General features: G+C 67.3%; 49 protein-coding genes (2 of these 49 running past the window's edge). 32 read left to right on the forward strand and 17 right to left on the reverse strand.

Annotated elements, in window-relative coordinates:
* The 4 genes in view from arsH to ASD72_RS08055 are tightly spaced (at most 21 nt apart) and all read right to left on the reverse strand, a layout consistent with a single transcriptional unit that may run on beyond the window.
* Positions 1–227: the start of an arsenical resistance protein ArsH gene (gene arsH / locus ASD72_RS08040; RefSeq protein ID WP_056879402.1), read on the reverse strand. Its footprint begins 472 nt before the window's first position; the window shows 227 of its 699 coding nt (coding positions 1–227); the start codon lies at positions 225–227; the stop codon falls past the left edge of the window.
* Entirely contained in the window at positions 220–867 is a 648-nt protein-coding gene (locus tag ASD72_RS08045) for an MIP/aquaporin family protein (protein ID WP_056879403.1), read from the reverse strand. Before ASD72_RS08045 ends, arsH begins: the two co-directional genes overlap by 8 nt.
* Positions 864–1,367 carry an arsenate reductase ArsC gene (locus ASD72_RS08050; protein WP_056879404.1) on the reverse strand — a complete coding sequence of 168 codons (504 nt, stop codon included), beginning with the start codon at positions 1,365–1,367 and terminating at the stop codon, positions 864–866. The genes ASD72_RS08045 and ASD72_RS08050 overlap by 4 nt, the downstream gene beginning before the upstream one ends.
* Before the next feature lie 21 nt (positions 1,368–1,388).
* A complete protein-coding gene (locus tag ASD72_RS08055) occupies positions 1,389–1,709 on the reverse strand; it encodes a metalloregulator ArsR/SmtB family transcription factor (RefSeq protein WP_056879405.1) in 321 nt (106 codons plus the stop codon).
* A gap of 129 nt (positions 1,710–1,838) precedes the next feature.
* Between ASD72_RS08055 and ASD72_RS08060 the strand changes: the two genes are divergently transcribed.
* The 9 genes from ASD72_RS08060 (at position 1,839) to ASD72_RS08105 (ending at position 21,614) form a co-directional block, all read left to right on the forward strand.
* Positions 1,839–2,447: a tyrosine-type recombinase/integrase gene (locus ASD72_RS08060; RefSeq protein ID WP_056879406.1), complete on the forward strand. Its 609-nt coding sequence runs from the start codon at positions 1,839–1,841 to the stop codon at positions 2,445–2,447.
* Between the two features lie 160 nt (positions 2,448–2,607).
* Positions 2,608–3,315, forward strand: coding sequence for a response regulator transcription factor (locus tag ASD72_RS08065; protein ID WP_056879407.1), 708 nt, complete (start codon positions 2,608–2,610; stop codon positions 3,313–3,315).
* A gap of 245 nt (positions 3,316–3,560) precedes the next feature.
* Positions 3,561–13,094 carry an SdrD B-like domain-containing protein gene (locus ASD72_RS08070; protein WP_056879408.1) on the forward strand — a complete coding sequence of 3,178 codons (9,534 nt, stop codon included), beginning with the start codon at positions 3,561–3,563 and terminating at the stop codon, positions 13,092–13,094.
* Between the two features lie 3,518 nt (positions 13,095–16,612).
* Positions 16,613–17,632 (forward strand): OmpA family protein, encoded by a 1,020-nt coding sequence (locus tag ASD72_RS08080; RefSeq protein WP_056879410.1) that lies wholly within the window; start codon positions 16,613–16,615, stop codon positions 17,630–17,632.
* An 86-nt stretch (positions 17,633–17,718) separates the two neighbouring features.
* Complete coding sequence (locus ASD72_RS08085; protein ID WP_056879411.1) at positions 17,719–19,116, forward strand: ATP-binding protein; 1,398 nt, start codon at positions 17,719–17,721, stop codon at positions 19,114–19,116.
* A 495-nt stretch (positions 19,117–19,611) separates the two neighbouring features.
* The gene (gene rocF / locus ASD72_RS08090; protein WP_056879412.1) at positions 19,612–20,535 is read left to right on the forward strand and encodes an arginase; all 924 of its coding nucleotides are present in this window, start codon (positions 19,612–19,614) and stop codon (positions 20,533–20,535) included.
* A gap of 144 nt (positions 20,536–20,679) precedes the next feature.
* A complete protein-coding gene (locus ASD72_RS08095; RefSeq protein WP_056879413.1) occupies positions 20,680–20,832 on the forward strand; it encodes an entericidin A/B family lipoprotein in 153 nt (50 codons plus the stop codon).
* Between the two features lie 199 nt (positions 20,833–21,031).
* Entirely contained in the window at positions 21,032–21,166 is a 135-nt protein-coding gene (locus ASD72_RS08100; protein WP_056879414.1) for an entericidin A/B family lipoprotein, read from the forward strand.
* A 226-nt stretch (positions 21,167–21,392) separates the two neighbouring features.
* Positions 21,393–21,614: a CsbD family protein gene (locus ASD72_RS08105; protein ID WP_056879415.1), complete on the forward strand. Its 222-nt coding sequence runs from the start codon at positions 21,393–21,395 to the stop codon at positions 21,612–21,614.
* Positions 21,615–21,676: 62 nt separating this feature from the next.
* Here ASD72_RS08105 and ASD72_RS08110 read toward each other — a convergent pair whose 3' ends face one another.
* Positions 21,677–22,483 (reverse strand): hypothetical protein, encoded by an 807-nt coding sequence (locus ASD72_RS08110; protein WP_056879416.1) that lies wholly within the window; start codon positions 22,481–22,483, stop codon positions 21,677–21,679.
* A 193-nt stretch (positions 22,484–22,676) separates the two neighbouring features.
* Here ASD72_RS08110 and ASD72_RS08115 point away from each other — a divergent pair, with 193 nt between their 5' ends.
* The 5 genes from ASD72_RS08115 (at position 22,677) to ASD72_RS08135 (ending at position 27,584) form a co-directional block, all read left to right on the forward strand.
* Positions 22,677–23,972: a tryptophan--tRNA ligase gene (locus ASD72_RS08115; protein WP_056879417.1), complete on the forward strand. Its 1,296-nt coding sequence runs from the start codon at positions 22,677–22,679 to the stop codon at positions 23,970–23,972.
* Positions 23,973–23,975: 3 nt separating this feature from the next.
* On the forward strand, positions 23,976–24,275 hold the full coding sequence (locus ASD72_RS08120) for a hypothetical protein (protein WP_056879418.1): 300 nt from the start codon (positions 23,976–23,978) through the stop codon (positions 24,273–24,275).
* 94 nt (positions 24,276–24,369) lie between these two features.
* The gene (locus ASD72_RS08125; RefSeq protein ID WP_056879419.1) at positions 24,370–25,299 is read left to right on the forward strand and encodes an MBL fold metallo-hydrolase; all 930 of its coding nucleotides are present in this window, start codon (positions 24,370–24,372) and stop codon (positions 25,297–25,299) included.
* A gap of 131 nt (positions 25,300–25,430) precedes the next feature.
* Positions 25,431–27,074 carry a M28 family metallopeptidase gene (locus ASD72_RS08130; RefSeq protein ID WP_056879420.1) on the forward strand — a complete coding sequence of 548 codons (1,644 nt, stop codon included), beginning with the start codon at positions 25,431–25,433 and terminating at the stop codon, positions 27,072–27,074.
* A gap of 75 nt (positions 27,075–27,149) precedes the next feature.
* Positions 27,150–27,584, forward strand: a complete 435-nt coding sequence (locus ASD72_RS08135) for a BLUF domain-containing protein (protein WP_056879421.1) — start codon at positions 27,150–27,152, stop codon at positions 27,582–27,584.
* A gap of 4 nt (positions 27,585–27,588) precedes the next feature.
* Here ASD72_RS08135 and ASD72_RS08140 read toward each other — a convergent pair whose 3' ends face one another.
* The 8 genes from ASD72_RS08140 to ASD72_RS08175 all read right to left on the reverse strand — a co-directional run bounded on the left by ASD72_RS08140 (position 27,589) and on the right by ASD72_RS08175 (position 36,478).
* Positions 27,589–27,975 (reverse strand): VOC family protein, encoded by a 387-nt coding sequence (locus ASD72_RS08140; RefSeq protein WP_056879422.1) that lies wholly within the window; start codon positions 27,973–27,975, stop codon positions 27,589–27,591.
* A gap of 5 nt (positions 27,976–27,980) precedes the next feature.
* Complete coding sequence (locus ASD72_RS08145; RefSeq protein ID WP_155944541.1) at positions 27,981–28,424, reverse strand: hypothetical protein; 444 nt, start codon at positions 28,422–28,424, stop codon at positions 27,981–27,983.
* Positions 28,425–28,708: 284 nt separating this feature from the next.
* A complete protein-coding gene (locus ASD72_RS08150; RefSeq protein ID WP_056879827.1) occupies positions 28,709–29,050 on the reverse strand; it encodes a VOC family protein in 342 nt (113 codons plus the stop codon).
* A 20-nt stretch (positions 29,051–29,070) separates the two neighbouring features.
* A complete protein-coding gene (locus tag ASD72_RS08155; RefSeq protein ID WP_056879424.1) occupies positions 29,071–30,456 on the reverse strand; it encodes a dihydrolipoamide acetyltransferase family protein in 1,386 nt (461 codons plus the stop codon).
* Complete coding sequence (locus tag ASD72_RS08160) at positions 30,453–30,821, reverse strand: SH3 domain-containing protein (protein WP_056879425.1); 369 nt, start codon at positions 30,819–30,821, stop codon at positions 30,453–30,455. The genes ASD72_RS08155 and ASD72_RS08160 overlap by 4 nt, the downstream gene beginning before the upstream one ends.
* The gene (locus ASD72_RS08165; RefSeq protein ID WP_056879828.1) at positions 30,821–31,864 is read right to left on the reverse strand and encodes an alpha-ketoacid dehydrogenase subunit beta; all 1,044 of its coding nucleotides are present in this window, start codon (positions 31,862–31,864) and stop codon (positions 30,821–30,823) included. Before ASD72_RS08165 ends, ASD72_RS08160 begins: the two co-directional genes overlap by 1 nt.
* A gap of 8 nt (positions 31,865–31,872) precedes the next feature.
* Positions 31,873–32,958 (reverse strand): pyruvate dehydrogenase (acetyl-transferring) E1 component subunit alpha, encoded by a 1,086-nt coding sequence (gene pdhA, locus ASD72_RS08170; RefSeq protein ID WP_056879426.1) that lies wholly within the window; start codon positions 32,956–32,958, stop codon positions 31,873–31,875.
* A 274-nt stretch (positions 32,959–33,232) separates the two neighbouring features.
* Positions 33,233–36,478 (reverse strand): lamin tail domain-containing protein, encoded by a 3,246-nt coding sequence (locus ASD72_RS08175; RefSeq protein WP_056879427.1) that lies wholly within the window; start codon positions 36,476–36,478, stop codon positions 33,233–33,235.
* 210 nt (positions 36,479–36,688) lie between these two features.
* On the opposite strand from ASD72_RS08175, the gene ASD72_RS08180 reads away from it, so the two are divergent.
* Positions 36,689–37,549, forward strand: coding sequence for a tryptophan 2,3-dioxygenase family protein (locus ASD72_RS08180; protein ID WP_056879428.1), 861 nt, complete (start codon positions 36,689–36,691; stop codon positions 37,547–37,549).
* A gap of 195 nt (positions 37,550–37,744) precedes the next feature.
* Positions 37,745–39,277, forward strand: coding sequence for an oligopeptide:H+ symporter (locus ASD72_RS08185; RefSeq protein WP_056879429.1), 1,533 nt, complete (start codon positions 37,745–37,747; stop codon positions 39,275–39,277).
* A gap of 123 nt (positions 39,278–39,400) precedes the next feature.
* Here ASD72_RS08185 and ASD72_RS08190 read toward each other — a convergent pair whose 3' ends face one another.
* Positions 39,401–39,874, reverse strand: a complete 474-nt coding sequence (locus tag ASD72_RS08190; protein WP_056879430.1) for a MarR family transcriptional regulator — start codon at positions 39,872–39,874, stop codon at positions 39,401–39,403.
* Positions 39,875–39,950: 76 nt separating this feature from the next.
* Between ASD72_RS08190 and hppD the strand changes: the two genes are divergently transcribed.
* The 3 genes from hppD to hmgA are packed head-to-tail and all read left to right on the forward strand — an operon-like array spanning position 39,951 to position 42,817.
* Positions 39,951–41,048, forward strand: coding sequence for a 4-hydroxyphenylpyruvate dioxygenase (gene hppD / locus ASD72_RS08195; RefSeq protein ID WP_056879431.1), 1,098 nt, complete (start codon positions 39,951–39,953; stop codon positions 41,046–41,048).
* A 58-nt stretch (positions 41,049–41,106) separates the two neighbouring features.
* Positions 41,107–41,526, forward strand: a complete 420-nt coding sequence (locus ASD72_RS08200; RefSeq protein ID WP_056879432.1) for a DUF559 domain-containing protein — start codon at positions 41,107–41,109, stop codon at positions 41,524–41,526.
* Positions 41,516–42,817, forward strand: a complete 1,302-nt coding sequence (gene hmgA, locus ASD72_RS08205) for a homogentisate 1,2-dioxygenase (RefSeq protein WP_056879433.1) — start codon at positions 41,516–41,518, stop codon at positions 42,815–42,817. The genes ASD72_RS08200 and hmgA overlap by 11 nt, the downstream gene beginning before the upstream one ends.
* A 5-nt stretch (positions 42,818–42,822) precedes the next feature.
* On the opposite strand, the gene ASD72_RS08210 is transcribed toward hmgA, so the two are convergent.
* A complete protein-coding gene (locus tag ASD72_RS08210) occupies positions 42,823–43,356 on the reverse strand; it encodes a hypothetical protein (protein ID WP_056879434.1) in 534 nt (177 codons plus the stop codon).
* 124 nt (positions 43,357–43,480) lie between these two features.
* On the opposite strand from ASD72_RS08210, the gene ASD72_RS08215 reads away from it, so the two are divergent.
* From ASD72_RS08215 to ASD72_RS08255, 9 genes are all read left to right on the forward strand, one after another.
* Positions 43,481–44,104, forward strand: a complete 624-nt coding sequence (locus tag ASD72_RS08215; RefSeq protein WP_235577971.1) for a lectin — start codon at positions 43,481–43,483, stop codon at positions 44,102–44,104.
* 51 nt (positions 44,105–44,155) lie between these two features.
* Positions 44,156–45,106: a calcium/sodium antiporter gene (locus ASD72_RS08220; RefSeq protein WP_056879435.1), complete on the forward strand. Its 951-nt coding sequence runs from the start codon at positions 44,156–44,158 to the stop codon at positions 45,104–45,106.
* 87 nt (positions 45,107–45,193) lie between these two features.
* Positions 45,194–48,025 carry a monovalent cation/H+ antiporter subunit A gene (locus ASD72_RS08225; protein ID WP_056879436.1) on the forward strand — a complete coding sequence of 944 codons (2,832 nt, stop codon included), beginning with the start codon at positions 45,194–45,196 and terminating at the stop codon, positions 48,023–48,025.
* A gap of 16 nt (positions 48,026–48,041) precedes the next feature.
* On the forward strand, positions 48,042–48,464 hold the full coding sequence (locus ASD72_RS08230; RefSeq protein ID WP_056879437.1) for a Na+/H+ antiporter subunit C: 423 nt from the start codon (positions 48,042–48,044) through the stop codon (positions 48,462–48,464).
* Positions 48,461–50,026 (forward strand): monovalent cation/H+ antiporter subunit D, encoded by a 1,566-nt coding sequence (locus ASD72_RS08235; RefSeq protein WP_056879438.1) that lies wholly within the window; start codon positions 48,461–48,463, stop codon positions 50,024–50,026. The genes ASD72_RS08230 and ASD72_RS08235 overlap by 4 nt, the downstream gene beginning before the upstream one ends.
* A gap of 2 nt (positions 50,027–50,028) precedes the next feature.
* Complete coding sequence (locus tag ASD72_RS08240) at positions 50,029–50,529, forward strand: Na+/H+ antiporter subunit E (RefSeq protein WP_056879439.1); 501 nt, start codon at positions 50,029–50,031, stop codon at positions 50,527–50,529.
* Entirely contained in the window at positions 50,526–50,810 is a 285-nt protein-coding gene (locus ASD72_RS08245; RefSeq protein WP_056879440.1) for a K+/H+ antiporter subunit F, read from the forward strand. The genes ASD72_RS08240 and ASD72_RS08245 overlap by 4 nt, the downstream gene beginning before the upstream one ends.
* Positions 50,807–51,178 carry a Na+/H+ antiporter subunit G gene (locus tag ASD72_RS08250; RefSeq protein WP_056879441.1) on the forward strand — a complete coding sequence of 124 codons (372 nt, stop codon included), beginning with the start codon at positions 50,807–50,809 and terminating at the stop codon, positions 51,176–51,178. Before ASD72_RS08245 ends, ASD72_RS08250 begins: the two co-directional genes overlap by 4 nt.
* Positions 51,171–52,052, forward strand: a complete 882-nt coding sequence (locus ASD72_RS08255; protein ID WP_235577972.1) for an NAD-dependent epimerase/dehydratase family protein — start codon at positions 51,171–51,173, stop codon at positions 52,050–52,052. The genes ASD72_RS08250 and ASD72_RS08255 overlap by 8 nt, the downstream gene beginning before the upstream one ends.
* Positions 52,053–52,056: 4 nt before the next feature.
* Here ASD72_RS08255 and ASD72_RS08260 read toward each other — a convergent pair whose 3' ends face one another.
* Positions 52,057–52,536, reverse strand: coding sequence for an Mpo1-like protein (locus ASD72_RS08260; protein ID WP_056879443.1), 480 nt, complete (start codon positions 52,534–52,536; stop codon positions 52,057–52,059).
* Positions 52,537–52,813: 277 nt separating this feature from the next.
* Positions 52,814–53,740, reverse strand: a complete 927-nt coding sequence (locus tag ASD72_RS08265) for a phosphoribosylaminoimidazolesuccinocarboxamide synthase (RefSeq protein WP_056879444.1) — start codon at positions 53,738–53,740, stop codon at positions 52,814–52,816.
* A 198-nt stretch (positions 53,741–53,938) separates the two neighbouring features.
* On the opposite strand from ASD72_RS08265, the gene ASD72_RS08270 reads away from it, so the two are divergent.
* The 4 genes from ASD72_RS08270 to trpE all read left to right on the forward strand — a co-directional run.
* Positions 53,939–54,268, forward strand: a complete 330-nt coding sequence (locus ASD72_RS08270; RefSeq protein ID WP_056879445.1) for a DnaJ domain-containing protein — start codon at positions 53,939–53,941, stop codon at positions 54,266–54,268.
* An 8-nt stretch (positions 54,269–54,276) separates the two neighbouring features.
* Positions 54,277–54,954 carry a ribulose-phosphate 3-epimerase gene (rpe, locus tag ASD72_RS08275; protein ID WP_056879446.1) on the forward strand — a complete coding sequence of 226 codons (678 nt, stop codon included), beginning with the start codon at positions 54,277–54,279 and terminating at the stop codon, positions 54,952–54,954.
* A gap of 282 nt (positions 54,955–55,236) precedes the next feature.
* Positions 55,237–56,163 carry a lipid kinase YegS gene (gene yegS / locus ASD72_RS08280; protein ID WP_056879447.1) on the forward strand — a complete coding sequence of 309 codons (927 nt, stop codon included), beginning with the start codon at positions 55,237–55,239 and terminating at the stop codon, positions 56,161–56,163.
* A gap of 157 nt (positions 56,164–56,320) precedes the next feature.
* On the forward strand, positions 56,321–57,302 hold the 5' portion of the coding sequence (gene trpE, locus ASD72_RS08285; protein WP_056879448.1) for an anthranilate synthase component I. It continues 506 nt past the right edge of the window; only the first 982 of its 1,488 coding nucleotides appear in the window; its start codon is at positions 56,321–56,323; its stop codon lies off the right edge, out of view.

A 57,302-nucleotide genomic window follows, 5' to 3' on the forward strand; every position in this document is an offset into this window, starting at 1 on the left:
AGAGGAAGGCCTGTCGGATCGAAAAGCCGGGTCTCGGCCCCCATCGCCTGAAGTAGTCGGGCCGCCTCCAGCGCGAGCAGCTTGCTGTATGACCTCTTCCTCAGCGATCCGTAAAGCAGAAGTATCCGCGGGGCATGCGTAGCGAGTGCGGCCGGGGATAGGCGGTCAGCCTCCGGCACATGGAACAGCTCGGCCGAGACGTTGGGCAGATCGCTAGGATTAGACATGAGGCTTTCCAAGTAGCTTGTGGATCATTACGCCCAGGGCTGCACCAATGGCCTGCGCCACAACGAAGGCAGGCACGTCACCAGGCGAAATGCCGGCGAAGCTGTCACTGAACATGCGGCCGAAGGCTGCTGCAGGATTTGCGAACGAGGTCGACGAAGTGAACCAATAGGCCGCACCGATGTATGCGGCCACCATCGCGGCCAGTCGGGGTGCTGGTGCACGGAGCACCACCAGCAGCAAGCCCGCTGTTGCAACGATCTCGCCCAGCCATTGGCCCGCGCCGGTCCGCGCCTTCGTGGAGAACTCCAGAATCGGAAGATCGAACATGGCGTTCGCCAACAAAGCACCGCATACCGCACCCGCGAGTTGGACTACGATGTATGGCAGCAACAGATTCCGGGGCAGTTCGCCACGCGCAGCCATGACGGCGCTGACCGCCGGGTTCATGTGCGCACCACTGATCGAACCGAACACCTCAATGAGGACGTAGAGACCGCCGACCGTTGCCAGCGTGTTGGCCAGCAAGGCAACGGCATCGTTTCCGTCCGCGAGGCGCTCGGCCATGATCCCAGAGCCCACCACCGTCACCAGCAGCAGGCCCGAGGCCAAGAACTCGGCGAAGAGGCGCTGGCGGATCATTCAGCGCCGACGCGCCCGATCTCGCCCAGCTTTGCTTGTGCAGCCAAGCGGTCGAGGCTTTGCAGCGGAAGTGATAGCAGCAGCTCGATACGACGGCGCAATGTGGCGAATGCCGCGGTATAAGCTCGACGACGATCTTCTTCATTGCCTGTGGCGGCTACCGGATCGGGCACACCCCAGTGCGCGAGTGCAGGATGACCCAGCCATACGGGGCAGGCCTCTCCAGCCGCGTTGTCGCAAACGGTGATGACGATATCCATCTCGGGTGCGCCTTCCCCGGCGAACTCATCCCAGTTCTTGCTGCGCACTTGGCTGGCGTCATAGCCGATGGCCTCGGCCAGCTCCCGCGCCATCGGCTGAACTTGACCGCTGGGATGACTGCCGGCGCTATAGGCCTTGAACCGGCCGTGGCCCAGCACGTTCAGGATTGCCTCGGCCATGATGCTGCGCGCAGAGTTGCCGGTGCACAGAAACAGTACGTTGTAGGTCTTCTCGGTCATGTCGTATCTCTGGAATGCGGATCAACGGAGCTTCTTCTTGACTGCCGGCATGCAGGACTTCCCGCCGCAGCAGTTCTCCGTTAGGAAGCCAATCAGACCGTTCATACGGTCGTAGTCGGCACGTATCCGGATGACACGTCCTTCCCGCTCGTCAGTAACAAGCCCTGCGGCGCGCAACTGGTTCAGATGTGCCGTAAGCGTGGCAGGCGGCAAATCGAGCTGATCGCGTAGCTCGCCAACGGCCATACCGCCTGGGCCGGCTTGTACAAGTGCGCGATAGGCGGCAAGCCGGTGGCCGTGCGCGAGCGCACGAAGCGCTTGAACGGTCTGGGGCGTATCCATACTTCTATATTTCCGGAATATTAGAAGTATTGCAACCCATCATTGCAGCGAGATGTCAGCTTTGGGTCGTAAGCTGACTACTCTTGCCGGCCCCACACCGACACTGGAGCCTCCTAACAGGAGACTCCCATGCCCTCTCGACGCACGCCGTGGAACAAGGGGAAGCTGGTCGGCCAGAAGACGCCGCTCCGGCTTTGCGACATTTGGTCCATTCGGGTCCGGCTACAGCTTGGCAAGAACGCCCGAGATCTAGCTCTGTTCAATTTGGCCATTGATTCAAAGCTCCGAGGCTGTGACCTCGTCAGCTTGCGACTGCGCGATGTATCCCATGGCTCGGCGATTGCGAAGCGGGCAATCGTGCTGCAGCGGAAAACTGATCGACCGGTGCAGTTTGAGCTAACGGACTTGACCCGAACTTCGGTTGCCGAGTGGGCTCGTCAGGCTCAGATTGTGCCGGGAGCCTACTTGTTTCCAGGTCGAGCCAAGTACGTCGGACATCTATCGACCAGACAGTACGCTCGCATCGTCTCATCATGGGTCACTGCCATTGGTCTCGATCGACACAGCTACGGCACGCACAGCATGCGCAGGACGAAGGCGTCTCTGATATACCGGCGCACGAAAAATCTGCGAGCCGTCCAGATCCTTCTGGGCCATACCAAGCTCGAGAGCACGGTACGGTACCTGGGGATCGAGGTTGAGGATGCTCTGGAGATGGCCGAGCAAACGGAGGCCTAGCCAGCAAACGAGCCCCAAGCGGCCTTCGGGCTCGGACCCCAAGGCCGCTTCCGACCCGGAGCGGACGTGGTGGGTCTGCCATGGGCCGGGAAACCGCGGTGGACGCACACGAGTAACGAAATATACGTTACGCTACGTTAGAGCCGCCGACTCCCCCTTCATGAGCCAACCCGATTCGCTGTCTCCCCGCATCGCCGTTGTCGAAGATGAGGACGAACTGCGGACCCTGATCGTCGGGGAACTGAGTGAGCGGGGCTACGACGCCGTGGGCCTGGCGAGTGCGGAAGCCCTGTACCGCCACATGAGTGTCCAAGCGCTCGATATCGTTGTCCTGGACATCGGCCTTCCCGGAGAAAGCGGGCTGGAGGCGGCGTCGCACCTGCGGCAGCTCGATTCAGTAGGCATCATCCTGCTGACCGGCCGCGGCGGCAGGAAACTCATGGCGAAGAGCCTTGAGATGGGCGCCGATCTTTTCCTCACCAAGCCCATCGACTACGACGTGCTGGCGGTGGCGGTCGCCAATCTCTATCGGCGGCTGGCGCCTTCGATGAACGATGCGCCGCTGGATGAGCACGTCGCGGAGGGTTGGTCGTTGTCCGACGCCGGCTGGACGTTGCATGGACCCGATGCCATGACGCTGGCGCTTAGCGAGGCGGAACGCACGATCCTCGCACGGCTCCTTGAGCAACCTGGCGTACCCGTGTCGAGAGCCGACCTGATCCAGATGCTGACCGATCAACCCTGGGATTTCGATCCCCATCGGCTGGACGTTCTGGTCCATCGCCTCCGCGGCAAGGTCAACAGCAGCTTCTCGCGGCCGCTGCCGCTGCGCGCCGTGCGTGGCGTCGGCTACGTATTCGCACCCTGACGCCTCCCTTCCGTGAGGAACGGTGAGATTCGGTGAGCCGCCGTCATTGATGCCCGTCCCAACGCAATAGAGACTTCGCGCACTTCCGATACCGGCATCGGTACCGGAGCCGCACCGCACGAGCGGTGATGTCTTCTCGCCATCCCGAGGGTCGCCCCCCCGCCACGGTTTCCGCCGCGGCGCGGGCGACGCCGTCCTGATGGCTTGCCGGATTCGATCCGGCCAGGCGGAACAGGGGAAAGTCAGTGAACGAGCAGGATGAGCCGACGTTGATCGGCGGATGCGAGCGCGCGCGCGCGGGTTCGGCAGGGGGGGCGCTGCGGAACCGCAACCGGACGTGGCGCTGGATGACCCTGGCGACATGGCTGCTGGCACCTGCGGCACTGGCGGCCGATCTGCAGATCACGGACCTGTCCGACACGGGCTACGATCCGACACCCGCCGGTGGCGAGGTGGTCTACAACGTCACGGTCGAGAACGGCGCCGCCGATACGGTACCCAGCGCCGTGGTCATCTTCGACCTGCCCGCGGGTACCGTGGCCGGCACGCTGCCGGCATTCTGCAGCGCCGATGCCGGCGTGCCTGCACGCGTGGTGTGCGCCGTGGGCGAACTGGTGGGTACGCAGACCGCGCAGGGCGTGCCGGTCAGCTTCCAACTGGGCGTCGATACGGGCGGCCAGGCGCCGGGCACGGTGACGATCCGGGGCGCCATCGGATTCGGTTCCGCGGTACCGCCGGCCGGCACGCCGATCACGGCGCTCACGCCGGGCGATGCGTTCTTCGCCAGCGACACCAACACCGCCAACAACCAGCGCAACGAAGCCACCACCCTGACGACCGCCGGCGACCTGCGCCTGATCAAGAGCGCCACCCCGGATCCCGTGGTGGGCGGTAGCGAAGTCACCTACACGCTGACCGTCTTCAACGACGGCCCCAGTGCATCCACCAACTTCCGCGTGGTGGACACGCTGCCGGCGGCGACGACGTACGTGGCCAGCAGCTTCAATGGCTCCGGCTGGACCTTCAACAGCGGCACCATGACCGCGACCCACGCCGGCACGCTGGCCGTGGGCTCGAGCAGCAGCTTCACCTTCCGGGCGCGCGTGAACGCCGGCAGCGGCAACATCATCAACGCGGCGACCGTGGACGCCATTGGCACCCCGGATGCGGACCCGAGCAACAACGATGCCGTCGTCACCACCAGCATCACGCCGGGCGCCGACATGGCACTGAGCAAGTCCGCAGCACCCGCGCCCGCGATCGCGGGCCAGTCCGTCACCTTCACCCTGACCGCGCGCAACCTCGGCCCGAGCGTGGCGCAGAACGTCAGTCTCACCGACGCGCTGCCGGCAGGCTTCGTGATCACCGGCGGCACCCAGCCGGGTAGCTGGAACTGCAGCAACGACGACGCCAACGGCACGCGGACGTGCACGCGTGCGGCGGACATGCCGGTCGGCGCGGTGGAAACACTGACCATCGTCGCCACCGTGCCCTCCACGGGCGCCAACAGTAGCGGCGATGTCACCAACACGGCGACGATCACCTCCAGCACGCCGGATCCGAACGGTCCCGTCCTGGGCGTGAACAACAACAATGGCAGCGTCACCTTCACCGTGCTGGCCGATGGTGCCGACCTGTCGATGACCAAGAGCAAATCGCCGGCGCTGGTCGCGGTATGGGATGGCATCAGCCCCGACACCGACAGCCGCATGACCTCGCTGATCCGCGTGCGCAACCTGGGGCCGCGCGCCGCCAGCGGACAGGTGCAGGTGGTCGACGAACTCGCGGCGGGCGAAGAGTTCGTGTCCGCGTCGGGTCCGTGGACCTGCGCGGTCGACAATCCGTACGCCGTGCCGCCCGCGCGGCAGCGCGTGACCTGCGACCTGAATGCCGGTTCGCTTCCGCTGGCGGTGAACAGCAACTCGCCGCAGCTGCAGATCATCAGCCGTGCGCGTGCCGCGGGCGCGCTGACCAATACCGCGTGCACCGGCGGCACCAACGGTTCGCTCGAACCGCTGACGGCCGGCGGCATCGACCAGGATCCTGAAACCGGCAACGACTGCAGCGGCGCCGGCACACGCACCACCGACGAACGCGCCGACCTGCGCATCGCCAAGCAGACCAATGGCCCGGGCGATGCGGACAACGTGCTGACCGCCGCGCAGGACACGGTGACCTATACGCTCACCGTCACCAACGACGGCCCGGACAGCACCACCGGCATCGTGGTGAACGATGCGATCCCGGGTTTCGTCGCCGGCCGCACCACCGTCAGCGCGAATGCGCCTGTGGGCTGGACCTGCACCACCGGGGGGTCGGTCGTGTGCCGTTCCGGCACCACGGCCCTGGCCAATGGCGCCAGCGCCGTCATCGTGCTGACGGTGCAGCGCGCGCTGTTCGACAGTGCCGGGCTGGGTGCGGGCACCTGTGGAGGCGTGCCCACGACCAATGCGTTCTGCAATACCGCCGGGGTCGGCATCGATGCCGCCGTGGCGGGGTCGGTCGGCGAGATCGATGCGACCAACAACAACGCGTCGGACTGGCTGCAGATCGATCGCGTCGCCAACGTGCAGACCACGGCGAAGAGCATCACATCGGGCGCGACCGGCCAGGCCGGCGTCAACACGACCTACGTGATGTCGTTCCGCAACCAGGGGCCGTCGACGGTGCCGGGCGTGGTGTTCCGCGACGTGTTCACGCTGCCCGCCGACGATGCCGGCTTCGTACTGATGTCGGCCACGCGCACCGGGGGTGGCACCGCCGCCTGCACGGCCACGCCCGGTCCCGGCATCGCCACGGCGCCTGCCGCAGGTGGCGTGTCGTATGCCAATCCGGCGGCGGGCACCGCACAGGTCACGCTGACCTGCGTGCCGCTGTCCTTGGCCAATGGCCAGACCGAAAGCCTGACCGTGGTGATCCGTCCGAACGTCAACGTCGGCAACACCGGACGCGTGTTCACCAACGTGGCGGACTTCTTCTTCGACCGCAACAACGACGGCACGCCCGACCCGGCGAGCGGTTCGGATGCCAACGGCAGCTTCGATTTCAATACCGACGCCAGCGCCGGCGACGACCAGCGCAGCGCCAGCCTGCCGTTCAACAGCGGCAGCGTGGACCTGATCACCAACAAGGTGGATACCGGCTTCATCGGCGGCGTGGATCCGTTGGGCTACGACGCCCTGACACCGGCCAACAACGCCATCACGTACCGCGTGACCGTGCGCAACAACGGACCGTCGGTGGCGACGAACGTACGCATCAGCGATACGCTGACGCCGCTCGCCGGCCGTACCGTGCGTTTCCTGGGCGTGTCCTCGTCCACGACGGGACCATTCGTCGATACTGACTGCAGCGTGACCGCGGGCAGCAACCCCACGGTGGGCGCGCCGCTGGTGCTGGATTGCGTGATGCCCGGCATCGGCTTTCCCACCAACCTGCCGGGTGTGGTGGCGTCCGGCCAGACCAGCACGCTGTACCTGCGCTACGCCTACGAGACGCCGCCCGGCGCCTCCGGCGATACGCTGCAGAACTCGGCCACGGCCAGCTCGGCGGAGACTGACACCAACCTCGCTAACAACACCGCGGACCAGGACACGACGATCCGTTCGCGCGCCGACCTGGCCGTCACCAAGACCATGGTCGCGCTGGCACCGGATCCCGATCCCGCCGTGGCGCTGCCGCCGAGCATCGCTTCAGTGTCGCTGCGACAGCCGTTCTACTACGTGATCGGCGGCGTCAACAACGGTCCGGGCGCGAGTCTCTCGCGTGATCGCACCGGTACCAGTCCGCTCAATGGCACCGGCACGGTGGTGACCGACACGCTGCCGGCGAACCTCATCGTCACCGGCCCGATCACCTGGCAGAAAGACGGCCCCGATCCGGGTGGCGACGAGCAACCCGTGGGGACGGGCACCTGCAGCCAGGCGGGCAACACCGTCACTTGCACCCTGGGCGACATGACCGTGACCGGTCGCGTGCGCATCATCGTGCCCGCGCGCTGGGATGCGTATCCCCCCGGCGGTACCAGCAACAACACCGCGACCATCGCGACCGAGCAGGTTGATCCGGTCCCGGGCAACAACACGACCACTGTGCCGCTGGGCGTCACTCGCTCCAGCCTGGCGGGCGTGGCGTTCGAAGATCGTGACCGCGCCGGCGCCAACGGCGGCAGCCATCAGGGCGCCGCCACCGAGCCGGTCATCGCGGGCGTGACCATTACCCTGACCGGCGTCGATGCGTACGGTAACGCCGTCAATCGCAACGAGGTCACGGCGGCCGACGGCAGTTATAGCTTCACCGATCTGTCGCCGGCCGATGCCGCCGGCTACACGCTGACGCAGACGCAGCCTGCCGGTTTCGTCAACAGCCCCGTGGCCCTGCCCACCAGCGGGGGTGCGGAACCTTCGCTGGGCGGCACCTACAGCGCCGGTTCGCCCAACTCGGTCATCGCCGCCATCCCGGTCGGCGCCGACCAGGCCGGCGTGCGTTACGACTTCCCCGAGGTGCGCCGGCCGGCACTGTCGGGCTTCGTCTACATCGACGGCAACTTCAACGATGTCCGCGACGGGGGCGATGCGCCCATCAGCGGTGCCGCGGTCGAGTTGCTGGACGCCGGCAGTGGTGCCGTCGTCGCAACGACCACGACCGACGGCAGCGGTGCCTACAGCTTCGGCAACCTGGATCCGCTGATCGTCTACACGCTGCGCGAAGTGCTGCCGACCGGCAGCTACCAGAATCGTCCGACGGCGGTGAATCCCGGCCAGGTCGGCGGCGCGCCGTGCGCCACGGGCTGTACGCCGGGCACCGGTGTGGCGGGTGATGCCGCCACCACCGACCGCATCAGCGGCATCGACCTGGGAGCGGGTGCCGACGGCACCGTGTTCAACTTCGGCGAAGACGCCGTGGCCGGCATCAGCGGCAGCGTCTACGTCGACCGCAACGGCAACGGCGACTTCGATGCGGGCGATGCCGGCACGACGAACTCGCGACCGAACGGCGGCCTGCAGGGCGTCACCATCACGCTGACCGGCGCGGGCGCCGACGGCATCTTCGGCAACGGCGACGATCCTGCGCCGGTAGTGCTGCAGACCGACGCCACCGGTGCGTATCAATTCACCGGCCTGGTGGTCGGCCAGAACTACCGCGTCACCGAGACCCAGCCCGCGGGCTACGGCAACGGCACCGAGCACCCCACCAACGTCATCGATGTCACCGGGTTGCCCTCCGCTGGCGTTTCCGGCCGCGACTTCGGCGAGACGCTGGGCTCACTGGCGGGCGCGGTGTTCGAGGACTTCTCGACCACACCGGCCAACAACAACAACGGCAGCTTCGATGGTGGCGAGAATCCGATCGCCAACGCCACGGTCACGCTGACCGGCACCGACGTACTCGGCAATCCGGTCAACGTCACCGTGCAAACCGATGCGACTGGCGCGTACGTGTTCCGCGACCTGCTGCCGCCGCAGGCCGGCACCACCTACACCATCACCGAGACGCAGCCGACCGGCTACATCGACGGCCGGCATACGCCGGGCAATGCCGCGACGCCGGGCAATGCGACCACGTCGAACGTCATCGACGGCATCGCCATCAGCGATGGCCAGGCGGCCATCGGGTACCTGTTCGGCGAACTCGCCAACGCCATCATCAGCGGCACGGTCTACCTGGACCGCGACGATGACGGCGGCCAGGATGCGGGCGAGCCCGGCCTTCCGGACGTGACCGTGGTGATCGAGGGTGCGGGCCCGGATGGGTTGTTCGGCACGCCGGACGACCTGCCGCCGGTCACGCTGACAACCGACGCGAGCGGCGGCTACAGCTATGGCGGTGCGATCACCGGCCAGAACTACCGCATCGTCGAGACGCAGCCGACCGGCCTGGCGAACGGCCAGGAAAACCCGACCAACACCATCACCGTCACCAACCTGCCGGCGAGCGGTTCCAGCGGCAACGACTTCGGCGAACGCGCCGCATCGCTGTCGGGCAACGTGTGGCTGGATGCGAACAACAACGGCGTGCGCGATGCGGGCGAGAACGGCATCGCCGGCGTCAGCGTCTCGCTGCCCGCGGGCACCGTGGATGCGCTGGGCAATGCGGTCGTCGCGGTCGTGACCGACGCCAACGGCAACTACCGCTTCGATGACCTGCTGGCCGGCACCTACACCGTCAGCGAACAGGCCGCGCAGCCGGTGGTCGGCGGCGTGACCACGACCAACGGCACCACCGTGGCCGGCACCATCGGCGGCAGTGCCAGCGGCACCGCCACGCCGGTGGCGACCGTGCCCAGTGCGGTGACCGGCATCGTGCTGCCCGCAGGTGGCGCGTCGATCAGCAACAACTTCGGCGAAACGCTCGGCGTGGCGTTGTCGGGTCGCGTCTTCTTCGATGCGAACAACGATGGCCTGCAGTCGGGTGCGGCCGAGACCGGCATCGATGGCGTGACCATCACGCTGACCGGCACCGACGACACCGGTGCGAGCGTCTCGCTCACCACCACCACCGATGCCAACGGCGACTATGCGTTCGAAGGCCTGCGTCCGGGCACCTACACGGTGACCGAACCGACGCAGCCGACCGGTACCAGCAACGGCCAGACCGTCGTCGGCACCATCGGTGGTACGCCGTCGGGCACCGCCACGCCGATCACCACCGTGCCCAGCGCGATCAGCGCGATCAACCTGACCACGCCGGGCGCGAGTTCGATCGGCAACAACTTCGGCGAGATCCCGCTGAACAGTTCGATCGGCGGCCGCGTGTGGCGCGACGGCGACAATGATGGCGTCGTCGATCCGTCGGAAGAGGGCATCGGCAATGTCGTCGTGCGCCTGACCGGCACCGACCTGGCCGGCAACACGATCACGCGCGAAGTGACCACGCAACCGGACGGCAGCTATGCCTTCACCGAGCTGCCGCCCGGCACGTACACCATCACCGAGCCCGAGCAGCCTGCCGGCACGTTGAACGGCATCACCAACGCCGGTACCGGTGGCGGCACTGCGACGCCGCCGACCTCCACCCCGTCCGTCATCAGCGGCATCACCCTGGGCGTGGGCGAGGACGTCACCGGCAACGACTTCGGCGAAGTGCCGGCCGGCGCGATCAGCGGCCGCGTCTACAACGACGGCAACAACAATGGCGCCATCGACACGGGCGAGGGCGGCTACGCGAACGTGCAGGTGGTGCTCACCGGCACCGACGACCTCGGCCAGGCGGTCAACGTCACCGTCACCACCGACGCCGATGGCCGTTACCGCTTCGACGACCTGCGCCCGGGCACGTACACCGTAACCGAACCGACGCAGCCGCCGGAAACGCTCAACGGCATCACCAGCACCGGCACCATCGACGGCACGGCCGTCGGCACCGCCACGCCGGTGACGACCACGCCGTCGGCGATCAGCGGCATCGTGCTGCCGCCGGGTGGAGAGTCGATCGACAACAACTTCGGCGAGATCGGCGATTCCCCCGACCTGGTGGTCAGCAAGACCGCCACGCCGGCGATCTTCACCGTCAACAACACCGCCACCTACACGCTGCGCGTGCGCAACATCGGGCAGCAGCCCAGCGCGGGCGAGTACGTGGTGGAAGACCGCCTGCCGGCCGGCCTGACGCTGGCGGCGACGCCGGTGGGCGCGGGCTGGACCTGCACGGGCGCGCTCGGCGACGACCGCTTCCGCTGTGCGAGCAGCACGGTGATCGGCGCTGGCGTAACCTCGGCCGACACCATCGTGGCGTCGGTGCGCGTCGCGGCGACGGCCGCCACCGGTTCGCCGGTGAACAACGCGGTGATCGTCGAGGGCGGTGGCGAGAACGAGTTCCGCACGCCGACGCCGGACGAACGCGCCGACTTCGAAGGCAACCCGGGCGACCTGCCGGTGTGCGATCCGGCGATCACGCAGAACGCGTGCCGCTTGCCGACGCCGGTGCAGTTGTCTGCCTCGGTCTCGGGCACGGTGTGGTTCGACCAGGGCAGCGACTTCGGCCGCATCGACGGCGGCGACCGCCGCCTGTCCGGCTGGGTCGTCGAAGTCGTCAACGGCAATGGGCAGGTCGTCGGTACGACGACCACCGGCGCCGACGGCTCGTACTCGATCGCCGACCAGGTGCCGGGCATTCCGCTGAGCATCCGCTTCCGCGATCCGGCGACGGGCGTGGTGTGGGGCCTGCCGGTGAGCGGCGAAACGGTCGCCGGCCCGCCGGTGCCGTGCGATGCCGCCAGCGCGATCGCCAATGGCACCGCCAGCTCCTGCCGCAGTAGCGATGGCGGAAGCACGCACCTGTCGGTGGTGCTGGCGCCGGGTGCGAACCTACCGCAGCAGAGCCTGCCGCTGAATCCGGGCGGTGTGGTCTACGACGCGACCACGCGTACGCCGGTTCCCGGCTCGCGCGTCACCCTGACGCCGATCGGCACCTGTGCGGGTTACTCGCCCGAACAGCACGTGCTGAACGCCGCGCTGGGCGGCTACACCGTGCAGGGCACGTCGGTATCCATGACGGTCGGTGCGGAAGGCTTCTACCAGTTCCTGCTGGGGCCGGACGCGCCCGCATCGTGCCGCTTCCAGCTGGCGGTGACGCCGCCGGCCGGCTACACGTTCGAGTCCGGCATGATTCCGGCCGAGACCTCGCCGCTGACGCCGCCGTCCACGCCGGGCGAAGGCTATCCGGTGCAGACGAACGCGACCGCGCCGACCGGTCCGGTCGGGACGTCGACGACGTATTACCTGGAACTGACGCTGGGTTCGGGCGTCGCCGTGCCGGTGCACAACCACATCCCGCTGGATCCGCAGATCGCGCCGGGCCTGGTCATCACCAAGACCGGCGACCGCAAGACGGTGGAAGTCGGCGACAGCCTGGTCTACACCATCACCATCCGCCAGACCGCGGGTGCATCGATGGGCACGGTCAACGTGATCGACCGCCTGCCGCACGGCTTCACCTTCATCGATGGCACAGCGCGCGTCGACAACGCCGGCATCGCCAATCCGCTCGGCAAGCCGGGCCCGACGCTGGTGTTCGACGTCGGACCACTCGCGGTCGGCCAGCAGAAGGTGCTGACGTACCGCGTGCGCGTGGGCGTCGGCAGCCAGCAGGGCGACGGCATCAACCGCGCGCGCGCCTGGGGCTGCTCGATCGACGGCGGCTGTGTCGATCCGACCACGCTGACGCCGTATCCGAACGGCGGCGTGGTGCCGTCCAATCCGGCCGAGTACCGCGTGATCATCAGTGGTGGCGTGTTCGCCGATGAAGGCTGCGTGCTGGGCAAGATCTTCGTGGACTGCAACGTCAACCACGTGCAGGACAAGGAAGAACTGGGCATCCCCGGCGTGCGCATGTACTTCGAGGACGGCACCTGGATGGTCAGCGACGTGGAAGGCAAGTACAGCTACTGCGGCCTGCCGCCGAAGAGCCACACGCTGAAGGTCGATCCGTCGACCCTGCCCGTGGGTTCGCGCCTGACCACAAGCAGCAACCGCAACCTGGGTGATGCGGACAGCCTGTTCATCGATCTCAAGAACGGCGAGCTGCATCGCGCCGACTTCATCGAAGGCAGCTGCTCCAACCCGGTGATCGAACAGGTGAAGGCGCGCCGCACGCAGGGCGAGATCCGCGCGCCCGAGACCGAGCGCAACCAGCAGCCGCTGCGCTTCGAGAGCAAGCCGGCGCGTGCGCCGCAGCAGGGCACCGATTCGGCCAACCAGCGGCCGATCGTCGATCCCAGACCCACGACGAGCGGGCCGACGACCACGGACGGCGCACGCAACGGGGAGGTGCAGCCATGAGCCGCTTCGCCCCGCGTCCGTCGACTTCCCTAGAATCCCGTGCCATGCGTGTTTCGCGTCCTTCGTTGCATCCCCTCGCGCTGGCGCTGGCCCTGGCAGTGACACCGGCGTTGGTGCACGCGCAGGCCGTGTCCGGTGACCGTCGCTTCACGCCGGCACTTGGCCAGGCCACGCCGCTGTACCCGCAATCTCCGGAATCGCAGCGCACCGCGCCGCAACCGTTGTACGCGCAGCCCGGCAACGTCGACTACAGCGTCAACGTCGGCGTGGACCGCGTCGTCGTCGAGGTCGACCGCGACGGCGTGCCGGCCGATGGCCAGTCGCCGGTCAAGGTGGTCGTTCAGTTGTTCGGTGCCGACGGCAAGCCGATGGCAGGCGAGTCGTTCGCCACCATCGAGCACAGCGGCGGCCGCATCAAGCTGGCCGACGGTCGCACGGACGAGTTCGGTCCGGGCCGGCTGGACGCCGATGAAGTCACGCCCGGTATCCAGTTGCCGGTGCGCGACGGGCGCGCCGAGTTCGAGTTGCTGGCACCGCACGATCCGCAGGATGTGCTGTTGCGCGTGACCTCGGGGAGCCACAGCGCGGAAGGCGTCATCGGTTTCGTGCCGGAAATGCGCGAGCTGATCGCGACCGGTCTGATCGAAGGCGTCATCAACTTCCGTCGCAAGGGCGACAGTCTGATCAACGGCACGCAGCAAGGCGACGGGTTCGAGCGCGAGATCCGCCGCTGGGAGAAGCAGTTCAACAACGGCAAGGCCAACGGCGCGGCGCGCGCGGCGTTCTTCGTCAAGGGCACGATCAAGGGCGAGTACCTGCTGACTGCCGCCTACGACTCGGACAAGGAAGTGCGCGCGCGCCTGCTGCGCGACATCCAGCCGGAGGAGTTCTACCCGGTGTACGGCGATGCGTCGTTGCGCGGCTTCGATGCGCGCTCGGCCGAGCGCCTGTACGTGCGCGTGGACAAGGACCGCAGNACCGGAGGAGTTCTACCCGGTGTACGGCGATGCGTCGTTGCGCGGCTTCGATGCGCGCTCGGCCGAGCGCCTGTACGTGCGCGTGGACAAGGACCGCAGCTACCTGCTGTACGGCGATTTCCAGACCGGCGACAACATCGCCACGCAGACCGGCGTGGATTTCGGTACGCAGGCGGGCCAGCGCGTGCTGGGCACCTACAACCGCACCGCGACCGGCCTGGGCTGGCACTTCGAGAATGCGCGCGTGCGCGGCAACGTATTCGCCATCGAGGATTCGCTGCGCCAAGTGATCGAGGAACTGCCGGCCGCCGGTAGCGGCCCTTACGGCCTGCGCAACAACGCGGTGCTGGAAGGCAGCGAGCGCGTGGAAGTGGTCGTGCGTGACCGCAACCAGCCCTCGCGCATCGTCTCGGTGCGTCCGCTCGGCCGTCTGGTCGACTACAGCTTCGAGCCGTTCTCCGGCCGCATCCTGCTCAACAGCTTCCTGCCCTCGTTCGACAGCGATCTCAACCCGGTGTCGTTGCGCATCACCTACGAACTGGACCAGGGCACCGAGAAGTTCCTGGTGGTGGGCGCCGATGCGCAACTTCGCGTCGGCGAGAAGGGCGAGATCGGCGGTTCCTATGTGGACGACCGCAATCCCTTCGCCGCCTTCGAGATGGGAAGTGCCAACGTCGGCTACACGTTGGGCGTCAACACGTGGCTGGTGGCCGAAGCCGCGCGCACGCGCAGCGAAGTGAACACCAACTCGGTCAACCAGTACGGCACCCCCGCGCTGCAGGGCCTCAGCGGACTGGTGGAAGGCAACGCGTGGCGGGTGGAACTTGGACACGCCAGCAAGGACGTGGACCTGAAGCTGTTCGCCGGCCAGTCCGATCCCGCGTTCAACAACCCGGCGTCGCCGCTGTACGGCGGTCGTGGCGAGTACAGTGTGACCACGCACTGGCGCCTGACCGATCGTTTCGAACTGTACGCGGAAGGCCTGCGCAGCGAGGACCGCAATCCCGATGGTGGCGAGCGCGACGCCGCCAGCGCGGGCACTCGGGTGAAGGTCACCGACAAGCTGACGCTGGACTTCGGTTACCGGGCCATTCGCGAGACCGTCGGCGCGTACTACACCTGGGCGACCAGCAGCGGCTACGGCAACATCGGCGGGCTGTCGGGTGGCTACGCCACCGGCTCCGGCGGCGGTGCGCTCGGATATGGCCAGCAGCCACTGGATCCGCTGACCGGCCTGCCGATCATCAGCAGCGGCAATCCCAACGACGTGAGCAGCGGCCTGCCGGTGGGCACCGAACTGTCGTCGGACATGCTGCGCATCGGTGCCGGTTATCGCGCCAGCGACCGCTTCAGCATCGGCGGTGAAGTCGAGCAGGACATCCACGGCGAAGACCGAAATCGACTGGCGCTCGGCGTGGACTACCAATTGCGCGAACGCAGCCGCCTGTATGGCCGCTACGAGAAGCAGACCGGCATCAGCGGCGTGAACGGCCTGACCCAGGATGGACGCGAGGCCGACACCGTGGCGCTGGGCGTGGATACCAGCTTCATCAAGGACACGCAGCTGTTCTCGGAGTACCGCCTGCGCGACGCCATCGCCGGCCGCGATATCCAGGCCGCTTCGGGCATGCGCAACCGCTGGGACCTGCGCGAAGGCCTGCGCCTGGACACCACGCTGGAGCACACCAACGTCATCTCCGGCAGCATCGGTGATTCCACCGGCATCGGCTTCGCGCTGGACTACAGCGCCAATCCGCTGTGGCGCGGCAACGTACGGCTGGAACACCGCATCTCCGACGACGTCGCCGGCACGCCGACCAACGAGGCCTACAACACCACGCTGCTGCAGTTCCTGGCCGCGCGCAAGCTGAGCCGCGACTGGACGCTGCTGGCACGCAACTACCTGTTGCGTACGGAGTACGACGCGCGCGGCGACGTGCTGCAGGACCGTTTCCAGATCGGTGCGGCCTACCGCGACACCGACACCAACCGTGTCAACGCGCTGGCCCGCTACGAGTACAAGCTGGAGAAGGACGAAAGCGGCATGGACGGCACCGGCTTCGGCTCGGATACCGGCCAGGACATCCGCAGCAGCGCGCACATCGTTTCGGCGCATGCCGACTGGCACCCGTCGCGGCCGTGGTGGCTGACCGGCCGCGTGGCGGCGAAGTGGCAGCAGGACAGCTTCTTCTACGCCGACACCGGTCGCGTCGACGACGATTTCAATGCCGTGCTGCTGTCCGGCCGCATCGTCTACGACATCACCGAGAACTGGGACATCGGCGTGCTGGGTTCGACCTTCCGTGGCCAGGACGGCGCCAACCAGTACGCGTTCGGCGTGGAAGTCGGCCGCCTGCTGCGGCAGAACCTGTGGCTGTCGGTGGGCTACAACGGTACCGGCTTCCGCGGCGACGACGACCTGACCGGTTACGAGTACACGCAGCAGGGCGCATTCGTCCGCCTGCGCTTCAAGTTCGACGAAGACCTCTTCCGCAGGGAAGACGCCCGCTACCGCGATCCGGTGCGCTGAGGATTACCGACATGACCCACACCAAGACCTCCCTCCTGTTCGCCGCCGTGCTGGCCGGCCTCGCCTCCGCCGCCGGTGCGCAGCAGACCCAGCTGACGCCGTCGCGTGATCGCATCACCGACGAGGCGAACCACGCCGACCTGTCCGGCTACGAGCACACCCAGGGCCGCATCAAGGCGCTTAACGATGCCGGCCGCCCCGTGCGCGACTACCACCTGTCCAAGGCGCAGTGCTGGCTGGACGTGTCCTTCCATGAGTACTCGCGCAACGACCGCAGCGCCTTCCCGCAGGAAGCGCTGACCGAGTCCGAGAAGCTGATCGTGGGCATGGAGCAGGGCGTCACGCCGTTGCCGACCGACACCCCGCTGGTGAACGGCGCCGCACGCGTGCGCGAGGACCTGTGGAAGCGCCTTCGCGTGATCCACGGTACGCCGGGTTTCGCCTGCGCACAGAAGGCCGTGGCCTGCGGCGAGGTGGAGCTGGTGCACGCCGGCAACGAGTTCAACCAGCAGCAGTGGCGCCACGCCAAGCCTTACATCCAGATCGCCGAGGACTGGGTCGGCGACGCCGAAGCCTTGGCGCGTCAATGCGGCGCCGCGCCCGACGCACCTGCCGTGGTGCCCGCGGGGACCGCGCTGACCGTCAACGTGCTGTTCGAATTCGACCGCTCCGGTCGCGACGACATCCGGGTCTACTCGCTGTGGAGTCTGGACCGCGAGCTGGCCCGCCTGCCCAAGGAAGGACTGACGCTGACAGGCGTGGAACTGGTGGGCCACGCGGACCGTCTGCAGGGGCGTGGATTCGACTACAACCAGGAGCTCTCCGAACGGCGTGCCCAGACCGTGCAGGCATTGCTCATGGAGCGCGGCATCGATCCGGCCATGATCGCGTACACCTTCAAGGGTGACGTGGAGCAGGTCCAGCAGTGCGACGGTGTGAAGCCCCAGGCGGCCCTGCGCGAATGCCTGATCCCCAATCGCCGCGTCGAAGTGCGGTTGCTCGTCCAGTCCGACCGGGTCGACTCACAGTAGCGCCTATACTTCATTCGTCTTCGTGGATGGAGGGAGTGGAGTGATGGGGAACCTGCGCGTCATTCGGTCGTCCGGAGAGCGGACTTATGAGTGAGGGCGAAATCCTCGTCACCCGCGAGAGGCAGGGCGGACCGGCAGCGAGTCTGGCCCGCCTGTGGCGCGTGCCAATGGCCTGGTGGCGCGATGCCCCCATCGCCGATCCGGTCGACAGGCGCAATGCGCCGATGCTGCAGCTGATCTCGTTGCTGCTGGCGGTGCTGCCTGCGCTCGCGTGGGCCTATCGCGCCTTTGCGGTCGATATCCCGTGGCGGCCGGGCGAGCTGACCAGCATGGCGCTGAGCCTGTCGGTGTGCGCCAGCGCTGCTCTCAGCTTCGCGCTGATCCGGCATGGCCGCTTCGCGTGGGCCTCGCGGTTGCTGCTGGTCGTGTTCGCCGCCTCGGTGGTGCCCGCCTACCTGACCACCGGGTTCGGTGCGCAACGCTTCGAACAGCCCGTGCTGGTCATCTGGATGGCGATCGCGGCGCTGGTGGTGGGCAGGGGGGCGCTGTGGCTGATGTTTGCCTGCATCGTGGCGGCGTTCTTCCTGGGCATCTCCGTGGATGTATCCCGCAAGGGCGATGCCGCCGCGCTGTACGGCGACGCCGGTTTCAGTGCCGCCATGTTCCTGATGATCGCCATCGTGCTCGACCGCAGTTCGGCCACGTTGCGCCAGAGCCTGAACGACGCCACGGCGCGTGGCAACCAGCTCGCGGCGGCGAACCAGCGGCTGCAGCAGGAGATCAATGAGCGCGAGCTCGCGCAGGAGCAACTCATCCACGCCCGCAAGGTCGAGGCGGTGGGTCGACTGGCGGGGGGCGTGGCGCACGATTTCGGCAACATCATGGCCGTGATCAGCGGTTACGCGCGCAAGGGCCTCAGGGCGGGCGAGGTCGAAGACGGCAGGAGATCGTTCGAAGGCATCGAGGCGGCCGCGCGCCGGGCGACGCTGCTGACGCACAAGCTGATGACGTTCGCGCGCCAGGACGACTACGCGGAAGAGACGTTCGATGCCGCCGGCGCCCTGGTGGATATCCAAACCATGCTGCGCCAGTTGCTCAAGCCCGAGGTGGAGCTGCGTTTCGCCCTGGGCGATGTTCCGTCAACGATCCGGATGGACCGGGATCGGTTCGAGCTGATGGTGCTCAACATCGCAGCCAACGCCGATCATGCGATGCCCCACGGCGGCGTCTTCTCCATTGGCGTCGCGCAGGCTGACGACGGGGGCAGCGTACTGGAGTTCGCCGATTCCGGCACCGGTATGGGGGAGGAGGTGCTTGCACGCATTTTCGATCCCTTCTTCACCACGAAACCGGCGGGCGAAGGCACCGGTCTTGGCCTGCCCGTCATCCGTGACCTGGTGACGCGGGCGGGCGGCACCATAAGCGCAACCAGCCAGTTGGGCGCTGGCACGACGCTCAAGGTGGCGTTGCCTGCTCCCGCATGAATCTGCGTATGACCGGATGCCTCGCCCGAGTGGGAGATGCTCACGGCCGTTGTCAGCTACTGGCCGCTGGCTGCCGCGGTTGCGACATCCCGTCCGGTCGCAGGTCAATGGTTGGATCGCGATACAAAACGGATCTAGGACATTGTCGAGGAGGCTGGATGTGCGTCAGGAGGGATGACCTTGCTGACTGTTACTCCATTGTGGAGCATTGCAGCGATGGAGCTGATCCGTTCTACGGCAATTTGTTGGCGAGATGGAAGAAAGCAGTATGTCCCGTTCCGTCCGAACACATCCGGGCCTAGAGGGGGTACAGACGGGGGTGTAATGAAGCTTATGGGAATTTATTTCACATATAAATCAATCAATTAAGATTACTATTTGGGTCAGATAAGCGCACCACTTCCGCGCCCCGTGCCGCACCCTGCGTGCTGCGATGCCACAGGGCCGTCATCGCCATCGGCATAGACTGTGCGCCTGTTTCCGCAAGGTGTGCCCATGAGTCGAGTCTTTCCCTCCGTGTCCCTGATCGGCGTGCCTACCGACGTCGGCGCCGGCCATCGCGGCGCCCGCATGGGGCCCGATGCGCTCCGCATCGCCGGCCTGGGTGAAGCCTTGCTCGCGCGCGGCGTGGACGTGATCGACACCGGCAACGTGCAGGGGCCCGCCAATCCGTGGACCGGGCCCGTCGCCGGCTATCGCCACCTCGATGAAGTGGTGGCCTGGAACCGGGCCGTGATGGACGCCACCGCCGCCGAACTGGCGGGTGGTCGGCTGCCGATCATGATGGGGGGCGACCATTGTCTGGCGATGGGTTCGATCACCGCCGTCGCGCGGCACTGCCGCCAGACCGGCAAGAAATTGCGCGTGCTGTGGCTGGACGCGCATTCGGACTTCAACACCAGCGACGTGACGCCGTCGGGCAACATCCATGGCATGCCCGTGGCGTGCCTGTGCGGCATCGGTCCCGATGCATTGACGAAACTCGGCGGCGATTCGCCGGCGATCACGCCATCGATGGTCCGGCAGATCGGCATCCGCTCGGTCGATCCCGAGGAGAAAAAGCTGATCAAGGTCCACAAGGTCGATGTGTACGACATGCGCTACATCGACGAGGTCGGCATGAAGCGCACCGTCGAAGCCGCGTTGGAAGGTATCGATGCCGACACCCACCTGCACGTCAGTTTCGATGTGGACTTCCTCGACCCGAGCATCGCGCCGGGCGTGGGTACCACGGTGCCGGGCGGTCCCAATTACCGCGAAGCGCAGCTGGTGATGGAGATGATCGCCGACACCGGCTTGATGGGCTCGCTGGACATCGTCGAACTCAACCCCGTGCTGGACCGGCGCAACCGCACCGCCAAGCTCACGGTGGATCTGGTGGAAAGCCTGTTCGGCAAGTCCACGCTGATGCGCGATTGAGGCTGGCGCCGGAGGAAAACTGCGACTGAACGGCATGGGAGAGGCTTCACGCGGCCTATACGGCGCGGCGTCGAAGGTGGACCCACACGCCGCCGCGACGTCGGACGCACGCGCAGCGGCACCCTTTCCACCAGGAGAAGACACATGAAGCGTGCGATGACCCTGCTGATGCTGGCCCTGTTCTCGACGGCAGTGCTGTCCGGTTGCAACACCATGGCCGGTGCCGGCAAGGACGTACAGAAGGTCGGCGAGAAGGTCGAAGACAAGGCGCAGGACTGCAAGGACGGCAAGTGCTGATCCATGTGTGATTCGGGGGCCCGGAGGGGTCCCTGCAGGAAGGGCCGGGTCGCTCCCGGCCCTTCCGCGTTCTGGGGCGCGCGCGTTTGGTCAGCCAGCAGCCAGTGTGGTTGAATCAGACTGCGCGGGTGGGCAGCACCGCCGGCAGAGTCCGGCCGCCCGAGCCCCCGATCGTGAATACCGTCCACAGGAGTCGCTTATGAAGCGTTTCGTCGCGTTGATGCTGTTGTCCCTGTTCTCCGTCGCCGTGCTGTCCGGCTGCAACACCGTCAAGGGGTTCGGCAAGGACGTGCAGAAGGTGGGCGAGAAGGTCGAGGATTCGTCCGGCAAGTGAGCCGCCGGGGTTTCCGATACGAAACGGGCCGCATCGCGGCCCGTTTCTTTTTCGCGGTGCGTGCATGCGCGTCGCGCATTCATCGCTGCGAACGCAGCGTCATGCGACTGAATCGTTCAGCGAATCATAATGACGTGTTGACGGTCGCTTGATCGGATGGGAACGCGTCGTTTGCGATGCTGTTCCCGCGGCAACCCCCTGCCGCGAAATCTAGCGAGGCACCACCATGAATCAGGACATCATCGCCGGTAACTGGAAGCAGCTGAAAGGCAAGATCCAGGCGAAGTGGGGCGACCTGACCGACGACGACTTCAAGGTCGCGCAGGGCAACGCGGAGTACCTGGAAGGCAGGCTGCAGGAGCGTTACGGCTATGACCGCGACCGCGCGCATACCGAAGTCGAGGACTTCCAGCGCAGCCTGCGTTCGGACAAATCCATGCACCACTGACCGGCTGACGCCGCGCCGAGCAGGACGGGCCGCCTCGTGCGGCCCGTCTGCGTTTCCAATGCTCAGCGATAGCGCGGCGGATCGGCGACGAAGCCGCCGGGAAAGGCCGCAGGTGCGTCCTCCCGCCAGATCGGGCCATGGCGACGCGGCACCACGCCAAGCGCGACCAGGCGGCGGTACTCGTCGTAACGCACCTCGCTCACCTGTTCCGGCTGGCGCGTCGCGCGATCGAAACCGGTGCGCGACGTCGGTGCCCATTCGCGATCCCCGTGGCCGGTGCCGATGCTCTGCTGGCGCGCGGATTCTTCGGCGGCAAGGCCGCGCGACGTGCCCGCGGGAGCCGCGGCCGCGTCATTGGCTTCGCCACGCTTTTCCATCCGTCCACGCGCGATCGGCGGGGGCGTGTACTGCGGATAGTAGGTGCGGGCTTCGCGGAACGCTGCCACGCCGATCACGCCGACGTTGCGCGGCCGGCCGGTGCGTGCGGCGTAACTGTCGCCCAGATCGGTGAAGACGAACTGCGCCACATCGTGCATCGACTTGCGCCAGCCGTTGATCTCGGTGGTCTGCCACGGTTCCAGCACGTAGCCGGCCTGCGAGGGATGCGCGGTCTGGCCCGTGATCGCGTTGACGCCATCGACCGACAGCACCACGAGCACGCGTTCCCCGGTGGTGTTGGTCAGGCGGACGCTGTAGCGGTGGCCGGGCGAGCCGGCCACCCAGACATCGCCCCGGTGGGGATGCTGGGACAGCCACTCACCGGTATCGCGGTCGACCACGCTGACATCGACCAGCGGCCGTGCCTGGGCGGGAGCACACGCGGCCAGCAGCGCCAGCGTGGCCAGGGAAGCGAGGAAGCGATGCAGCATGTCCGTTCTCCAGGTGGGGACGATGCTGGGAACGGACCGTCGGCGGTAGTGGGGTTGGCTGAGGCGACGATGCGGGAACCGGTTAAGCCCCCAGTCGGTCGCGCCTGCGACGCCGTGTCGCAGGCCGGCCACCGGCATCGCCAGGCCCCAGCCGGTAAACTGGCCGCTTTCCCGCCTTCGCCCCGCTTCGCACATGACCACCCGCGTCCTTACCGGCATCACCACCTCGGGCACGCCGCACCTGGGCAACTACGTCGGTGCCGTGCGCCCCGCCGTGGCCGCCAGCCGTGCCGCGGACACGGAGAGCTTCTACTTCCTGGCGGACCTGCACAGCCTCATCAAGGCCCAGGACCCGGCGCGCACCCAGCGCTCCACGCTGGAGATCGCGGCGACCTGGCTGGCCTGCGGCCTGGAGCCGGACAAGGTGTGGTTCTACCGTCAGAGCGACGTGCCGGAGATCACCGAGCTCACCTGGTTCCTGACCTGCGTGGCGGGCAAGGGCATCCTCAACCGCGCGCATGCCTACAAGGCGGCGGTGGACAAGAACAATGCGGACGGTGAAGACCCGGATGCGGGCGTCAGCGCGGGCCTCTTCATGTACCCGGTGCTGATGGCGGCCGACATCCTGATCTTCAACGCGCACCAGGTGCCGGTGGGCCGCGACCAGATCCAGCACATCGAGATGGCGCGCGACTTCGGCCAGCGCTTCAACCACGTCTACGGCAAGGAGTACTTCACCCTGCCGGAAGCGCTGATCGACGACAACGTGGCCACGCTGCCCGGTCTCGACGGGCGCAAGATGAGCAAGAGCTACAACAACACCATCCCGCTGTTCGCGCCGCGCGAGGAGTTGAAGAAGCTGGTGTTCTCCATCCTGACCGACTCGCGCGGACCCGGCGAGCCGAAGGACACCGAGGGGTCGGCGCTGTTCCAGCTGTACCAGGCATTCGGCAGCGCCGAGGAAACGCGTGCATTCGCGCAGAAGTTCGCCGACGGCATCAGCTGGGGCGATGCCAAGCAGCAGCTGTTCGAACGCATCGACGCGGAAATCGCGCCGCTGCGCGAGAAGTACGAGGCGCTGATGGCCCGGCCCGGCGACATCGAAGCGACCCTGCGCGATGGTGCCCGCCGCCTGCGCGAACGCTACGCCACGCCGCTGCTGGCCGAGTTGCGCCACGCCGTGGGTTTGCGCGACCTGTCGCAGCAGCCGGTGGTCGAGGCCAGGGCTGGCGCATCGAAAGCCGCGTTGCCGGTATTCAAGCAATACCGGGACAGCGACAGTCGCTTCTACTTCAAGCTCGTCGACGCCGAGGGCAACGTGCTGGTGCAGAGCAACGGCTTCGATTCGCCGAAGGACGCCGGCAGGCTGATCGGCGTGCTCAAGCAGGCCGAGCAGGCGGACGCGATGGAGACGCCGGAGATCGTGCTGCAGGTGCCCGTCGCTGACGTGCTCGCGGCATTGGCCGCCCTGCGCGCCGCGGAGGCCTGAGCCATGCCGTATCTGGCGGTCATCCTGTTCCTGCCCTGGTTCCTGTTGCTGGGGTCGCTGTACTGGCTGTTCCCGCGCCAACCACGCAATGCGCGCCGTACGGGCTTCGATCTCGCGGCGCTGGCGGTGGCCTTCGTGCTCAGCTTCATCGGCATGCAGTGGGGCTATGCGCTGGGTGCATCCGACGTGGGCACCGGCGCGATCTGGAAACAGGTGCTTGCCACGCTGGTGGCGTACGGCGCCTTCCTGTTCGTGCTGACGCTGGCGGTGCCGCTGCGCGGTTGGTGGTTGTCGCGCGGCTGAGCCGCGCGCGGACGGCGTGTTCCACCAAAGGTGGGTCGTGCGGCCGCGGATCGCGGACTAGAATCGGGTCATCCGTTCCCACACAGGCCCGCGGATGAGCCCCCACGGCATCCACACCATCGACACCGCGTTCCAGCGCGATCACTTCGACGCCGCCTATCTGATCGTCGAGGAAGGTCGTGGCGCCTTCGTTGACTGCGGCACCAACCATTCCGTGCCGCTGTTGCTGGCGGCGGCGCAGCGCGCCGGCCTCGCGCCCACGGACATCGATCTGCTGATCGTCACCCACGTGCACCTCGACCATGCCGGCGGCGCCGGCCTGCTGATGCAGCACTTGCCGAACGCCACGCTGGTCGCACATCCGCGTGCAGCGCCGCACCTCATCGATCCGGAAAAGCTCATCGCCGGGGCCACCGCGGTGTATGGCGAAGAGGAAATGCAGCGCAGTTATGGTGCCATCCAGCCCGTGCCGGAGGCGCGCGTGCGCATCGTCGATGATGGCGAGACAGTGCTGCTGGCCGGTCGCGCGCTGGAGTGCATCGACACGCCGGGCCACGCGCGGCACCACCATTGCATCTGGGACGCACGCAGCCGCAGCTGGTTCACCGGCGATACGTTCGGCCTGTCGTACCGCGAACTGGACGGGCCGCAGGGCGCCTTCATCCTGCCGACGACCACGCCGGTGCAGTTCGAACCCCAGGCGCTGAAGGCCAGCATCGTGCGCATGGTCGAACGCGCGCCCGAGGCCATGTACCTCACCCATTACGGGCCCGTGTCCGACGTGCCGCGGCTGGCGCAGGCCTTGTACGAGCAGATCGATGCGATGGTGGCCATCGCCGACAGTTGCGACGGCCGCGCGGACCGGCACCGTTGCCTCACCGCGGGTCTCACGGCGCTCTACCTGGAGCGCGCACACGCGTTGCAGGTGCCGCTGGCGGATGAGGATGTCGAGCGCATCCTGGTCATGGACATCGAGTTGAACGCGCAGGGTCTGGGCGTGTGGCTGGATCGCGGGCGGCCGTAGCGTGTGCGTGTTCGTACCGGTGTGGGAGCAGCGTCCGTCGCGATGACGCCCGCCGGATGCCGGTTTCGCGACCGACGTCGCGCCCACAGCGATCACTTAGAATCCTTCTGTCTCCTCGTCTGGCGGTCTCCATGAAATCTTCGTTCCCGCTGCTGCTGTCCTTGTGCGCGGTACCCGCGCTCGCCGCGGATATCCCTGGCGGCGGCATCAGCGCCGACAACCTCTCGCGCCACGTACGCATGCTGGCGTCGGATGCATTCGAAGGTCGCGCGCCGGCGACGCCGGGTGAAGACAAGACGATCGCCTATGTCGTCGATGCGCTGGAGCAGGCCGGCCTGCAGCCGGGAGGCGAGAAGGGTGGCTGGACGCAGGCGGTGCCGCTGGTGCGCGCGCAGGTGGACGGCGCAGTGACGGCGTCCCTGCGCATCGGCGGCGAAACGCAGGTGCTCGCCAACGGCGAGGACGTGGTGCTGCAGAGCCTAAGCCCGGTCGATCGCGTCGTGCTCGCCGACGCGCCGCTGGTCTTCGTGGGCTACGGGATCGATGCGCCGGAGCGCGGCTGGGACGACTTCAAGGGGGTGGACCTCGCCGGCAAGGTCGCGGTCGTCCTGGTCAACGACCCGGATTTCGAAACGGACGCGCCGGGCGCCTTCGACGGCCGCGCGGTGACCTACTACGGCCGCTGGACCTACAAGTACGAAGAACTCGCGCGCCAGGGCGCCGCAGGCGTGCTGATCGTCCACGAAACCGCACCGGCGGCCTACGGCTGGGCGACGGTGCGTGCCTCCGGTCTGTCGGCGGTGTTCGACATCCCGCGTCCGGACGCGGCGAAGTACCACACCTTGCTGCGTGGCTGGATGCAGCGCGATCTCGCGGTGTCGCTGTTCAAGCGCGCCGGGCTGGATTTCGAGGCGGAGAAGCGGCGCGCGCAGACGAAGGCGTTTGCGCCGGTGGCGTTGGGCGATGCGGCGCTGTCCGCCGCGTTCGCCGTGAAGCGCGACCAGGTGGTCACCCGCAACGTCATCGGTCGCCTCGAGGGCGCAGGGCGGCCGGACGAGACCGTCATCTATTCCGCGCACTGGGATGCGTTCGGCGTCGGCGAGCCCGATGCGGCGGGCGATGCGATCCGACACGGTGCGGTCGACAACGCGACCGGCGTGGCAGCGGTGATCGAGCTGGCTCGCGTGTTCGCCGCCGGCCCGCGGCCGCAGCGCACGCTGCTGTTCATGGCGCTCACGGCGGAAGAGAAGGGCTTGCAGGGCGCCACGTACTACGCGGCGAATCCGCTCGCGCCACTGGCGAAGACCGCTGCGGTACTGAACATCGAAATGCTCAGTCCGGATGGCCCCGCGCGCGACATCGCCTCGTGGGGCAACGGCCGCGTGTCGCTGGAGGGCGATCTGAAGCGCGTGGCCGAGGCACAGGGCCGGACGTATTCGCCGGACCCCAACCTGGAAGCGGGCTTCTTCTATCGCGCCGACCATTTCGCGTTCGCGCGGGCCGGCGTGCCGGCGATCACCGTGGGTGCGGGCCTGGATCGCGTGGACGGTGGCGTCGCGAGCGGCAAGGCGTTGCGGGATGCGTACTTCGCCAAGTGCTACCACCAGCCCTGCGACGCCTGGACGTCGACGTGGAATGCGCACGGGCAGGCGCAGGACGTGGAGATCCTCTATGCGCTGGGTCGCGAGATCGCGGATGGCAACGCATGGCCGCATTGGCTGGATGGCTCGGAGTTCAGGGCCGCGCGCGAGCGCAGCGGCACCGAACGCGAATAGCGGCGCCGGCGCGCGCCGTTCGGGGGGCGGCACGCGCTATGCTGCGTGTCCTCCCGTCATTTTCCGGCGAGCTCCATGGCGCCCCTCCACGTGCTGGTCTACCAGAGCCAGGCCTCGCGCCCGCTGGATGCGTCGGACCTGGACATCCTGCTGCTGGATGCGCGCATCAACAACGAGCTCGCGAACGTCACCGGCGTGCTGCTCTACGGCGACCACCAGTTCGTGCAGTACCTCGAGGGGACGCGCGCGGACGTGGAGCAGATCTACGCGCGGATCACGCGCGCCAGCCAGCACCAGCGGTTGGAGATCCTGGAGCAGGGCCGCCTGGAGGCGCGTCGGTTCCAGCGCTGGCACATGGGGTTCTCGGATGCACCGCAAAGCGTCGTGCAGCAGTTGAGCCAGGCGCAGTGGCAGCGTGACGCGCCGTGGCTGGAGGACGATGCCGCCTCGTCACCCGGGCTGATGCGTCTGCTCGCGTTCTGGAACGAGCAGGCGATCCTCTCGCGCTGACGCGTCAGGGCCAGCGGTTGGGTGCTTCGCGCGTGCTGTCCGCGTCCATCGGCACCACGCAGAAGCGGTGGCCGGTAGGCGCTTCCATCACCCACCAGCGATTGCGTACGTGCTGGACGCGCCGGGCGCCGAGGGCCTCCAGGCGCGCGACTTCCGCCTCGATGTCGTCGGTCTCGATGTCCAGATGCACGCGCGCTTCGTGCTTCACCTTCTGCACTTCGATGTGCAGGCCGCCCGGGCCGGGTTCGAACTTGTCGTAGATGCCCAGGTCCCCGTCGTCCGGATGCGTGACCTTCAGCCCGAGCGCGGCGCTCCAGAAGGCGGAGGCGGCAGGCAGGTCGTCGACCTGACTGTCGATGATGAAACCGGCGAGACGGCTGCTGTGGGTCATGAGGGTCACTCCTCGTCTGCTTGCTTGTAGGGGGAATGTTCGACCTGCGGTGCGTCGCGAGAGGGTCCGAGCCAATAAGCCGCTTCACCCGCGACCATCAGGCACTTTCCGGACCCGACCTGGGTCAGCGAAACAGCGATATTGCCGCCGTCTTTCTTGTAGACGGCGCTCGCGCTCGTGGCCTGCGCAAATAACTCGTAGTCCCTCAACCATTCGGCTTTGCGAAGGAGCCGATCGCACGTGGTGCGCCATACGCGACTCGACGTCCAACGCGCGAAGCACTTGCCAGACCCGTCCACGCCGGCAGTGACCTCTGCTTGAACATGGTCGCCATCCCGGATGAAGAAAATGATCGCAGTCGCGGTGCGACGATCAGTTTCGGTGGGCGACCATCCGGCAATGGCATAACCATCGTAGCCTTCCGTGGCATGCAGGATCGCGTCTTCCATCAAGTTGGGGCAGCTATCAAAGCCGGCCGAGCGTATCGACGACAAAGCGGCAGACTTGCTACCCCGCGCGTGGAGGCCTTCCCAGTCTGTGCTGTCCTTGAAGTAATTCGAAGCGCATCCCGACAGGGCGAGAACAAGGGACAGCGCCGCTCCCAAGCAGACGCTTCCAGCGCGTGACCATCCGAGCATGCCATCAACCCTCATAAGATCGCTCCGACAGCGTAGCGAAAAGTGGGCGTGTTGGCCCGGCGATCGGAGCGGAGCGTTCGGATTCCGCCCGGCCGCTATCCGACGCTCGGCGTTCCGAACTGCAGCAGATAGCCGTTGTTGTCGTAGACGGCGAACTCGCGCATGCCGTAGGCGAAGGTCTCCGGCGTGTAGCAGATGCGCGCGTGGTCGCGCACCGCGTCCCACAGCGCGTCCACGTCGGCCACGTCGACATAGAGCGAACCGGTGAATGCCGGCGCCACGTCGCCTTCGTGGTCGTTGAGGCCCGACAGCATCACCTCCGCGCCGTCGCGGCGCATGGCCAGCCAGCCGTGCTCCAGCGCGCCAGAAACCGGTTCGAAGCCCAGCACGTCGCGGTAGAACGCGAGCGTGCCGGGCAGGTCCGGCGTGCGCAGCATCGGCGTGAGCCGGCGGAAGGTCACGCCGGCAGGGCCAGGTCGTCGATCAACGCCTTGAGGAAGCGCGCCGCTTCGCCGCCCGTGCAGGCGCGGTGGTCGAAGGTCACCGACAGCGGGATGACTTTGTGCGATTCGAAGCCGCCCATCACCGGCGTGACCTGGTGGCGCGCGCGCCCGGCGGCGACGATGGCGACGCAAGGCGGCACCACCACCGGGGTGGCGTAGCGGCCGGCGAACATGCCGAAGTTGCTCAGCGAGATCGTATAGCCGCTCAGTTCCGACGGCGGGATGCTGCGGTCTTCCACCTGCGCACGGAGGCGGTTGATGCTCTCGCGCACGCCGCCGGCTTCCAGCAGGTCCGCATTGCGCAGCGCGGGGACGAACAGTCCGTCATCGGTATCCACGGCGATGCCGATGTCGACATGCGGATGCAGCGTACGGGTGAGCTTCTCGCCATCGAACCAGGCATTCATCGCCGGCACCGCCTTGCAGGCGCGGACGATGGCGCGGACGAGGCGGCCGGTCATGTCGTTGCCCGGTGTCCAGGCATTCACGTCGGCGTCGTCGCTGAGCGTGGTCGGCACGACCTTGGCATGCGCATCGGCCATCACGCGCGCCATGTTCCGGCGCACGCCCTTGAGTTGTTCCGGCTGGCCGCTGACCGACACGCCCGGCGGCTGCGTGCGCATCGGCTTGCCGCTGGCGGACAGCGCGGTGCGCTGGGGTGGGGACGTTGTTGTAGGAGGGGCTTTAGCCCCGATCTGGATGTGCGGCGAAGCGGTCGGGGCTGAAGCCCCTCCTACAGGAGCGCTGCCATCGGCGGCGGCCTGCTTCACGTCCTGCATCGTCACCGCACCGTCGGCGCCGGTGGCGCGCACGCGCGAAAGGTCCACGCCGAGCTTCTTCGCCATCGCGCGCACGGCCGGCATGGCCTTGACGCCGCCCACGGCGATCGCCTGCTCGGTATGCACGGCGTTGGACGATTGCATGGCGCCGACGACTGTGCCGGCGTCAGCCTCGGTCTCCGTGGGAGCGATGTCAATCGCGATCGAGGCTGCATCGGGTGTCGGGTTCGCGACTGACGTCGCTCCCGCCGCGGGGGTCTTCGGGGGACCGTGGTGATGGCCGGTGTCCTGGCCCTCGGCGCGTTGCGGCAGGCTGGCATCGGGCTCGAACACGGCCAGCATGCTGCCGGTGATGACCACATCGCCCGCCGCGCCCGCCAGCTTCACCACCTTGCCGGACACGGGGGAGGGGACTTCGACCACGGCCTTCGCGGTTTCCATCGACACCAGCGGTTCGTCCAGCCGGATCACGTCGCCTTCCTTGACGAACCATTCGACGATGGTGGCGTCCGGGAGGCCTTCGCCCAGGTCGGGAAGGTGGAAGGTCTTGCTCTCGCTCATTCGGATGTCTCTTCGGAAGTCGTTTCGTTGATCGGGTCCAGGTCGCGCGCCGGCAGCCAGCCGCTGCGGCCGTCCGCGTGCATGCACCACCACCAGTCGCCCAGTTCGTGCTGTAGCGCGACGATGTCGCCGGCCTGCACATCCAGTTCCCGCGCGGAATAGTCGCGCAGGGCGACGGCGTGGCCGTCGTCCCGGGGTTGCAGCCAGTCCACCGGCGCCCAGCCGGCGTTGCCGTCGGCGGTGGTGGTCCAGGCGAAGGCCGGCCATTCGGTGTCGCGTGCGCCGAGCGTGACCACATCGCCGCGCGCGAACCGGATCGGGTTCGCGTACTGCGTGCGGTAGTCGCGGACGGCGCGGGCGTGCATCAGCCGTTCGCCATCGCCCGCTTCGCCGCGGCGACGATCTTGTCGACGCTGGGCAGGTACTTCATTTCCAGGCGGAACAGCGGGATGTGGGTGTCGTAGCCGGTGACGCGCTCGACCGGGGCCAGCAGGTCGTACATCGAGTGCTCGGCCAGGCGCGCGGCGATCTCGGCGCCGAAGCCCGCGGTGCGTGGCGCCTCGTGCACGATCACGCAGCGGCCGGTACGGGCCACGGATTCGGCGATGGTGTCGAAGTCGAGCGGACGCAGCGTGGCCACGTCGATGACTTCGGCGCTGATGCCTTCGCCGGCCAGCTTGTCGGCGGCTTCCAGCGCTTCCTTCACCTGCGCGCCCCAGGTCACCAGGGTCACGTCGGTGCCATCGCGCAGCACGTAGCACACGTCCAGCGGCAGCGCTTCGCCGTCGTTGGCGACGACTTCCTTGTACTGGCGATAGATGCGCTTGGGTTCCATGTAGATGACCGGGTCCGGATCGCGGATCGCGGCCAGCAGCAGGCCGTAGGCGCGCTGCGGCGAGGACGGCATCACCACGCGCAAGCCCGGCACGTTGGTGAAGATCGCTTCGTTGGCCTCGCTGTGGTGCTCCGGCGCGCGGATGCCGCCGCCCCACGGCACGCGCAGCACCATCGGGCAGTGCAGCCGGCCGCGCGTGCGGGTGCGCAGGCGGGCGGCGTGGCAGATGATGTGGTCGACCATCGGGTAGACGAAGCCGTCGAACTGCGCTTCGGCCACGGGCTTCATGCCTTGCGCCGCCAGGCCGACGGTCAGGCCGGCGATGGTGGTCTCGTCCAGCGGCGTGTCGAGCACGCGCTCCGGGCCGAATTTCTGCTGCAGGCCTGCGGTGGCGCGGAAAACGCCGCCGTTCACGCCCACGTCCTCGCCCAGCACCAGCACGGATTCGTCGTGCGCGATCTCCCACGCCAGCGCCTGGGTGATGGCTTCGATCAGGGTGATCGCGGTCGGGGTCGCCACGGCCTCCGGTTTCGCGACTGACGTCGCTCCCGCAGTCTTGTCTTCAGGTTTCATCACGGTGCTCACGGCCGGCCCTCCGCGGCGATCGCGGCGGCGCGTTGCTGCAACAGCTCCGGTGGCGGATCGGCATACAGGTAGTCGAACATCGCCTCGACCGGCTGCACCGGCGTGTTGAGGTAGGTGTTGACCTCTTCGTCCACACGCACGCCGCACGCCTCTTTCCATGCGGCCTCGTCGGCCTCGCTCCACGCGCCCTGTGCGGTCAGCCAGGTGCGCAGGCGCGTCATCGGCTCGCGTTCCCAGCCGGCCTTCACTTCGGCATCGTCGCGGTAGCGGCGTGCATCGTCGGCGGTGGTGTGGTCGGACAGGCGGTAGGTGACGAACTCGATCACCGTGCCGCCCTGGCCCTTGCGGGCGCGCTCGCTGGCGCGGCGCATGCCTTCGAGCACGGCGATCAGGTCGTTGCCGTCCACCTGCAGGCAGTGCAGGCCACCGGCCAGGCCCTTCTGCGCCAGCGTCTGCGCGCCGGTCTGCGCGCTGCGCGGCACCGAGATCGCCCAGCCGTTGTTGATCACGCCGAGCACCAGCGGCAGTTCGTAGGCGCCAGCGGAATTCAGCGCGGCATAGAAATCGGTCTTCGACGAACCGCCATCGCCGCACGTCGCCACCGCGATGTGCGGTTGCTTGCGCAGCTTGAACGACAGCGCCGCGCCGGCGGCGTGCAGGCACTGGGTGGAGATCGGCACGCAGAACGGGAAATCGATGCGGGCATCGCTGTCGCGGTCGAAATCGCTGCCGCGCTCGTCGCCGCCCCAATACATCAGCACGTCGCGGGGCTTCACCCCGCGCATGAACATGGCGCCGTACTCGCGGTAGCTGGGCGCGTAGACGTCGCCGGTGCGCATCGACGCGCCGATGCCCACATGGGTGGCCTCATGGCCCAGGCAGCTCGCATAGGTGCCCAGCTTGCCGGTGCGCTGCAGGGCGATCGCCTTGGTGTCGAACGTGCGGACGAACAGCATCTGCTTGAACAACTCGCGCAGGCGGGCGATATCGCGCCCGGCCTCGGGCAGGTCGTCGCGCACCAGGCTGCCGTCGGGGCCCAGGTACTGGAGGTATTCGATTTCGAAGCTTGCGGCGGTACTCATCTGGACGGTGTTCTCGTCGGCCGGCGGAATTGGTTTCAAATGTAATTTTAGGAGCGATGCGCCTGACGGCTGTCGTGCAATGCAGCAAGACGGGGGTGCACGGCAGGCGGCCGTGCGGAGAAACCGGTGCGGAAACAGGCGCTTGCCCCGCTGTCGTTCGGTGTCAGCCTGCCTGCGGTCGGCGTGGGCTGGACGTGATGCACGTCGCGGGCTGCGCAAACGACAAGGGGCGCGGTTGCCCGCGCCCCTGTCGACCCCACGATGGCGGGAAAGTTCAGCGGATGCGCTGGACCAGCTTATCGTGGTTGTTGCCGGTATCGGGGTCCGGCGTGTCGCTGCTCACGGTGGCCTCGAACTCGAACGAGGTACCGCGCTTGGGCTTGCCGGGCACGACCATCGCGAAGGCCAGGGTCTGCACGCCCTTGGCCATGGCGCCACGGCGCGAGCACTCGGCTTTCGAGCCGTCGGCGGTGTCCTGCACGCGCGTGCACGACCAGCCGCTCGGCGCGGCGACTGCGGCGTAGCGCGCATCGACGTTCGTGGTCAGCACCACCTTGACCTGCTCGGCGGTGTCCGGACCGGCGTTGCGGACCGGCACCAGCAGGGTGGCGATGGTGTTGCGCAGCAGCGGTAGCGTACCGCCGGCCAGTTTCACCGACAGGTCGGCCTTGAGGGTCGGCAGCGCGGCGACGGCCACCGAAACCGACGCCGTGTTGTCGCCATTGGCCGGATCGAGCACGGTCGAGTTCGCCGACACGCCCAGGCCCAGCGTGGCGCCCGCGGCGCTGGCGGGGACGATGGTGTCGATCGCGAACGTGGCGTCGCTGCCCACGGCCAGCGCCGGCGTGGTGCAGGCCACACGGGTGGTGCCCGCGGTCACTTCCGCCGCGCCGCAGCTCCAGCCGGCGGGCAGGGTGGCCAGCGTCGGCGACAGTTCGGCCGAGAACACGAAGGCGAAGGCCGCCGGCGATGCCGCGCCGGGACCGGCGTTGCGGACGGTAGCGGTGTAGCGGACGGTCTGGCCGACGTTGGCGGTGGTGCGGTCTGCGCTGACGGTGGCCGACAGGTCGGCGCGGGCGAAGGACGGCACGCGGATGCTCAAGCGCACCGGATCGTGGTCGGACGAACGCAGGGCCAGCGTGGCGTCGCCGAAGTTGTCCACGCCGAAGTCCGCGTTGATGCGCGCATGGTCCACGCGCAGCCCCGCTTCCATCACCAGGGCTTCGTTGACCAGTACGTGGTCCAGCGTCTGCGCATTGCCCTCGAACGAATACGAGTAGCGCTGCGCAGGATCGGCGATCAGCTGCGAGCCGTCGACCAGCGGCGTGGTGATCGGGCTGGCCATCCAGGTCAGCACCTGGTCTTCCGTCGCGGCCTCGCCCTTGATGATGCCCATCACGTCGACATAGCCGTCGTTGAACTCGAACGTATTGAAGTCGCCGACCAGCACGATCTTCTCGTCCGGATTCGCCTGCTGCATCTCCTGCACCAACTGGGCCAGGTAGACCGCCTGGGCACCGCGCTTGACCCGCACGCGTTCGCCGCCGGTGGCCCAGCCGCTGCTGCCGGGCAGGGTGTCGTTGATGTCGTTGAGCGAGCGCAGGTGGTTGACGATGACCGTCAGCGGGTAGCTCGACGCGGCGTCCTGGTGCACGCGGGCGCGCAGGCGCAGCGGCGGACGGTCGTTGAGCAGGCTGGTGGTGCCGTTCGGGTTGGCGATGGTGGTCTCCTTGCCGAACTGCGCGACGTCCAACACCTCGACGCGGGCGATGCCGTCCGCGGTCAGGCGCGAACTGACCAGGAAGCCGACGTTGATGCCGCCCACGTCGTTGCCCGGCTGCAGGTACGGCACGTAACCCGGGCGCGTGGCGCAGGTCGCATCGATGCGCTCGGACAGCATCTGCAGCACGCGCAGGTTCTCCACTTCCACCGCGCCCAGGATGTCCGGGGTCTTCAGGTAGTCGCAGATCGCCAGCGCCGCCTTGGCCAGGCGCTTGTCCAGCGCTTCCGGCGTCAGCGTCACTGCGCCGTTGCTGTCGTTGACCTCGTCGAACAGGCGCAGCAGGTTGAAGCTGCCGACGGTGACTTCGTCGTAGGTGGCATCGTTGACGGCTTCCGGCGACATGCCGCCGGTGACCGTCGGCGGCGTGGCCACATCGGGCAGCAGCGCCCAGGTGCCGGCGAAGTAGTCGAGCACGCCGAGCAGGCCGGCGACGTCGGCACCGGTGTCGGCCGAGAGCGGCGACGCACCGACCTGTCCGCGGCTGCGCACCATCAGGCGTTCCTGATTGGTGTCGAAGCGCGGCGGGTTCTTGCCGGCCGGCAGGGTGATGGCATCCATCACGGCGATGCCGGGCTCGCGGAACGGACGCGCCACGCCGGGCAGGGCGACGTGGAAGACGCCGTCGCTGAAGGACAGCGCATCGTTCTCGTCGATGCTGCCGCCCGACGGGGCGATCACCACCGACTGCGCCACGCTGACGCGCATGCCTTCCAGGCGTTCCAGCGTGCCGGGCAGGGCGTCGGGGCCCAGCTCGGCGGCGGTCAGTTCGATCGCGGCGGGCAGGGCGACGCCGGTCTCGAGTACCTCGAGCGTCGGGGTGACGATCTCGGTGATCGCCAACTGGTGCGGATTGGACGACGGGGTGTATTCCTCGACCGTGCCGGTCACGCGCACGCGGTTGCCGACCGCCGCAGTGGCGGGCGGTGCGCTGCTGGTGAACACGAACACGGCATCGGACGTGGCCGGGTCGCCATCGTCGTTGGCGGCCTGCAGGAAGAAGCCGTTGTTGAACTTGATCGCGGTGATGATGCCTTCGGTCACCACGCGCTTGCCGTTGTGCGGCGACAGCAGGCCGTTGCCCTGGATCTGCGCGATGGTCAGCGCCAGCGGCGGATCGGGCGGCTCCGGCGGCTCGGCGCCGCTGTTGCGCGGATTCGGTGTACCGACCGCGAAGTCGGCGCCGTTGTTGTTGGTGTCGATGCTGCCGTCGCCGCCACGCAGCGCGGCGGTGGTGTTGCTGAGGGTGCCGGTCGGTGCGCTGCCTTCGAAGCAGTTGGCCGCGCTGCCGAAGCCGACGAAGTCGACCACGTTCGCATCGGCAGTCGGGCAGGCGCCGGTCAGCGCCGTGGCGCTGCGGCTCAGCGCGACCTTGCCGGCGGTGCCGCTCATCGCGATGTTGCCGGTCGCGTCGGGCGTGGGCAGGTCCACCGTGCCGCCGGCGCCCTGCGCCTGCTGGACCAGGTAGAAGCCGCCGGCCGGGATCGTACCCGTGAGGTTGGTGCGCCCGCTCCAGGTGGTGCCCGCGGAGGAGGTGTACTGCACGCTCCAGCCGGTCAGGTCGACCGCGGTGGGGCCGTTGTTGCGCAGTTCGATGAAGTCGTTCTTCAGCGTGGCGCCGCTGTTGCCGCCGCCGCCGTAGACCTGGCTGATGACCACCTGTGCCTGTGCCGACGAGGCGGCAAACAGCAAGGCGAAAGACGCGAACACGGCCGCAAGGCGGCCCCGTGGCATTTCCATGTTACGGAATCTCCCTCAGTGGATTGGACGCCGCCCCCCGTCGGGGGCGATGCCACCCCCGGCCGACGCAATGTAGCGGAAGCCTGTGGTACACGCATTGCATGGGCATGACATAAGTGCCCGATTTTGTTCGCCTTGCCGGGGCGGCCGGCCCCCATCGGTTACGCTGGCGCCCCCGCTGCCCCCCGTGGCGCCCCGGTTGATCGACGGATGGCCGTAGAAAAGAACGAGCGCCCGCTGGAAGCAGGCATCCACACCGACCTCTCTGGCCGCATGAGCTATGGCGGCTACCTGCAGCTGGACCGCCTGCTGTCCGCGCAGCACCCGGTGTCCGACCCGCAGCACCACGACGAGATGCTCTTCATCGTCCAGCACCAGGTGTCGGAGCTGTGGATGAAGCTGATGATCCACGAGCTGCGCGCGGCGATCGGCTTCCTCCAGCGCGACCAGGTCTGGCAGTGCCGCAAGGTGATGGCGCGCGCCAAGCAGGTGCTGCGCCAGCTGACCGAGCAATGGTCGGTGCTGGAGACGCTGACGCCGTCCGAATACATGGGCTTCCGCGACCTGCTGGGCCCGTCGTCGGGCTTCCAGTCGCTGCAATACCGCACCATCGAGTTCCTGCTGGGCAACAAGAACGCAGCCATGCTGAAGGTGTTCGCCCACGACCCGGAAGGCCATGCCGGCCTGGAGGCCGTGCTCGACGCGCCGAGCCTGTACGACGAGTTCCTGATGTATCTCGCGCGCTGGCACCATGCCATCCCCGCGCAGCACCTGCAGCGCGACTGGCGCCAGTCGCATGCCGCCGACGCCGCGCTGCTGCCGGTGTTCGAAGCGATCTACGAGGACACCGACCGCTATTGGCGCGAGTACTCGCTGTGCGAGGACCTGGTGGACCTGGAGAGCCAGTTCCAGTTGTGGCGCTTCCGCCACATGCGCACGGTGATGCGCATCATCGGCTTCAAGCGTGGCACCGGCGGCTCGAGCGGCGTGGGCTTCCTGCGCCAGGCGCTGGAGCTGACCTTCTTCCCGGAACTGTTCGACGTGCGCACCTCGATCGGCCCTGGTCGCTGACCGGCGAAGCAGGGCCATTTGGTTCGAAATCCCTTGGAAATCAGCGAATTGACTCGCTGAACAGGCCAAGCGACCGTTACACCGTGAGTGTTTCAGCGATTTGACGGGGGCCGGCCGGGTCGGTGATCCTCGCGCGTCCCGTGCTTGTTGCATGGGAAACCGAAATCCTGAACCACTTTTCTAGGGGGAGCCCGCATGAGCGGAGCCGTCGACACATCAACGCCGGAACGGATACCGGAATTCAAGCAAGTCCTGGGACATCCGCGTCCGCTGTGGATGCTGTTCATGTCCGAATTCTGGGAGCGCTTCGCGTTCTACGGCATCCGCTGGGCGATGGTGCTGTACATCGTCGCGCAGTTCCACGGGGGAGATGCCACGGGCGAGAAGCCCGCGAGCGAGCTCTACGGCGCCTACCTGGCGCTGGTGTACGCGGGTGCGATCTTCGGCGGTTACGTCGCGGACAAACTGATCGGCTTCCAGCGCTCCATCCTGCTGGGCGCGGTCTTCATGTCGGTGGGTCTGTTCCTGCTGGCACTGCCCAGCGAGGCCATGTTCAAGCTGGGCCTGGCCACGATCATCGTGGGCAACGGTCTGTTCAAGCCGATCATTTCCACGATGGTCGGCAAGCTGTACGCGCAGGGCGACGCCCGCCGCGATTCCGGTTTCACCATCTTCTACATGGGTATCAACATCGGCGCGCTGCTGGCACCGATCATCACCCAGTACCTGGCGAAGAAGGTGTTCGGCATTGAAGACATGCCGGCCTACAAAGTGGTGTTCATCGCGGCCGGCGTCGGCATGCTGTTGAGCCTGGTGTGGTTCTGGTTCGGTCGCAGGCAGCTGGAAGGCATCGGTCTGCCCGCTACGCACCAGACGGGCATGCGCAATGTCAGCCTCGTGGTGCTGTTCGGTGCCGTGATCGGCATCCCGATGTTCTATGCCCTGCTGACCATCGACGCCAACCTGCTCCAGGCGATCCTGATGGCGCTGTTCGTCATTCCGGCGGTGATGCTGGTGGTCGAGGGTCTTCGCGAGGGCAAGGTCGCGCGCGACAAGGTCGTCGCGATGCTGGTGATCTTCGTGTTCAACGTGCTGTTCTGGATGTTCTTCGAGCAGGCGGGAAGCTCGTTCAACTTCCTGGCCGACCGCATCGTCAACCGCGACATCGGCATGGAAAGCTTCTTCCAGATGTTCGCCGGCACGAGCGACTTCCCGGTGTCGTGGTTCCAGTCCGTCAACTCGGTGGCGATCATCGCGTTGGCGCCGGTACTGGCGTGGCTGTGGGTGAAGATGGGCAAGAACAATCCCATCATCCCGCGCAAGTTCGGCCTGGGCCTGATCTTCAATGGCCTGGCGTTCCTGCTGTTGATGATGGCGCTGTCCGGCATGGTGGACGCGAACGGCAAGATCCCGTTCTGGACGTTGTTCATGGTCTACGTCATCCAGTCGGTCGGCGAGCTGTGCCTGTCGCCCATCGGTCTGTCGATGACGACCAAGCTGGCGCCGTCGCGCCTGGCCGGCATGGCGATGGGCTGCTGGTTCCTGTCGATCGCCATCGGCAACAACATGGCCGGCATCTTCGCGGGCAAGGTCAGTGGCGAAGGCGGCATGACCGTACAGTCCGCGCACGCGGGCTACACGTTCGGTTTCTGGGCGCTGGTCGGTTCGGGCGTCCTGCTGTTCCTGATCGCACCGTTGATCCAGAAGCTGATGCACGGCGTGAAGTGACGGGTTGGCGTGCGCCCACGACGTGGGCGCACCTTTGCCAACACGTCATCCCCGCGGAGGCGGGGATCAAAAGAAGAACGGCGGCCATCGGCCGCCGTTTTTCGTTCCAGGGAAAGGCTGGCCTCAGCCTTCGATGCGCCTGACACCTTCGCCGGCCAGCTTGTCGATCAGCTGGTCGAGCATCGCGCGCTCTTCGTCGCTCAAGGGCTCCAGCATCCGCTGGTGGTACTCGATCACCATCGGGGCGACCTCGTCGTAGACCCGGAAGCCCTCGTCGGTCAGCGCCAGCACCGAGCGGCGACGGTCGTCGCCGTGGATCTCGCGCTGGATCAGCGCCCGTTCCAGCAGGCGGGCGACCGCCCGGCTGACCGCCACCTTGTCCATGGCCGTCCGGTTGGCGACCTCGCCGGCCGACAGGCCCGGGAAGCGCCCCAGTACCGCCATGACCCGCCATTCGGTGATGGCCAGGCCGAAACGGCGGTGGTATTCGCGGGAAATCGCGCTGCTGATGCGGTTGGAGAGCACACTCAACCGGTAGGAGAACAGGCGGTCGAGGTCGAAATCGGCGTGGATGGCGGGGCTGGCTGGCTGGCTCATGTTGCGCTGCTACTTGTGGGTGGTTTCAGCTGAAACTATATTGGAGCGTATTCCGGCAAGCCTAGCGAGGTGCCCCATGAACGCACAACCCAATTCCGGCATGAAGCCGACCACCTTCGACAACCCGATGGGTATCGACGGGTTCGAATTCGTCGAGTTCGCCGCGCCGCAGGGCCAGGCGCACCTGCTGCACGACTACTTTCGCAAACTGGGCTTCGCGCAGGTCGCGCGCCACAAGACGCGGCCGATCAGCACCTACCGCCAGGGCGACTGCACCTTCCTGATCAACGAGGATCCGGATTCCTTCGCCGCCCGTTTCGCCGCCCAGCACGGCCCCAGCGCCTGCGGCTTCGCGATCCGCGTGAACAAGCTCGCCGAATGGGCGCGCATGCAGGCGCTGAAGAACGGCGCGGAATCTTTCGACGCCGCCGACGAACTGACCAAGGCTGTCGCCGCGCCGGTGATCAAGGGCATCGGCGACTGCATGCTCTACATCGTCGACCGCTACGACACCGAAGGCACCATCCACGACCCGGACTACGAATACCTGCCGGGCGTGGAGCTGATGCCGAAGGGCTTCGGGCTGACCTTCATCGATCACCTGACCCACAACCTCTACCACGGCAACATGGCCAAGTGGGCGGACTACTACGAGCGGCTGTTCAATTTCCGCGAGATCCGCTACTTCGACATCAAGGGCGCCAAGACCGGGCTGCTGTCCAAGGCGATGACCGCGCCCGACGGCATGGTGCGCATCCCGCTCAACGAGTCGAGCGATCCGAAGAGCCAGATCAACGAATACCTCGACGCCTACAAGGGCGAAGGCATCCAGCACATCGCCTGTTTCACCGACGACATCTACACCACGGTGGAGAAGATGCGCGAGTCGGGCGTGGACTTCCTCGATACGCCGGACACCTATTTCGACGTGATCGACCAGCGCATCCCGAACCATGGCGAAGACGTCGCGCGCCTGGCCCGCAACAAGATCCTGATCGATGCCGACGTGGAGACCAAGGAGCGCAAGCTGCTGCAGATCTTCACCCAGAACGCGCTGGGCCCGATCTTCTTCGAGATCATCCAGCGCAAGGGCAACGAAGGGTTCGGCGAAGGCAACTTCCAGGCGTTGTTCGAGAGCATCGAGCGCGACCAGATGAAGCGCGGGGTTCTCTGACGTGGCGAGAGCCCCTCTCCCGACGGGAGAGGGGTTGGGGTGAGGGTACGGTGGCGTCATGTACATCAAGCCGCCATTACCCAGTACCACGCTCCAGTATTTGCGTCGTTTGCGCAGGAAAATGACCGATGCGGAACTCAAGCTCTGGAAGGTCTTGCGCGGGCGGGGACTCGAAGGGCTCAAGTTCCGTCGCCAGCACCCGATTCCGCCCTACATCGCCGATTTCTGCTGTATCGACAGAAAACTGATCATCGAACTGGATGGGTCGCAGCACACGGCACGGTCCGACGCGGTCAGGACGCGGATCCTGCGTTCACAAGGTTGGACCATCCTGCGCTTCTGGGACCATGATGTGTTGAGGGCGATAGAGGCCGTAGTCGAGGGAATCTGGAAGGCCGCGTGCGGGCCGGACCCTCACCCCAACCCCTCTCCCGGTGGGAGAGGGGCTCAAGCGAGAAGCGAGCGTGATGATGAGTAGCGACAACTACCAGACCGGCTTCGCCAACCACTTCGCCACGGAAGCGGTCGCGGGCACGCTGCCCGAGGGCCGCAATTCACCGCAGCGGGTGGCGCACGGGCTTTACGCCGAACAGCTCAGCGGCACGGCCTTCACCGCGCCGCGGGCGGAGAACCGTCGCAGCTGGCTGTACCGTATCCGCCCGGCGGCGATGCACGGGCCGTTCGCGCCGTATGCGCAGCACCACCTGCACAGCGATTTCAGCGCCGGTCCGGTGTCGCCGGACCAGATGCGCTGGTCGCCGCTGCCGATGCCGGAAACGCCCACGGATTTCGTCGACGGCCTGTACACCATGGCCGGCAACGGCGCGCCGGAGGGACAGCATGGTGTCGGCATCCACCTGTATGCGGCGAATCGTTCGATGCAGGGGCGTTACTTCTACGATGCCGATGGCGAGCTGCTGATCGTCCCGCAGCAGGGCAGCCTGCGCATCGCCACCGAGTTCGGCGTGATCGACGTCGAGCCGCAGCAGATCGCCGTGATCCCGCGCGGCGTGCGCTTCCTGGTCGAGCTGCTCGACGGCGAGGCGCGCGGCTACGTCTGCGAGAATTTCGGCGCGCAGCTCCGCCTGCCCGATCTGGGCCCGATCGGCTCGAACGGTTTGGCCAATCCGCGCGATTTCGAAACGCCTGTCGCGGCCTACGAGGACGTCGAGGGCGAGTTCGAGCTCATCGCCAAGTTCCAGGGCCACCTGTGGCGCGCGGACATCGGCCATTCGCCGCTCGATGTGGTGGGGTGGCACGGCAACTACGCGCCGTACCGCTACGACCTGCGCCGCTTCAACACGATCGGCTCGATCAGCTACGACCATCCGGATCCCTCGATCTTCCTGGTGCTCACCTCGCCGAGCGACACCCCGGGCGTGGGCAACATGGATTTCGTGATCTTCCCACCGCGCTGGCTGGTGGCGCAGGACACGTTCCGTCCGCCGTGGTTCCATCGCAACATCGCCAGCGAGTTCATGGGCCTGATCCATGGCGTCTACGACGCCAAGGCCGAGGGGTTCGCGCCGGGTGGGGCTTCGCTGCACAACTGCATGACCGGACACGGGCCGGATGCGGCCACGTTCGAGAAGGCATCGAACGCCGATCTGACCAAGCCCGATGTCATCACCGGCACGATGGCCTTCATGTTCGAGACGCGCGCGGTGATCCGTCCCACGCGCCAGGCGACCGAAGCGCCGCACCGCCAGCGCGACTACCAGGCCTGCTGGGCCGGCTTGCGCAAGCATTTCGCGCCCCCGCAGGGCTGAGCGGGTCAGGTAAGCGCGACGGCGTCGTCCTGCGACGCCATCCGCGCATGCAGCGACGGCACATCCTCCAGCGGCAGCGCTTCGACCAGGCGTTCGCGGATGCGCTGCGCCAGCGTCGCCGCGACCCGGCCCTCGAGGAATCGCAACGCGTCGGCCAGCGCCTGGAGCATCGCGTCATCGTCGAGCCGCGATTGCAGGCGGTTGCGATGATGTCGTGCCTCCGTATCGCGATGCAGTTCCAGCATGCCCGACAGATAGATCCGGGCGGCCACCCGTGAGCGCCGCGGTCCGGTGGGTGCGGTCGATGTCGCGGGCGAGGGCGAGGGTGCAGTTGCAGTCGCCGATGACGATGCCGCGAGGTAGCCGTCCCGCACCAGGCGCTGGATCAGCAGCGGTGCGTCCTGTCCCAGCAGTTGCACCAGTTCGTCCAGCCCGCGCTGGCCGTCGCACAGGATCAGCGCCCGACGCTCGCGCATGCCCAGCGTGCCGCCATGGGCCTGGAGCGTGGTGCGGGCGAGGTCGGTCTTGGACGGGCGCATGGCGGTACCGGAGGAGCCGGCGCGCAGGCTAGTGCGTTGCCATGAAGTACCGATGACAGTCGGGCGTTCGCGGTGACTTAACGCATGAACGTTAGTCTTCAGGTTTGTGCATAGGAGAGAGCCGATGAAGTCGATGCTGCCGATCGTGATGGTCGCTGCCCTGTTGTCCGCCTGCCAGCGCGAGGAGGCGCCGGCCGCGGCCGATGCGGACCCGCTGACCACGGCGGCGAGCACACCGGTGGCGGAAACGCTGGCCCCGGTGCCCGCGGTCGACGACACGGCGGCTCCGGCCGGACCGGTCAGCCAGGCCAGTTTCCTGGGCTATGGCGACATGAAGCTGGGCAGCACCGTGGAAGAGGCGCGAGCGGCCTGGGGCGGCGAATTGAACGGCGCACCGATGGAGGGCACCACCTGCCACTACCTGTGGCCGAAGTGGATCAGCCGTCCCGCCGATTTCGCCTTCATGATGGAAGAAGGCAAGTTCGTCCGCTACGACGTGGGTACCGACAAGGAGACCGCGCCGGGCGGCGGCAAGGTGGGCATGAGCGTGGAGGAGCTGCAGAAACTCTACGGTGGCGCGCTGAAGGGCACGCCGCACAAGTACGTGCAGGGCGGCCAGTACCTGTCCATCGACGCCGGCGATGTCGCGCCGACCAAGCTGATCTTCGAGGCGGACGCTGCCGGCAAGGTGACCTCGTGGCGCGTGGGCCTGTCGCCGCAGGTGGAGTACGTGGAAGGCTGTTCCTGAGGAAGCGGAGCGGCATAGAATCCCCGCAATCCACGAGGGGAGTGCGGGGCGATGACGGAAGCTTGGGGTTACTTCGCATTGGGCCTGGTGCTGCTGGCGCTGGGCGGTGATTCCATCGTCAAGGGCGCCTCGGGGCTGGCGCAGCGGATCGGCGCTTCGCCATTCGTCGCCGGCCTGCTGCTGATCGCCTTCGGCACCTCGCTCCCGGAACTGGCGGTCAATGCGCGCGCGATGTGGGTGGGTTCCCAGGAACTCGCGCTGGGCAATGCCGTGGGCAGCAACATCGTCAATCTCGGCCTGACCCTCGGCCTGGCGGCGGTGGTCGCGCCGGTGGTCGTCCGTATGCGCCTGCTGTCGCCGGTCCTCGTGTTGCTGGCGCTCGCCACGCTGGCACTGATCGTGTTCGGCCTCGACGGCATGGTCAGCCGCATCGAAGGCATGGTGCTGCTGCTCGCCTTCGTCGCGATGGTGGCGTTCCTGCTGGCACGCGCGCGCAGCGAGGACGCCGCGGTGCGCGCCGAGATCGAGGCTTACGCGAGCACGCGAACCGATCTGTGGATGAACCTGTTGCGCTTCGTCGTGGCGGCCGCGTTGTTGTACTACGGCGCGCGCTTCGTGGTGCAGGGCGCGCCGGTGATCGGTGTGCATTGGGGGCTTTCGCCCTTGCTGACCGGCCTGCTGCCGGTCGCCATCGGCACCGCGTTGCCGGAAATCGCCGCCGCCGTCATGGCCGCACGACGTGGCCAGGGCGACATGGTGGCGGGCCACGTGATCGGCTCCAGCCTGTTCAACCTGCTGGTGGTGGTGGGCGGCATGGCGGCATTCCGGCCGTTGCCCTTGCCGGAGTCGTTCGTGCGGCTCGAACTGCCCGCCGCGATCGCTTTCGTGCTCGTGCTTTACCCGATGTTGCGCGGCGACCTGCGCATCAGCCGGCGGGAAGGCGCCTTCCTGCTCGTCGCCTTTTTCGGCTGGCTGGTGCTGGAGATCGCACTGCTGGCCTGAACCGCGGGTCAGGCAGGGCGTGACGGGTTTGTTAAACTCGGGCGGATTGCTCGTGAATGACGCATTCCCTGCAACGCAAGGCGGTTGATGATCCCTTTTCTTGAAATCCTGCTGGCGCTGCCCTTCGTGCTCGCGCTGGTGGTGGCGCTGGCGCGCGGCCTTCCGCGCGGCGCGACCGCATGGCTGGCCGGGCTCGCACCGTTGCTGGGCCTCGTGCTGCTGGCGTGGATGACGCCGAGCGTGCTGCAGGGCTGGAACCTGCGCGCCGAGCATGCCTGGCTGCCGCAGATCGGGCTGGATTTCACCCTGCGCCTCGACGGATTGGCCTGGATGTTCGCCGGCCTGGTGCTGGCGATCGGCGCGCTGGTGGTGATCTATGCGCGCTACTACCTTAGCGAAAAGGACAGCGCGCCGCGCTTCTTCGCGAGCCTGCTGCTCTTCATGGGGTCGATGCTCGGCGTGGTGCTGGCCGGCAACCTGCTGTTGCTGGTGGTGTTCTGGGAGCTGACGAGCATCAGCTCCTTCCTGCTGATCGGCTTCTGGTCGCATCGCCAGGATGCGCGCGAGGGCGCGCGCATGGCGCTGGCCATCACCGGCGCCGGCGGTCTCGCGCTGCTCGGTGGCGTGCTGTTGATCGGGCGCATCGTCGGCAGCTACGACCTCGACGTGGTGCTGGCCTCGGGCGACCTGATCCGCGCCAGCGCGTTGTACCCCTGGGCACTGGCCCTGGTGCTGGCGGGCGTGTTCACCAAGAGCGCGCAGTTCCCGCTGCATTTCTGGCTACCGCATGCGATGGCGGCACCGACGCCGGTGTCGGCCTACCTGCATTCGGCCACGATGGTGAAGGCGGGCGTGTTCCTGCTCGCGCGACTGCATCCGGCGCTCGCGGGCACCGACCTGTTCTTCTATGTGGTGACCACGGTCGGTGCGCTGACGTTGCTGATCGGCGCGTGGTTCGCGATCTTCCAGCACGACCTCAAGGGCCTGCTGGCGTATTCCACCATCTCGCACCTGGGCCTGATCACGCTGCTGTTCGGCATTTCCACGCCGATGGCGGTGGTGGCCGGCGTGTTCCACATCCTCAACCACGCCACGTTCAAGGCCTCGTTGTTCATGGCCGCCGGCATCATCGACCACGAAACCGGCACCCGCGACATGCGGCGGTTGGGCAACCTGCGGCGGTCCATGCCATGGACCAGCGCCCTGGCCATCGTCGCGTCGCTTGCGATGGCCGGCATCCCACTGCTCAACGGCTTCCTGTCGAAGGAAATGTTCTTCGCCGAGGCCATCGACATCGGCGGGCACCGCGCGATGCGCGATGCGATCGCGGTGGCGGCACTGCTGTACGGCGTCTTCGGCGTGGCGTACAGCCTGCGCTTCGTCCATGAGACGTTCTTCGGAAAAGGCCCGCGCGCGCTGGACACCACGCCGCACGAGCCGCCGCGCTGGATGAAGATTCCGGTGGAAGTGCTGGTGGTGCTGTGCGTGGCGGTGGGCATGTTCCCCGCCTTCACCGTCGCGCCGGTGCTGAAGGCGGGTGCCGGCGCGATCCTCGGCCCTGCGATGCCCGAGTACAGTCTCGCTGTCTGGCATGGCATCAACACGCCCTTGCTGATGAGCCTGGCCGGCATCGCCGGTGGCGTGCTGCTGTATTCCGGCCTGCGGCGTTTGTTCGACCTGCACGCGATCGTGCGGCGCTCGCTCGGGCGGAATCTGTTCCGCTGGAACATGGAGGCGCTCTACGCGCTGGCGGGGCGCTTCACTGATCGTGTGGCCAATGGCAGCCTGCAGCGCAGCCTGCTGTTCCTCGTGCTCGCGGCGCTCGTCGCGGGCGCCGCACCCTTCATCGCGGGTGTTTCGCCCCCGCTGGCGTGGCGCGCGCCGCAACCGATGCCGTTGCTGGGCTGGCTGCTGTGGCTGGTGCTGGTGGTCTGCGCGGTCTACACCATCCGCCTGTACCGCCAGCGCCTGCTCGCGGTCATCGTGCTGGGCGGTGCCGGACTGGTGGTGAGCCTCACGTTCGTGTTCCTGTCGGCCCCCGATCTGGCGTTGACCCAGTTGATGGTGGAAATGGTCAGCCTGGTCCTGCTGCTGCTGGGCCTGCACTACCTGCCGCCGCGCTCTCCTCCCGAGCGTACGCCGCGGCGGCGCCTGCGCGACATCGTGGTGTCCCTGGCTGCCGGGTTGGGCATCGGCCTGCTGTCCTATGCCGTGATGACGCGTTCCGGCGACACGATCAGCGGCGAGATGCTGGCGCGGTCGCTGCCCGAGGCTTACGGCAGCAATGTGGTGAACGTGATCCTGGTGGATTTCCGTGGTTTCGACACCTTCGGCGAGATCACCGTGTTCGGCATCGCGGCATTGATCGTGCATGCGCTGCTGCGGCGTGCACGCATGGCGCCGGAGAAGGTGATGTCGGGCCCGCCCATCCCATTGCCCGTGCCGGCCGACCTGGCCCAGATCATGTTCCCGTTGACGCTGACGGTCTCCGTGTTCCTGTTCCTGCGCGGCCACAACGCGCCCGGCGGCGGCTTCATCGCCGGGCTGGTGCTGGCCGTGCCGCTGCTGGTGCAGTACGTCATCCAGGGCGCGGCATCGGTCGAATCGCGCTTCGGCTTCGACTACGTCAAGTGCATCGGCGTGGGCCTGATCGTCGCGGGCCTGAGCGGCGTGGCGTCGATGGGATTCGGCGTGCCGTTCCTGACCAGCGGCCACCTCGATCTCGACCTGCCGCTGATCGGCACCGTTCCGCTGGCCAGCGCGATCGGCTTCGACACCGGCGTCTATCTGGTGGTGTTCGGCGGCGCGATGCTGATCCTGTCGATGCTCGGCACGATCAAGCCTTCCCGCACGCGCGTCTCGCACCTGGGCGTGATGGAGCCGGGCGAGCGATCCACCCGCACCGGGGAGCTGCGTTGATGGGGAGTGCACGATAATGGAGCTTGCGATGGCGAGCGCGATCGGCATCCTGACCGCGGCGGGCGTGTACCTGCTGCTGCGCGCGCGCAGCTTCGACGTCATCCTCGGGCTGACGCTGCTGTCGTATGCGACCAACCTGCTGATCTTTTCCGGCGGCCGGCTGGTCCCGGGCAAGCCGCCGGTGCTGCGCAGCGGCGTACCGGCCGACCTGGCCCATTACACCGATCCGCTGCCGCAGGCGCTGGTGCTGACCGCCATCGTGATCGCCTTCGCGATGACGGCGGTCACCGTGGTGCTGGCCATCCGCAGCCGCGGCGACAACGACAGCGACCACGTGGACGGCCGCAAGGCCGAGCGCGACTTCCAGGCCGCCGAACAGCGGCGCCATGACGAAGCGCGCGACATCGCGAAGGCCGACGGCGCGGAGGAGGACGCATGAGCCACCTGCCCATCCTGCCGATCCTGATCCCGCTGTTCGCCGCGTCGATCGCGCTGTTCTTCGAACACCGGCGCTTCGGCATGGTGCCGCAGCGGATCGTGGCCTGGTTGTCGGTGGTGGCGATGCTGGGCGTGGCTGGCGTGCTGGTCGCGCAGGCGGCCACCGGCGAGGTGCAGGTCTACCTGCTGGGCGACTGGCCGGCGCGGCTGGGCATCGTGTTGATGGTCGACCGCCTGTCCGCGCTGATGGTGCTGGTGGGGCTGCTGCTCGGCGCAGCCTGCCTGCTGCACGCCAGCGCAGGCTGGGACCGGCGTGCGCCGCATTTCCATGCGTTCTTCCAGTTCCAGCTGATGGGTTTGAACGGCGCCTTTCTGACGGGCGACATCTTCAACCTGTTCGTGTTCTTCGAAGTGCTGCTGATCTCGTCGTACGGGTTGATGCTCAGCGGCGGCCGTGGCGAGCGCATGCGCGCGGGCCTGCATTACGTGACCGTCAACATCGCGGCCTCGACCCTGTTCCTGATCGCCCTGGGCCTGCTGTACGGGTTGCTGGGGTCGTTGAACATGGCCGAGCTGTCGGTGCGGGTGGCGCAGCTGCCGGCGGGCGATGTCGCGCTGGTGCAGGCGGCGGCCGGCCTGTTGTTCGTCGTCTTCTGCGCGAAGGCCGCGCTGCTGCCGATGTACTTCTGGTTGCCGGAAACCTACACGCATGCGCCGGCCGCGGTCGCGGGGCTGTTCGCGATCATGACCAAGGTCGGCCTGTACGCCGTGCTGCGGCTGGGCACCCTCACGTTCGGCGCGGCGGGGCCGCTCGCAGGTTTCGCCTGGCCAGCACTGCTCGCGCTCGGCGCCGCCACGCTGGTGCTCGCCTCGCTCGGCGTGCTGGCGGCCAACCGGCTGCGCGCGTTGGCGGCGTATCTCGTGCTGGGTTCGGCGGCGACGCTGTTCGTCGCGTTCTCCCTGCACACCGCGGGCACCGTGAGTGCTGGTCTGTACTACCTCGTGCACAGCAGTTTCGCCGGCGCGGCGCTGTTCCTGCTGGCGGACCTGATCCGCCGTCGTCGCGGAGGTGCCAGCGACCGCAAGGATGTCATCGCCGCGCTGCCGGGCAAGACTGTGCCGGGCCTGCTGTTCCTGGTCGCCGCGGTCTCGCTGGCAGGCTTGCCGCCGTTGTCGGGCTTCATCGGCAAGCTGCTGTTGCTGGGGGCCGTGCCGGAGGGTCCACGCACCTTCTGGGTCTGGTTGCTGGTGCTCGGCACCAGCTTCCTGATGCTGGTGGGCCTGGCGCGTGCCGGCACGCGCCTGTTCTGGCGCACCGAACCCTGGCCGGATGCCAGTGCGGAAACGCGCGCGGCGTTCACGCCCGCCGGCGACCTGGCGCATGCGCCATCACGCCCGCTTGAAACCGCCGCCATCGTGCTGCTGCTCGGCTACGGCGTGGCGATGGTACTGGCGGCGTCGCCACTGCTCGACTACACACAGGCCGCCGCGTCCCAGCTGCAGTCGCCCGGCGATTACGTGCAACAGGTGCGTGCCGCGATGCCCACGTTGAGGGAGCCCTGAGCATGGTCGCGAGCTGGCGCAAGCGCTGGTTGCCGTCGCTGCCGCTGAGCGCGACGGTATTCTGTTTCTGGTTGCTGATGAACGACGAGATCAGCGCCGGCCAGGTGGTGATGGCGACGGTGCTTGCGCTGGTCATCCCGCCGTTCGCGGCACGCCTCGATCGCGAGTTCGCGCGCATCGGCCGGTTGCGCAGCGTGCCGCGCATGCTGGGCGTGCTGGCGCTGGACATCGTGCAGGCCAACATCACCGTTGCGCTGCAGGTGCTGGGGCCCGAGCGGAAGATCCATCCCGGGTTCATCTGGGTGCCGTTGGATATCGCCAACATCCACGGCATCGCCGCGCTCACCAGCATCATCACGCTGACGCCGGGCACGGTGTCGTCGGCCCTGTCGGAGGATCGGCGCCACCTGCTGGTGCACGTGCTCAACCTGGACGATGCCGATGAAGTGATCCGGCAGATCAAGACGCGCTACGAAGCGCCGCTGATGGAGATATTCCCATGACCCCGCAAGCCCTGGTGATGTACGCGATCGTCGGCGCGATGCATGTCGTCGGGGTCGCCATGTTGCTGGCGCTGTTCCGGCTGGTGCGCGGCCCGAGCGTGCCCGACCGTATCCTCGCGCTGGATACCCTGTTCGTCGCGACGATCGCGGAGCTGATGCTGTTCGGCATGTACCTGGGCACGGCGGTCTATTTCGAAGCGGCCCTGATCATCGCGATGCTCGGCTTCGTCGGCACGGTGGTGCTGAGCAAGTACGTGCTGCGCCGGGACATCGTCGAATGAGCTGGGTCTTCGCCATCCTGCTGGTGTTGCTGCTGGCCGTGGGGAGCTTCTTCATCCTCGTGGGCTCCTTCAGCCTGGTGAAGTTGTCGGAGTTCTTCAAGCGATTGCACGGACCGACCAAGGCGAGCACGCTGGGCGTGGGTTGCGTGCTGATCGCATCGATCGGCTACCACGCGCTGTCGGGCACCGACCCTCAGCCGCGCGAGTTGCTGATCACCGCGTTCCTCTTCATCACCGCACCGATCAGCGCGCACCTGATGGCGAAGGCCGCGTTGTCGCTGCACATGGCGGAACGGCCGCCGATGCCGGGCGGCGAACCGCCGCGCCCCATCGATGCGGTCGACGATGGCGCCCGCCCGGATGCCTGATACACCTTCGCGCACAGCGCTGGTGTTCGGCGCCAGCGGCCAGATCGGCGAGGCGCTGCTGGCGTGTCTTGCGGGCGGGGGGTGGCAGGTGTTCGCGGTGTCGCGCAGCCCGCGCCCGTCGTCTACCGGGATCGTCTGGTTGAAGGGCGACTTCGACGGTATCGAAGGATTGCCTGCGACGGTAGACGTCATTTTCAGCACCGGGCCGCTGGATGGCTTCGCGCAGTGGTACGCGCGTGGCGATGTCGTGGCATCGCGCGTGGTCGCGTTCGGTTCCACCAGCCTCGATACGAAACAGACCTCCGGCGACGCTTACGAGCGTGACATCGTCGCGCGCCTGCAGGCGGCGGAGCGGACGGTATTCGAGACCGCCTCCGCGCGTGGTGCGGCGGCGACGCTGCTGCGGCCCACGCTGGTCTACGGTGCGGGACGGGACCAGACGCTGGCGCGCATCGCCGCGATGGCAAGGCGCATGGGCTTCTTCGTACTGCCGCGCGGTGCGAATGGAAAGCGTCAGCCGGTGCACGTGGACGATCTGGCGCATGCCGCGCTCGCGGTGGTGGACGCATCCGCCACGCACGGCCAGGCGTATGCGCTGCCGGGCGGCGAAACGCTCGCGTATCGCGAGATGGTGGCGCGCACACTGGCGGCGCTGTCGCCACCGGTGCGGCTGTGGGACATCCCGATGCCGGTGTTCCGCGCCGTGCTGGGCATCGCGCGGATGGCGGGCGTGATGCGTGGACTCACGGATGATGCCGTGGCCCGCATGCGCGAGGATCTGGTGTTCGATGCGACGCCAGCGCGCCGTGATTTCGGTTATGCGCCGCGCGCCTTCGTGGCCGACGCGCGCGCGCTGGGCGAGGGCGGCCGCTAGCCGCTCAGTACTTCCAGCCCATCTTCCGGTAGAACTTGCTGAGCACCCACACCGGCCCGATCAGCAGGTAGGTGAGGTCGGTCAGGAAGCTGGGTTTCTTGCCCTCGATCTTGTGGCCGATGAACTGGGCGATCCACGCCACCACGAACACCGTCACCGCGAGGAAGAACAGCTTCTGCAGCCCGAGCAGGCTTTCCAGCCAGCGGGTCAGCCAAGCCATCGCGATGAAGATCGCCAGCATGCCGAAGCCCAGCGGACGCGAGAGTTTGTAGTAGTACATCCACGCGCCGAACATCGCCAACGCCGCCCACATGCCGGACTTCACCCAGGTGCCGAACACCGGGATGCACCACAGCAGTGCGACCACCGTCCACAGGATCATCGGCACGGCAAAGACGTGGATCAGCTGGTTGGTGTCGTTCTGGTGGTCGCCGGAATAACTGGCGAACCATCGGTCCACCGGGCGTTGCGCAGTCGCGTTCATTCATCCCTCCCGAGGATGGCAATGCGGCAGGGTATGGAGCATACCCCAGCCCGACGGGGTATGCCGGGACGCCCGTCGGCCGCCGCGCGCCCTGTAGGAGCGGCTTCAGCCGCGACCGCACGACAGAAGAAAACGGGGGAACACGGGTCCACGCGGATGAACACGGATAAAGCTCTTGGGCTTTGACCCGCTTTGTCCGCGTGGATCCGTGTCAAACCGCCGTTTCAAGGCTTTTCCGGTTCGCGGTCGCGGCTGAAGCCGCTCCTGCAACGGTCGGTCACTCGACGATGATGCCGGCGAGCTTCTGCAGCGCTTCCGCGTACTTGGCGCGGGTGCGCTCGATGACCTCGGCCGGCAGCGACGGGCCGGGCGCGGTCTTGTTCCAGTCCAGCGTTTCCAGGTAGTCGCGCACGAACTGCTTGTCGTAGCTGGGTGGGCTGGTGCCGACCTCGTACTGGTCCGCAGGCCAGTAGCGCGAGGAATCCGGCGTCAGCATCTCGTCCATGATGTACAGGCGGCCGTCTTCGTCGGTGCCGAATTCGAACTTGGTATCCGCCAGCAGGATGCCGCGCTCGGCCGCGAAATCGGCGGCGAAGCGGTAGATGCGCAGGGTGGCGTCGCGCACGCGCTCGGCCAGTTCGGCGCCGACGGTCTTCACCATGGCGTCGAAGTCGATGTTCTCGTCATGGTCGCCGACGGCGGCCTTGGTCGAGGGGGTGAAGATCGGCTCGGCCAGCTTCTCGGCCTGGCGCAGGCCGTCGGGCAGTTCGATGCCGCTGACCTTGCCGGTGCGCTGGTAGTCCTTCCAGCCGCTGCCGATCAGGTAGCCGCGCGCGATGGCTTCCACCGGCACGGGCTTGAGCTTCTTCGTCACCACCGCGCGCTTGGCGTACAGCGAGGCGTCCACGCCGGCCGGCAGCACGCTGGCGACATCGATGCCGGTCAGGTGGTTCGGCATCAGGTGCGCGGTCTTGGCGAACCAGAAGTTGGAGATCTGGCAGAGCATCTCGCCCTTGCCGGGAATGGGGTCGGGCAGCACCACGTCGAACGCGCTCAGGCGATCGGTGGCGACCATCAACAGGCAGTCGCCGGCGGGGGCGTCGGCAGGCAGGCGGTCGCGGGGCAGGTCGAACACGTCGCGGACCTTGCCGCGATGGCGCAGGGTGAGGCCGGGCAGATCGGATTGAAGCAACGTCGTGGGCACAAACACTCCTTGGGGAGTCCGGAAACCAGCGAGGCATACAGCGTCGTGGGGGCGTGCGGCAGGCCGTGCGCCCGTGCCCCGGGGCGGCCGTCTACCCGCGGGTGGCGGGGCCGGGTACCGGACCGGGCCGCGTAGTGTACGGCGCTTGGAGCCCGTGTGTGCCGTAAAATGGCGCGATTGCCGGAGAAGGCGGGCCGAATGAAGCGCTGGTACGGAAAACTGCTGGGATTCGTGGCCGGTTGGCTGCTGATGCGCCACCCGTTGGGCGGGCTGGTGGGCCTGATCATCGGCCATGCCTTCGATGAGGACTGGTTCAAGCTCAGCCGCGACAACCCGTACCGCGTGTTCGACCTGACCAGCGACGCCAGCGATGCGGAGGTCGACCAGGCCTATCGCCGGCTGATTTCCCAGTACCACCCCGACAAGATGGCCGGCGCCGCGGAAGACCTGCGCCGCCAGGCCGAACAGAAGGCCGGCGAGATCAACGCCGCCTACGACCGCATCAAGACCCTGCGCAAGCGCAAGTGAGCCCCGCCATGTCGAACTGCATCATCGCCCCGTCCATCCTGTCCGCGAACTTCGCCCGCCTGGGCGAGGAAGTCGACAACGTGCTGAAGGCCGGCGCCGACTGGGTGCATTTCGACGTGATGGACAACCATTACGTGCCCAACCTGACCATCGGTCCGCTGGTGTGCAGTGCGCTGCGCAAGCATGGCGTCACCGCGCCGATCGACGTGCATCTGATGGTGGAGCCGGTGGACCGCATCATCCCGGACTTCGCCGAGGCCGGCGCCAGCATCATCAGCTTCCACCCGGAAGCCTCGAAGCACGTGCACCGCACGATCCAGCTGATCAAGTCGCTGGGCTGCAAGGCCGGCCTGGTACTCAATCCGGGTACGCCGGTCGACGTGCTCGACTGGGTGCTGCCGGAACTGGACCTGGTGCTGCTGATGTCGGTGAACCCGGGCTTCGGCGGGCAGGCCTTCATTCCGTCGGCGCTGGACAAGCTGCGTGCCGTGCGCGCGATGATCGACAAGACCGGCAAGGACATCCGCCTGGAGATCGACGGCGGCGTGAAGGCGGACAACATCGGCCAGATCGCGGCGGCGGGTGCGGACGCCTTCGTCGCGGGCTCGGCGATCTTCAACGCGCCGGACTACAAGGACGTGATCGATCGCATGCGCACCGCGGTGGCCGAAGCGCGCGGCGCCTGAAAAGCAGAAGGGCGATGGCCTGCGCCACCGCCCTGGAAGAATTGGAGGCTGATCCTGCCTCCGCCCGTCGTCCCTGCTATGGCCTTCCACACTACGCACCGTCTGTGACGGGGGCGTGACAGCGCTTATGCCGTTGTAGGAGCGACGTGAGTCGCGACCGCGGAGGCTGAGCGTCCATGTCCTTGGATCACGCGATTCATTCGCCCTGAGGGCGTGCGGTCGCGACTCACGTCGCTCCTACAGGAGAGGCGCTAAGCTCGCGTTGTCCACGAAGGAACCCCCATGCCCCCACCCCGCTGGCGTCTGATCCTCAATGGAAAATCCGCCGGCGACGAGGCCCTGCGTGAAGCGGTGAGCGAGCTGCGCGGGGCCGGCATCACGCTCGACGTGCGCGTCACCTGGGAAGACGGCGATGCCGAGCGCTATGTCGCCGAGGCCATCGCCGACGGCGTGGACACGGTGATCGCCGCAGGCGGCGACGGCACACTCAGCGAAGTGGCGACCACGCTCGCCCATCGGGACGAGCCGGCCGACGTGCTGCCCTCGCTGGGCCTGGTGCCGATGGGCACGGCGAATGATTTCGCCACGGCGGCGGGCATTCCGGACGCACCCCTGGCCGCCCTGCACCTGGTCCGCGATGCCATGCCGGCTCCCGTGGATCTCCTCCGCATCGACGCCGACGACGGCCCGCACTGGTGCGCGAACCTGGCCAGCGGCGGCTTCGGCACCGAGGTCACCGTGGAGACGGACGAAGGGCTCAAGAAGATGCTCGGCGGGCTGGCCTACCTGATCACCGGCATCGCCAAGCTGGGCCGCATAGAACCGATGGCGGCGCGCATCAAAGGCCCGGATTTCGACTGGCAGGGCGACTTCATCGCGCTCGGTCTCGGCAACGGGCGGCAGGCGGGCGGTGGACAGGCCTTGTGCCCGGATGCGCGGATCGATGATGGCCAGCTCGACCTGACCATCGTCCCGGAACTCTCGGGCGACGTCGCGGCGACTGTCGGTACGCTGATCAAGGACGGCAAGCACGCGGCCCTGGACCGGGTCGCCGTGCGTGCGCGGCTGGCGTCGGTGGAACTGAGCGCCGACGCGCCGATGACCCTCAACCTGGATGGCGAGCCGGTGCAGTCGCGGCGGTTCCATGTGGCCTGCGTGCCTGGCCGGGTCCGCATGCACCTGCCGGCCGACTGCCCCTTGCGGGGGTGAGCCGGCACCGGCTGGCCGGTGGGGTCGGGCATCGGGTAGAGTAGGGCCGTGTCCCACCCCACGCGCCCGCTTTCCAAACTTTCCGCACGCCGCAGCTGGCGATGGTGGCCCGTAGCCGTCGCCCGCCCTGCCACCGCGTCCCGGAAGGAAAGCCCGCTTGATCTCGCACGACCAGTTCCAGCAGTTCGCTGCTGAAGGCCATACCCTCGGCTCCTACAATCGTGTTCCTGTCGTCCGTGAAGTGCTGTCCGACCTGGACACGCCGCTTTCGGTCTACCTGAAACTCGCCGACGCGCCGCATACCTACCTGTTCGAATCGGTGGAAGGCGGCGAGCGTTTCGGCCGCTATTCCATCATCGGCCTGCCGGTGCGCCGCGTGGTCACTTTCCATGGCCATCGCCTGCAGATCCGTGACCACGGCCAGCTGGTGGAGTCGCGCGATGTGGACGACCCCTTCGCCGAAGTCGAAGCGCTGCGCACGGCGTACTCGGTGCCGCGCCTGCCGGGCCTGCCCGGGTTCACCGGGGGTCTGGTCGGCTGGTTCGGCTTCGAGTGCATCGGCTACATCGAGCCGCGCTTGGCTACCGGCGACAAGCCGGACGAACTCGGTACGCCCGACATCCTGTTGATGCTGTCGGAGGAAGTCGCGGTCTTCGACAACCTCAAGGGCCGGCTCTACCTGATCGTGCATGCCGATCCGCGCGAAGCCGGCGCATGGGAAGCGGCTCAGTCGCGGCTGGATGCGCTGACCACCAAGCTGCGCCAGCCGGGTTCGTATCCCACGCCGATCACCCGCGACGTGCTGGACGAGAGCCACTTCGTGTCCGGCTTCACCCATGACGGCTTCATCGCTGCGGTGGAACAGTCGAAGGAATACATCCGTGCCGGCGACATCTTCCAGGTGGTGCTGAGCCAGCGCTTGAGCGTGCCGTTCAATGCGCGTCCGGTGGATGTCTACCGCGCGCTGCGTGCGCTGAATCCCTCGCCGTACATGTACTTCCTCGATGTCGGCGATGTGCAGGTGGTGGGTTCGTCGCCCGAAATCCTGGTGCGCCTGGAGCAGGGCGAAGTCACCGTCCGCCCGATCGCCGGCACACGCCCGCGCGGGAAGACCCACGACGAAGACATCGCGCTGGAAG

Origin of the sequence: Pseudoxanthomonas sp. Root630 (assembly GCF_001427585.1) — a bacterium.
GTDB lineage: Bacteria > Pseudomonadota > Gammaproteobacteria > Xanthomonadales > Xanthomonadaceae > Pseudoxanthomonas_A.

Excerpts from the sequence above, each read along its gene's own strand:
- ASD72_RS08045 (WP_056879403.1), bottom strand. The coding sequence starts at position 867 with ATGATCCGCCAGCGCCTCTTCGCCGAGTTCTTGGCCTCGGGCCTGCTG.
- ASD72_RS08050 (WP_056879404.1), bottom strand. The coding sequence starts at position 1,367 with ATGACCGAGAAGACCTACAACGTACTGTTTCTGTGCACCGGCAACTCT.
- ASD72_RS08055 (WP_056879405.1), bottom strand. The coding sequence starts at position 1,709 with ATGGATACGCCCCAGACCGTTCAAGCGCTTCGTGCGCTCGCGCACGGC.
- ASD72_RS08060 (WP_056879406.1), top strand. The coding sequence starts at position 1,839 with ATGCCCTCTCGACGCACGCCGTGGAACAAGGGGAAGCTGGTCGGCCAG.
- ASD72_RS08065 (WP_056879407.1), top strand. The coding sequence starts at position 2,608 with ATGAGCCAACCCGATTCGCTGTCTCCCCGCATCGCCGTTGTCGAAGAT.
- ASD72_RS08080 (WP_056879410.1), top strand. The coding sequence starts at position 16,613 with ATGACCCACACCAAGACCTCCCTCCTGTTCGCCGCCGTGCTGGCCGGC.
- ASD72_RS08085 (WP_056879411.1), top strand. The coding sequence starts at position 17,719 with ATGAGTGAGGGCGAAATCCTCGTCACCCGCGAGAGGCAGGGCGGACCG.
- rocF (WP_056879412.1), top strand. The coding sequence starts at position 19,612 with ATGAGTCGAGTCTTTCCCTCCGTGTCCCTGATCGGCGTGCCTACCGAC.
- ASD72_RS08095 (WP_056879413.1), top strand. The coding sequence starts at position 20,680 with ATGAAGCGTGCGATGACCCTGCTGATGCTGGCCCTGTTCTCGACGGCA.
- ASD72_RS08100 (WP_056879414.1), top strand. The coding sequence starts at position 21,032 with ATGAAGCGTTTCGTCGCGTTGATGCTGTTGTCCCTGTTCTCCGTCGCC.
- ASD72_RS08105 (WP_056879415.1), top strand. The coding sequence starts at position 21,393 with ATGAATCAGGACATCATCGCCGGTAACTGGAAGCAGCTGAAAGGCAAG.
- ASD72_RS08110 (WP_056879416.1), bottom strand. The coding sequence starts at position 22,483 with ATGCTGCATCGCTTCCTCGCTTCCCTGGCCACGCTGGCGCTGCTGGCC.
- ASD72_RS08115 (WP_056879417.1), top strand. The coding sequence starts at position 22,677 with ATGACCACCCGCGTCCTTACCGGCATCACCACCTCGGGCACGCCGCAC.
- ASD72_RS08120 (WP_056879418.1), top strand. The coding sequence starts at position 23,976 with ATGCCGTATCTGGCGGTCATCCTGTTCCTGCCCTGGTTCCTGTTGCTG.
- ASD72_RS08125 (WP_056879419.1), top strand. The coding sequence starts at position 24,370 with ATGAGCCCCCACGGCATCCACACCATCGACACCGCGTTCCAGCGCGAT.
- ASD72_RS08130 (WP_056879420.1), top strand. The coding sequence starts at position 25,431 with ATGAAATCTTCGTTCCCGCTGCTGCTGTCCTTGTGCGCGGTACCCGCG.
- ASD72_RS08135 (WP_056879421.1), top strand. The coding sequence starts at position 27,150 with ATGGCGCCCCTCCACGTGCTGGTCTACCAGAGCCAGGCCTCGCGCCCG.
- ASD72_RS08140 (WP_056879422.1), bottom strand. The coding sequence starts at position 27,975 with ATGACCCACAGCAGCCGTCTCGCCGGTTTCATCATCGACAGTCAGGTC.
- ASD72_RS08145 (WP_155944541.1), bottom strand. The coding sequence starts at position 28,424 with ATGGAAGACGCGATCCTGCATGCCACGGAAGGCTACGATGGTTATGCC.
- ASD72_RS08150 (WP_056879827.1), bottom strand. The coding sequence starts at position 29,050 with ATGCTGCGCACGCCGGACCTGCCCGGCACGCTCGCGTTCTACCGCGAC.
- ASD72_RS08155 (WP_056879424.1), bottom strand. The coding sequence starts at position 30,456 with ATGAGCGAGAGCAAGACCTTCCACCTTCCCGACCTGGGCGAAGGCCTC.
- ASD72_RS08160 (WP_056879425.1), bottom strand. The coding sequence starts at position 30,821 with ATGCACGCCCGCGCCGTCCGCGACTACCGCACGCAGTACGCGAACCCG.
- ASD72_RS08165 (WP_056879828.1), bottom strand. The coding sequence starts at position 31,864 with ATGAAACCTGAAGACAAGACTGCGGGAGCGACGTCAGTCGCGAAACCG.
- pdhA (WP_056879426.1), bottom strand. The coding sequence starts at position 32,958 with ATGAGTACCGCCGCAAGCTTCGAAATCGAATACCTCCAGTACCTGGGC.
- ASD72_RS08175 (WP_056879427.1), bottom strand. The coding sequence starts at position 36,478 with ATGGAAATGCCACGGGGCCGCCTTGCGGCCGTGTTCGCGTCTTTCGCC.
- ASD72_RS08180 (WP_056879428.1), top strand. The coding sequence starts at position 36,689 with ATGGCCGTAGAAAAGAACGAGCGCCCGCTGGAAGCAGGCATCCACACC.
- ASD72_RS08185 (WP_056879429.1), top strand. The coding sequence starts at position 37,745 with ATGAGCGGAGCCGTCGACACATCAACGCCGGAACGGATACCGGAATTC.
- ASD72_RS08190 (WP_056879430.1), bottom strand. The coding sequence starts at position 39,874 with ATGAGCCAGCCAGCCAGCCCCGCCATCCACGCCGATTTCGACCTCGAC.
- hppD (WP_056879431.1), top strand. The coding sequence starts at position 39,951 with ATGAACGCACAACCCAATTCCGGCATGAAGCCGACCACCTTCGACAAC.
- ASD72_RS08200 (WP_056879432.1), top strand. The coding sequence starts at position 41,107 with ATGTACATCAAGCCGCCATTACCCAGTACCACGCTCCAGTATTTGCGT.
- hmgA (WP_056879433.1), top strand. The coding sequence starts at position 41,516 with ATGATGAGTAGCGACAACTACCAGACCGGCTTCGCCAACCACTTCGCC.
- ASD72_RS08210 (WP_056879434.1), bottom strand. The coding sequence starts at position 43,356 with ATGCGCCCGTCCAAGACCGACCTCGCCCGCACCACGCTCCAGGCCCAT.
- ASD72_RS08215 (WP_235577971.1), top strand. The coding sequence starts at position 43,481 with ATGAAGTCGATGCTGCCGATCGTGATGGTCGCTGCCCTGTTGTCCGCC.
- ASD72_RS08220 (WP_056879435.1), top strand. The coding sequence starts at position 44,156 with ATGACGGAAGCTTGGGGTTACTTCGCATTGGGCCTGGTGCTGCTGGCG.
- ASD72_RS08225 (WP_056879436.1), top strand. The coding sequence starts at position 45,194 with ATGATCCCTTTTCTTGAAATCCTGCTGGCGCTGCCCTTCGTGCTCGCG.
- ASD72_RS08230 (WP_056879437.1), top strand. The coding sequence starts at position 48,042 with ATGGAGCTTGCGATGGCGAGCGCGATCGGCATCCTGACCGCGGCGGGC.
- ASD72_RS08235 (WP_056879438.1), top strand. The coding sequence starts at position 48,461 with ATGAGCCACCTGCCCATCCTGCCGATCCTGATCCCGCTGTTCGCCGCG.
- ASD72_RS08240 (WP_056879439.1), top strand. The coding sequence starts at position 50,029 with ATGGTCGCGAGCTGGCGCAAGCGCTGGTTGCCGTCGCTGCCGCTGAGC.
- ASD72_RS08245 (WP_056879440.1), top strand. The coding sequence starts at position 50,526 with ATGACCCCGCAAGCCCTGGTGATGTACGCGATCGTCGGCGCGATGCAT.
- ASD72_RS08250 (WP_056879441.1), top strand. The coding sequence starts at position 50,807 with ATGAGCTGGGTCTTCGCCATCCTGCTGGTGTTGCTGCTGGCCGTGGGG.
- ASD72_RS08255 (WP_235577972.1), top strand. The coding sequence starts at position 51,171 with ATGCCTGATACACCTTCGCGCACAGCGCTGGTGTTCGGCGCCAGCGGC.
- ASD72_RS08260 (WP_056879443.1), bottom strand. The coding sequence starts at position 52,536 with ATGAACGCGACTGCGCAACGCCCGGTGGACCGATGGTTCGCCAGTTAT.
- ASD72_RS08270 (WP_056879445.1), top strand. The coding sequence starts at position 53,939 with ATGAAGCGCTGGTACGGAAAACTGCTGGGATTCGTGGCCGGTTGGCTG.
- rpe (WP_056879446.1), top strand. The coding sequence starts at position 54,277 with ATGTCGAACTGCATCATCGCCCCGTCCATCCTGTCCGCGAACTTCGCC.
- yegS (WP_056879447.1), top strand. The coding sequence starts at position 55,237 with ATGCCCCCACCCCGCTGGCGTCTGATCCTCAATGGAAAATCCGCCGGC.